This window comes from Leptospira johnsonii, from assembly GCF_003112675.1.
GTDB lineage: Bacteria > Spirochaetota > Leptospiria > Leptospirales > Leptospiraceae > Leptospira_B > Leptospira_B johnsonii.
In genome coordinates this window covers 1268180-1325850 of the sequence record NZ_BFAY01000011.1, presented here as the reverse complement: position 1 = coordinate 1325850, position 57671 = coordinate 1268180, and the positions used below count along the sequence as shown (strand labels likewise).

General features: G+C 40.9%; 58 protein-coding genes and 1 tRNA gene (2 of these 59 running past the window's edge). 31 read left to right on the top strand and 28 right to left on the bottom strand.

From position 1 onward, the window contains the following. The 4 genes from LPTSP_RS15140 to LPTSP_RS15125 all read left to right on the top strand — a co-directional run. Window positions 1-597, top strand: the 3' portion of a protein-coding gene (locus LPTSP_RS15140; protein WP_108929510.1) for a hypothetical protein. Its footprint begins 588 nt before the window's first position; 597 of the gene's 1185 nt are visible here — the last part of the coding sequence; its start codon lies beyond the left edge, outside the window; it ends in the stop codon at window positions 595-597. Window positions 598-692: 95 nt separating this feature from the next. Further along, on the top strand, window positions 693-1277 hold the full coding sequence (locus LPTSP_RS15135) for a cytochrome C oxidase subunit IV family protein (protein ID WP_108929509.1): 585 nt from the start codon (window positions 693-695) through the stop codon (window positions 1275-1277). Between the two features lie 109 nt (window positions 1278-1386). Next, on the top strand, window positions 1387-1785 hold the full coding sequence (locus LPTSP_RS15130) for a DUF3052 family protein (RefSeq protein WP_108929508.1): 399 nt from the start codon (window positions 1387-1389) through the stop codon (window positions 1783-1785). Between the two features lie 31 nt (window positions 1786-1816). After that, window positions 1817-2443, top strand: coding sequence for an LIC_13215 family putative lipoprotein (locus tag LPTSP_RS15125; protein ID WP_108929507.1), 627 nt, complete (start codon window positions 1817-1819; stop codon window positions 2441-2443). 31 nt (window positions 2444-2474) lie between these two features. On the opposite strand, the gene LPTSP_RS15120 is transcribed toward LPTSP_RS15125, so the two are convergent. The 5 genes from LPTSP_RS15120 to LPTSP_RS15100 form a co-directional block, all read right to left on the bottom strand. Further along, on the bottom strand, window positions 2475-3614 hold the full coding sequence (locus tag LPTSP_RS15120) for a bacteriohemerythrin (protein ID WP_108929506.1): 1140 nt from the start codon (window positions 3612-3614) through the stop codon (window positions 2475-2477). Window positions 3615-3746: 132 nt separating this feature from the next. Next, window positions 3747-4304, bottom strand: coding sequence for a gamma carbonic anhydrase family protein (locus LPTSP_RS15115; protein WP_108929505.1), 558 nt, complete (start codon window positions 4302-4304; stop codon window positions 3747-3749). Between the two features lie 2 nt (window positions 4305-4306). Continuing rightward, window positions 4307-6712 (bottom strand): phenylalanine--tRNA ligase subunit beta, encoded by a 2406-nt coding sequence (gene pheT / locus LPTSP_RS15110; protein WP_108929504.1) that lies wholly within the window; start codon window positions 6710-6712, stop codon window positions 4307-4309. Window positions 6713-6834: 122 nt separating this feature from the next. After that, window positions 6835-9672 (bottom strand): DEAD/DEAH box helicase, encoded by a 2838-nt coding sequence (locus LPTSP_RS15105; protein WP_108929939.1) that lies wholly within the window; start codon window positions 9670-9672, stop codon window positions 6835-6837. A 2-nt stretch (window positions 9673-9674) separates the two neighbouring features. Continuing rightward, window positions 9675-10379 (bottom strand): 7-carboxy-7-deazaguanine synthase QueE, encoded by a 705-nt coding sequence (locus tag LPTSP_RS15100; RefSeq protein ID WP_108929503.1) that lies wholly within the window; start codon window positions 10377-10379, stop codon window positions 9675-9677. A gap of 224 nt (window positions 10380-10603) precedes the next feature. Between LPTSP_RS15100 and LPTSP_RS15090 the strand changes: the two genes are divergently transcribed. Together LPTSP_RS15090 and LPTSP_RS15085 are read left to right on the top strand one after the other, a co-directional pair. Then, entirely contained in the window at window positions 10604-13198 is a 2595-nt protein-coding gene (locus LPTSP_RS15090; RefSeq protein WP_108929501.1) for a response regulator, read from the top strand. A gap of 99 nt (window positions 13199-13297) precedes the next feature. Next, a complete protein-coding gene (locus LPTSP_RS15085) occupies window positions 13298-14614 on the top strand; it encodes a formylglycine-generating enzyme family protein (RefSeq protein WP_108929500.1) in 1317 nt (438 codons plus the stop codon). 9 nt (window positions 14615-14623) lie between these two features. Here LPTSP_RS15085 and LPTSP_RS15080 read toward each other — a convergent pair whose 3' ends face one another. Next, window positions 14624-15421: an SDR family NAD(P)-dependent oxidoreductase gene (locus tag LPTSP_RS15080; RefSeq protein WP_108929499.1), complete on the bottom strand. Its 798-nt coding sequence runs from the start codon at window positions 15419-15421 to the stop codon at window positions 14624-14626. A gap of 124 nt (window positions 15422-15545) precedes the next feature. Between LPTSP_RS15080 and LPTSP_RS15075 the strand changes: the two genes are divergently transcribed. The 5 genes from LPTSP_RS15075 (at window position 15546) to LPTSP_RS15055 (ending at window position 19600) form a co-directional block, all read left to right on the top strand. After that, a complete protein-coding gene (locus tag LPTSP_RS15075; protein WP_108929498.1) occupies window positions 15546-16178 on the top strand; it encodes a DUF2889 domain-containing protein in 633 nt (210 codons plus the stop codon). A gap of 5 nt (window positions 16179-16183) precedes the next feature. After that, a tRNA-Thr gene (locus tag LPTSP_RS15070) sits at window positions 16184-16255 on the top strand. 36 nt (window positions 16256-16291) lie between these two features. Further along, complete coding sequence (locus LPTSP_RS15065; RefSeq protein ID WP_108929497.1) at window positions 16292-17476, top strand: M23 family metallopeptidase; 1185 nt, start codon at window positions 16292-16294, stop codon at window positions 17474-17476. A gap of 34 nt (window positions 17477-17510) precedes the next feature. Continuing rightward, window positions 17511-18533 (top strand): AEC family transporter, encoded by a 1023-nt coding sequence (locus LPTSP_RS15060; protein WP_108929496.1) that lies wholly within the window; start codon window positions 17511-17513, stop codon window positions 18531-18533. Beyond that, window positions 18503-19600: an ankyrin repeat domain-containing protein gene (locus LPTSP_RS15055; RefSeq protein ID WP_108929495.1), complete on the top strand. Its 1098-nt coding sequence runs from the start codon at window positions 18503-18505 to the stop codon at window positions 19598-19600. The genes LPTSP_RS15060 and LPTSP_RS15055 overlap by 31 nt, the downstream gene beginning before the upstream one ends. A 1-nt stretch (window position 19601) precedes the next feature. On the opposite strand, the gene LPTSP_RS15050 is transcribed toward LPTSP_RS15055, so the two are convergent. Beyond that, on the bottom strand, window positions 19602-20162 hold the full coding sequence (locus LPTSP_RS15050; RefSeq protein ID WP_174704490.1) for an LOG family protein: 561 nt from the start codon (window positions 20160-20162) through the stop codon (window positions 19602-19604). Between the two features lie 69 nt (window positions 20163-20231). Continuing rightward, window positions 20232-20483: a cation transporter dimerization domain-containing protein gene (locus LPTSP_RS15045; protein WP_108929493.1), complete on the bottom strand. Its 252-nt coding sequence runs from the start codon at window positions 20481-20483 to the stop codon at window positions 20232-20234. Window positions 20484-20618: 135 nt separating this feature from the next. Between LPTSP_RS15045 and LPTSP_RS15040 the strand changes: the two genes are divergently transcribed. Next, on the top strand, window positions 20619-21872 hold the full coding sequence (locus LPTSP_RS15040; RefSeq protein ID WP_108929492.1) for an LA_2444/LA_4059 family outer membrane protein: 1254 nt from the start codon (window positions 20619-20621) through the stop codon (window positions 21870-21872). A 52-nt stretch (window positions 21873-21924) separates the two neighbouring features. On the opposite strand, the gene LPTSP_RS15035 is transcribed toward LPTSP_RS15040, so the two are convergent. Further along, a complete protein-coding gene (locus tag LPTSP_RS15035) occupies window positions 21925-22443 on the bottom strand; it encodes a DUF6580 family putative transport protein (RefSeq protein ID WP_108929938.1) in 519 nt (172 codons plus the stop codon). A gap of 171 nt (window positions 22444-22614) precedes the next feature. On the opposite strand from LPTSP_RS15035, the gene mazG reads away from it, so the two are divergent. Both mazG and LPTSP_RS15025 read left to right on the top strand, forming a co-directional pair. Beyond that, window positions 22615-23850: a nucleoside triphosphate pyrophosphohydrolase gene (gene mazG / locus LPTSP_RS15030; RefSeq protein ID WP_108929491.1), complete on the top strand. Its 1236-nt coding sequence runs from the start codon at window positions 22615-22617 to the stop codon at window positions 23848-23850. Between the two features lie 101 nt (window positions 23851-23951). Then, on the top strand, window positions 23952-24797 hold the full coding sequence (locus tag LPTSP_RS15025) for a response regulator (protein WP_174704469.1): 846 nt from the start codon (window positions 23952-23954) through the stop codon (window positions 24795-24797). Window positions 24798-24873: 76 nt separating this feature from the next. Here LPTSP_RS15025 and LPTSP_RS15020 read toward each other — a convergent pair whose 3' ends face one another. The 6 genes from LPTSP_RS15020 to LPTSP_RS14995 form a co-directional block, all read right to left on the bottom strand. Continuing rightward, window positions 24874-25506, bottom strand: a complete 633-nt coding sequence (locus tag LPTSP_RS15020) for a hypothetical protein (RefSeq protein ID WP_108929936.1) — start codon at window positions 25504-25506, stop codon at window positions 24874-24876. Between the two features lie 20 nt (window positions 25507-25526). Continuing rightward, window positions 25527-26723 carry an NADP-dependent isocitrate dehydrogenase gene (locus LPTSP_RS15015; protein WP_108929490.1) on the bottom strand — a complete coding sequence of 399 codons (1197 nt, stop codon included), beginning with the start codon at window positions 26721-26723 and terminating at the stop codon, window positions 25527-25529. A gap of 69 nt (window positions 26724-26792) precedes the next feature. Further along, entirely contained in the window at window positions 26793-27368 is a 576-nt protein-coding gene (locus LPTSP_RS15010) for a hypothetical protein (protein ID WP_108929489.1), read from the bottom strand. A gap of 135 nt (window positions 27369-27503) precedes the next feature. After that, complete coding sequence (locus tag LPTSP_RS15005; protein WP_245915583.1) at window positions 27504-27857, bottom strand: VOC family protein; 354 nt, start codon at window positions 27855-27857, stop codon at window positions 27504-27506. 10 nt (window positions 27858-27867) lie between these two features. Then, window positions 27868-28200, bottom strand: a complete 333-nt coding sequence (locus LPTSP_RS15000) for a hypothetical protein (RefSeq protein ID WP_108929487.1) — start codon at window positions 28198-28200, stop codon at window positions 27868-27870. A gap of 16 nt (window positions 28201-28216) precedes the next feature. Then, window positions 28217-28750, bottom strand: a complete 534-nt coding sequence (locus tag LPTSP_RS14995; protein WP_108929486.1) for an RNA polymerase sigma factor — start codon at window positions 28748-28750, stop codon at window positions 28217-28219. A 282-nt stretch (window positions 28751-29032) separates the two neighbouring features. Between LPTSP_RS14995 and LPTSP_RS14990 the strand changes: the two genes are divergently transcribed. Both LPTSP_RS14990 and LPTSP_RS14985 read left to right on the top strand, forming a co-directional pair. Beyond that, complete coding sequence (locus LPTSP_RS14990) at window positions 29033-29467, top strand: LIC_13246 family protein (protein ID WP_108929485.1); 435 nt, start codon at window positions 29033-29035, stop codon at window positions 29465-29467. 115 nt (window positions 29468-29582) lie between these two features. Next, window positions 29583-30734, top strand: a complete 1152-nt coding sequence (locus tag LPTSP_RS14985; protein WP_108929484.1) for a hypothetical protein — start codon at window positions 29583-29585, stop codon at window positions 30732-30734. Here the strand turns inward: LPTSP_RS14985 and LPTSP_RS14980 are convergent. Then, window positions 30731-32512: an apolipoprotein N-acyltransferase gene (locus tag LPTSP_RS14980; protein ID WP_108929483.1), complete on the bottom strand. Its 1782-nt coding sequence runs from the start codon at window positions 32510-32512 to the stop codon at window positions 30731-30733. The genes LPTSP_RS14985 and LPTSP_RS14980 overlap by 4 nt on opposite strands. Before the next feature lie 113 nt (window positions 32513-32625). On the opposite strand from LPTSP_RS14980, the gene murA reads away from it, so the two are divergent. The 4 genes from murA to LPTSP_RS14960 are packed head-to-tail and all read left to right on the top strand — an operon-like array spanning window position 32626 to window position 36468. Then, window positions 32626-33924 carry a UDP-N-acetylglucosamine 1-carboxyvinyltransferase gene (gene murA, locus LPTSP_RS14975; RefSeq protein WP_108929482.1) on the top strand — a complete coding sequence of 433 codons (1299 nt, stop codon included), beginning with the start codon at window positions 32626-32628 and terminating at the stop codon, window positions 33922-33924. Next, window positions 33921-34574 (top strand): 4Fe-4S dicluster domain-containing protein, encoded by a 654-nt coding sequence (locus LPTSP_RS14970; protein ID WP_108929481.1) that lies wholly within the window; start codon window positions 33921-33923, stop codon window positions 34572-34574. Before murA ends, LPTSP_RS14970 begins: the two co-directional genes overlap by 4 nt. Then, a complete protein-coding gene (locus LPTSP_RS14965) occupies window positions 34571-35752 on the top strand; it encodes a SpoIID/LytB domain-containing protein (protein WP_108929480.1) in 1182 nt (393 codons plus the stop codon). The genes LPTSP_RS14970 and LPTSP_RS14965 overlap by 4 nt, the downstream gene beginning before the upstream one ends. After that, a complete protein-coding gene (locus LPTSP_RS14960; protein WP_108929479.1) occupies window positions 35749-36468 on the top strand; it encodes a hypothetical protein in 720 nt (239 codons plus the stop codon). The genes LPTSP_RS14965 and LPTSP_RS14960 overlap by 4 nt, the downstream gene beginning before the upstream one ends. Here LPTSP_RS14960 and LPTSP_RS14955 read toward each other — a convergent pair. From LPTSP_RS14955 to LPTSP_RS14905, 11 genes are all read right to left on the bottom strand, one after another. After that, window positions 36465-38264 (bottom strand): hypothetical protein, encoded by a 1800-nt coding sequence (locus tag LPTSP_RS14955; RefSeq protein ID WP_108929478.1) that lies wholly within the window; start codon window positions 38262-38264, stop codon window positions 36465-36467. The two genes, LPTSP_RS14960 and LPTSP_RS14955, sit on opposite strands and share 4 nt — an antisense overlap. Window position 38265: 1 nt before the next feature. Beyond that, complete coding sequence (locus tag LPTSP_RS14950; protein WP_108929477.1) at window positions 38266-39360, bottom strand: penicillin-binding transpeptidase domain-containing protein; 1095 nt, start codon at window positions 39358-39360, stop codon at window positions 38266-38268. Window positions 39361-39365: 5 nt separating this feature from the next. Further along, window positions 39366-39983 (bottom strand): DUF2135 domain-containing protein, encoded by a 618-nt coding sequence (locus LPTSP_RS14945; RefSeq protein WP_439957025.1) that lies wholly within the window; start codon window positions 39981-39983, stop codon window positions 39366-39368. 100 nt (window positions 39984-40083) lie between these two features. Next, window positions 40084-40758, bottom strand: coding sequence for a YfaP family protein (locus LPTSP_RS14940; protein ID WP_108929475.1), 675 nt, complete (start codon window positions 40756-40758; stop codon window positions 40084-40086). Beyond that, window positions 40736-45355 carry an alpha-2-macroglobulin family protein gene (locus LPTSP_RS14935; RefSeq protein ID WP_108929474.1) on the bottom strand — a complete coding sequence of 1540 codons (4620 nt, stop codon included), beginning with the start codon at window positions 45353-45355 and terminating at the stop codon, window positions 40736-40738. The genes LPTSP_RS14940 and LPTSP_RS14935 overlap by 23 nt, the downstream gene beginning before the upstream one ends. Before the next feature lie 10 nt (window positions 45356-45365). Beyond that, window positions 45366-46307, bottom strand: coding sequence for a DUF1175 family protein (locus LPTSP_RS14930; RefSeq protein WP_108929935.1), 942 nt, complete (start codon window positions 46305-46307; stop codon window positions 45366-45368). A 23-nt stretch (window positions 46308-46330) separates the two neighbouring features. Next, a complete protein-coding gene (locus LPTSP_RS14925) occupies window positions 46331-46822 on the bottom strand; it encodes a hypothetical protein (RefSeq protein ID WP_108929473.1) in 492 nt (163 codons plus the stop codon). Next, window positions 46822-47151 (bottom strand): LIC13255 family lipoprotein, encoded by a 330-nt coding sequence (locus tag LPTSP_RS14920; RefSeq protein WP_108929472.1) that lies wholly within the window; start codon window positions 47149-47151, stop codon window positions 46822-46824. Before LPTSP_RS14920 ends, LPTSP_RS14925 begins: the two co-directional genes overlap by 1 nt. After that, window positions 47141-47707: an LEA/WHy family protein gene (locus LPTSP_RS14915; RefSeq protein ID WP_108929934.1), complete on the bottom strand. Its 567-nt coding sequence runs from the start codon at window positions 47705-47707 to the stop codon at window positions 47141-47143. Before LPTSP_RS14915 ends, LPTSP_RS14920 begins: the two co-directional genes overlap by 11 nt. Then, complete coding sequence (locus LPTSP_RS14910) at window positions 47707-48735, bottom strand: zinc-binding dehydrogenase (RefSeq protein WP_108929471.1); 1029 nt, start codon at window positions 48733-48735, stop codon at window positions 47707-47709. The genes LPTSP_RS14915 and LPTSP_RS14910 overlap by 1 nt, the downstream gene beginning before the upstream one ends. A gap of 12 nt (window positions 48736-48747) precedes the next feature. Then, entirely contained in the window at window positions 48748-49068 is a 321-nt protein-coding gene (locus LPTSP_RS14905; RefSeq protein WP_108929470.1) for a (2Fe-2S) ferredoxin domain-containing protein, read from the bottom strand. 163 nt (window positions 49069-49231) lie between these two features. Between LPTSP_RS14905 and LPTSP_RS14900 the strand changes: the two genes are divergently transcribed. Beyond that, window positions 49232-49705 carry an LIC13259/LIC11441 family protein gene (locus tag LPTSP_RS14900; RefSeq protein ID WP_108929469.1) on the top strand — a complete coding sequence of 158 codons (474 nt, stop codon included), beginning with the start codon at window positions 49232-49234 and terminating at the stop codon, window positions 49703-49705. Continuing rightward, the gene (locus LPTSP_RS14895) at window positions 49689-50693 is read left to right on the top strand and encodes a hypothetical protein (protein WP_108929468.1); all 1005 of its coding nucleotides are present in this window, start codon (window positions 49689-49691) and stop codon (window positions 50691-50693) included. Before LPTSP_RS14900 ends, LPTSP_RS14895 begins: the two co-directional genes overlap by 17 nt. Before the next feature lie 36 nt (window positions 50694-50729). Here the strand turns inward: LPTSP_RS14895 and purF are convergent, their stop codons facing one another. Further along, on the bottom strand, window positions 50730-52196 hold the full coding sequence (gene purF / locus LPTSP_RS14890; RefSeq protein WP_108929467.1) for an amidophosphoribosyltransferase: 1467 nt from the start codon (window positions 52194-52196) through the stop codon (window positions 50730-50732). A 40-nt stretch (window positions 52197-52236) separates the two neighbouring features. Between purF and LPTSP_RS14885 the strand changes: the two genes are divergently transcribed. The 9 genes from LPTSP_RS14885 to LPTSP_RS14845 form a co-directional block, all read left to right on the top strand. Then, a complete protein-coding gene (locus tag LPTSP_RS14885) occupies window positions 52237-53406 on the top strand; it encodes a ribonuclease D (protein WP_108929466.1) in 1170 nt (389 codons plus the stop codon). Then, window positions 53399-54043, top strand: a complete 645-nt coding sequence (locus LPTSP_RS14880) for an NUDIX hydrolase (RefSeq protein ID WP_108929465.1) — start codon at window positions 53399-53401, stop codon at window positions 54041-54043. Before LPTSP_RS14885 ends, LPTSP_RS14880 begins: the two co-directional genes overlap by 8 nt. Before the next feature lie 240 nt (window positions 54044-54283). Next, complete coding sequence (locus tag LPTSP_RS19125; protein ID WP_020769516.1) at window positions 54284-54460, top strand: LIMLP_16695 family PerRB-regulated protein; 177 nt, start codon at window positions 54284-54286, stop codon at window positions 54458-54460. Further along, window positions 54457-54849 (top strand): hypothetical protein, encoded by a 393-nt coding sequence (locus LPTSP_RS14875; RefSeq protein ID WP_108929464.1) that lies wholly within the window; start codon window positions 54457-54459, stop codon window positions 54847-54849. The genes LPTSP_RS19125 and LPTSP_RS14875 overlap by 4 nt, the downstream gene beginning before the upstream one ends. A gap of 53 nt (window positions 54850-54902) precedes the next feature. Continuing rightward, window positions 54903-55490: an RNA polymerase sigma factor gene (locus LPTSP_RS14870; RefSeq protein WP_108929463.1), complete on the top strand. Its 588-nt coding sequence runs from the start codon at window positions 54903-54905 to the stop codon at window positions 55488-55490. Beyond that, window positions 55471-55839 (top strand): hypothetical protein, encoded by a 369-nt coding sequence (locus LPTSP_RS14865; RefSeq protein ID WP_108929462.1) that lies wholly within the window; start codon window positions 55471-55473, stop codon window positions 55837-55839. Before LPTSP_RS14870 ends, LPTSP_RS14865 begins: the two co-directional genes overlap by 20 nt. Further along, window positions 55836-56249 (top strand): hypothetical protein, encoded by a 414-nt coding sequence (locus LPTSP_RS14860; protein WP_108929461.1) that lies wholly within the window; start codon window positions 55836-55838, stop codon window positions 56247-56249. Before LPTSP_RS14865 ends, LPTSP_RS14860 begins: the two co-directional genes overlap by 4 nt. A gap of 239 nt (window positions 56250-56488) precedes the next feature. Beyond that, complete coding sequence (locus LPTSP_RS14850) at window positions 56489-57193, top strand: response regulator (RefSeq protein ID WP_008590830.1); 705 nt, start codon at window positions 56489-56491, stop codon at window positions 57191-57193. After that, on the top strand, window positions 57183-57671 hold the beginning of the coding sequence (locus LPTSP_RS14845; protein WP_108929459.1) for a HAMP domain-containing sensor histidine kinase. It continues 903 nt past the right edge of the window; only the first 489 of its 1392 coding nucleotides appear in the window; it begins with the start codon at window positions 57183-57185; its stop codon lies off the right edge, out of view. The genes LPTSP_RS14850 and LPTSP_RS14845 overlap by 11 nt, the downstream gene beginning before the upstream one ends.

Here is a 57671-nt window from a genome sequence, read left to right as displayed (position 1 = left end):
GAACCTTTTCGGATCGAGACCTGGGTGGATAGAACCAAGGATTTTAGCTTATTATTCTCAGCAAAAAACGGAGAATATAAAATAGAAGAAGGTACCATTCTACTCAACGATCATAAAGGAAAATACTCCGGAACCTGGATGGGAGAATTTTCAGAAATCGAAAATTACCTTTCTGGAATGTCCGAAAGTTTTTCAAAAATCTCCAAATTACATCCGAACTATGAAGGATTCGGTTCAGTGGATTCTTTCTTTTATAGATCAAAAGAAACCCAAGTTTTACGTAAAATTTCAGAAATCAATTTTAGATGGACCATGGGATGTTTGTTGTTGGAGCTCCGACGGAGGTTTCCGAAAAAAGGAAACGACCTTCTTCTTTTCTTACCGAAAGTCCAAAACTCAGATCCATATTCTAAACTAAAAATTTGGGAGAAGGAAACAGGCTGGGAAATACTCCCGCTTTCCGCATTCTTCTCCCCTTATAGAAGACCGAACCAAAAAAACCTAATTTGGGTCCGGCTTCCAACTCGAAAAACCCAGGATCCCTGGGAAGAGGTCAAAATCGTTTCAGAAAGCGGTATCCAAGTTCTGGTCCCCTGAAATGTACTTGTGATTCTTTACATGCCTCCGAGACTGGTTCCAATCCCCTTCGGGGAACTCAGCCTGCAGATAATACTCAGGTTTCAGGAAAAGAGATGGAACTGTTTCTCAATTACGCGTTGTATATTATCGTAAGTATCGGATTCATGATTCCCTTCACTGGATTTGTTATCGGAGCGGGAGCAATCGTAAATGCTACCGTTGCTGGATTTGCCGTTAACTTGTTGGCTCAAATCGTAGAAGAGGATAGACTTAAGGCTTATATCGAAAAGAATAAGTCCACTTTGATCGGTGGTGCCTTATTAAAAGCGGTCGAAGCAGGTAAGACTAAACTGCAACCAGGTTCAGTTGTTTCTCACGCAGAAGAGCATGAACATGGCGGACATCATCTGATCTCCGTGCAAACTTACTCTCTTGTGTTTGCTGCACTGATCCTTGGAACTATTATCACAGTATTAGTAGCTCAAGTAGACTTCGGAGCATTGAACACCGTAATCGCTATGCTTGTAGCGACCATCAAAGCTTCCTTAGTACTAGCTTACTTCATGCACCTTAAATACGATAATGTAATGAACAGAGTGATCTTCGGATCAGGTTTCTTGTTCTTACTTCTTCTTTTCGGATTCTCCGTAGCGGACATCTACACAAGAGCGAAAATTTTCGCAGGCTTCCCTTACTAAGAAGAATTTAATACTTCCTTTGTATTTCAAAAGAACCGGCGGCCACGCCGGTTTTTTTGTAGCCTGAGGTTTTCCTTCCAGCTTTCGTATCCGAATCGATAGAGGAACTATGGCAGGATATTCAGGCACACCTTTGGCCAAAAAGTTAGGATTTAAAGAAGGCCAGAACGCGATCATAATCAACGAGCCAAAAGAACTGAAAGGCCTATTAGAAGAACTTCCCCCCAATATTACGTTCAAGAAGAAGTTAGTGGGAAGTTTCGATTATATTCATTTTTTCTGTAAGACTAAAGATGAACTTTCTAAAAACTTTCCCAAGTTCCCGGATTACTTGGCGGACAAAGGAATGGTTTGGATCTCTTGGCCAAAGATGAGTTCCGGTGTGAAAACCGATCTAAAAGAAGATACAATCCGAGAAATAGGCTTGAAGACAGGGTTGGTAGACGTTAAAGTCTGCGCAATCGATTCAGTTTGGTCCGGTTTACTTTTCAGAAGAAGAAAAAGTTAAACGCAGATATCGAACTTTCGGAAACTTGAACATGATCCTATTAGAACGTTATAGTCTGGGTTTTTTATTACCGGGGATCATTTTATGTTTTGCCTGTATTGAAAAAGTTCCGGAAGTCAAAAAGACAATCGAGATCCCTGAGCTTGGCTTGGTGTTGAATTATGAGGGTTGGATTTACGAAGAATATGATCCAAACCGAGATAGTTCCGAACCTAATCGTTCTAAAAACAAAAAAGAATCTCAAAACGATAAACTAGTTAAGATAATGTTCTATCTTTTTGAACCGGAGCAAAACAAAGGCTCCGAGATCAGGACTAATATCAATTTTGTTTCTGAGTCAATTCCTGCAAAATATTCCAAGGCAACTTTAGAGGACTATGTAGCCTCGATAGGAGGATTGTATTCTAATATATACAAAGAATATGAAATACTTTCTGTTCCTCAAAAATGCAGTTTCGGAAAAGAGAAATGTATCTTTTTAGAATCTAAGTTTGTCCTCCCAAACACTGCGGAGAAAAAACAGATCAGGACCTTACAATGGATCTTTTTTAAAGAAGGTTATGTCTATATTTTTACAGGTACAATACCAGAGTCCGAATTTTCGGAGAAGAATAAAAAGATCCTAAACACTATCCAGACACTAACTGAAAAGATATAATCCTAATTAGAACCTAAAGACTTAATCGCACTTAGACGGTAGTTTTTTCCTTTGTGATATCCTCATAGTCCACCAATAGTTTATAGATCATCACTGCTTCCTTCCAAATATGGATCTTCCCTTCTCTATTCAAATTTCTAACATATTCGTTCACTTCGGGAAGTCTGGATCTGAAAAAATAGAACAATTTTTTATCCTCAATGGCGATATGACTTACCAACCAATCCTTTAAGTCCTGGATCAAAATTGCCAAAGATTCGAGTTCTTCTTTTTCACTTCTCTCTATCATATCGTTGATCAGTATATTAAAATTCTCGTGTTGCTTTTGATGGTTTCTCTCTCCGATATAGCGAAAATTATGCATAATCGCTTCTTCCGTACTGAAATGTTCCCCGATATATTCTATCGTTTCTTGGATCGCTTTTTTCAGCTCGGAACTCAAATGCTCCCCGCCGATTTCCTGTTTTAACTTCTGTTTGTATAATTTATCCGTTTTCACTAATAACTGCAAAAGCCATAAATGTTGGATATCTACGATGGCGATCCCCGTTTTGAGTTTATAACGATACCATAGGTCTGAGATCAGTTTTAAATTGTCTTCACCTATAACGTTAAATTCTTTAGATACGGTTTGTTTAGTTGAATATACTACCGCTGCATACAGATCCTCGATTTCCTTAGTGTGAGGAGAAGATCTTAACCGTTCATTCATCAAGGAAGAAACTTCCTGAGTGATATTAATATCCGCAAGATCGACATACTGCCTATCTTCGCTAAGAATATGCCTAAATAACCATTTCTTCAGATTTTTTAGTAGTTCCAAAACCGCATGCTCGAAGTTTCCTTCAAAATTCTTTCGGACCCGATTTTTTAAAGCGGTAAGAAACCGCGTATGCTGCAGCCTATGTTGTCCTAGTTTCGTATAACCTATGCTTTCCAGAAGTTTCTCTTCCAGAGCGAAATGTTCGGACGCATAATCCAAGGTTTTAGAAAGTGCATTCGTAAATGTGGTTTCTAGTTCGGATCTGGTTCCCGACTCCAGTTTATCTTCCAGATCCGCAAGAATTCCAATCAACCAAAGATGTTGTTTATCTATTTCAGGAATTCCTAAAGAAAGATCGAATGTCTTCCAAATACCTCTGATTTTTTCTATAACCCGTTCTTCATACATGAGATAATCCTTACAGCTGTTTTGCGGAAAACAGTTACAAGGATTTTTGAATAAGCTTCTGGACGAATCAGAAATCGAACGAAAGGAATTGATTTATATCAAATCGAAAGAAGAGAGAGGTTTAGATAAGAATTAGATCCCGTATCTTTTAATGATGGATTTTGCTTCTTCTACAAATTGGTTTTCTTCTTCCTTGGTGAAAGGTTTGAATACATTTTCTTGGAATCTTTTTGCTAATTGTATGTATTCCAAACATCCTGCAATGCTCATCTCAGGTTTGGCTTTTTTTTCGTAGATGACGATGTCTCCATTCTTCGGGATCACCATTGCTCTAGGCGGAATTTTTTTACCACCTCGGATCATACAACCGGCGAGTATCATTGCACCGTCTCCGATCACTGCCTCATCCAAAATAACAGCTCCTATTCCAATAAGACAACCCTTACCGATCTTACAACCGTGAAGCATTGCATTATGACCTACTAATGTATAATCATCGATGAATAAGCTCCCGGTTGAATCGGTATGAAGTGTGCTATTATCTTGGATGTTTACACCTTCTCCCAATCTGATCTCATTCAGATCCGCACGAACAACAGCACCAGGCCACAAAGAAGACAGAGGTCCCATCTCCAACATACCGAATGCAGTTGCAGCCGGATGGATAAATGCTGTCTCATGAATTTTCATAGTTAGCGAAGAGGGTAACCGGAAGAATTTGCGATCTCTATCAAACGATCCGTGATCTCTTTGATCCTTTCCTGAGTTAAGTTCTTGTCCTGACTTAAAAGTTTAAATCTATAAGAAACAGACTTTTTGTTTTCCGGAAGATTTCCACCGGTAAACACAACTGTAACTTTTACATCCTGAAGTTCAGGAAATTTTTCCTGGATAGCAGCTTCAATGAACTTGGAAGAGGACTCGTTTAGATCCATCACCAAAGAAAGATCGATCTCTGTTTGAGGGAAATGAGAAGGGGCAGTAAAATAGTTTTTGTTTCTATCTTGCGTCCAAACTTCTAGCAGAGAGGCGAATTCGAATCTTCCCAAAATGACTCTCTTTTTGATATCCGCAGTATCCAAAGCGGCAGGATGAGCGTATCCTAACTCTCCTACTTTTTTCCCGGAAACGAATAAGGAAAGAGAAGCCTTAGGATGGAAATAGCTTTTTTCTTCTATCTTCCATTCGATCTCTCTTAAGTTTAAATGCCTTAATACTTTTTCGATACCGGTCCTTATATCCAAGAAATCGGACTCTAATAAGTTTAGATCCTTCTCGTTGGACTTCCTACCGAAAGAAACTGCCCAAACAAACCATTTGGATTCGTTGAAAGGCTCTTCTGCTTTTTTATATGTACGACCGAGTTCGAAAATTTTCAGTTTTTCGAAACGATCCGAATTGAATCGGATATTTTTCAAAAGAGAAGGATATAGAGATGTCCTTAAATACGCTTGCTCTTCCGGCATTGCATTTAGGATCTTGATCGAATCTTTTACGTCTTCTTCGAAAGAATTATCTTTAGAGGACGCGTAAGAATAATTGAATACTTCGTTGTATCCCAGGCTTTGAGAGAATGCTCTTTTTAGATGTTTTTCGAGTTCTCTGGAAAAATTACGAGTAGGAGGTTTTACATCAGATGCCAATGGCTGGACAGGAATAGATGCATATCCCAATGTACGACCGATCTCTTCGACTATATCTTCTGGAATTGTAATATCGTAATTTTGTCTGTATTTAGGAACAAGTACCTTGACCGTGTCTCCTTTCCATTCGGTGGAGAAGGAAAGCTGTTTAAGGATCTTATCGGAAGTAGATTGATCGATCTCCGTTCCGAGTTTTTTATTCAAGAAACTTAAGCTAACTTCTATTTCTACTTTTTTATCCGCAGTATGAATATATCCGGAAGGAAGGCTTGCTTTCAGATCGGGACATCCATTCTCTTTCAAAAGATTTAATGCTCTTTTGATGATAGGTAGAGTCGTTGTTGCTTCCAGACCTTTTTCATAACGAACAGAAGACTCAGAACGAATTCCTGTTTTTCTGATAGACTTGCGAACAAACTCCCTTGGAAAAACTGCAGATTCTAAAATTACTTTTTTGGAATTGGCATCCACTGCGGTATCTGCACCGCCCATCACACCTGCGATCGCGACTCCCTTTTTAGAATTACGAATGATCAGTATCTCAGGATCAAGCTTGGGAGAAGTTTCGTCTAGAAGCAGGAAGCTCTCGTCCTTCTTTGCATAGTCGACTTCTAATTCGATCCCACCTTGTGCGGATAATTTATCCGAATCGAAGAAGTGAGTCGGCTGTCCTGCTTCCAATAATAGATAATTGGAAACATCCACCACGTTATTGATCACTCTTACTCCACATTTTTTCAAACGGGAACGAACTTTTTTGCTCGAAGGTTTGATCTGAATACCTTCGATAGAAGAAGAATAATAAGAATGTGCGTAATCCGTTTCTTTAACCTTAGGAGAAGCCAAGTCTTTGGAAAATTCCCAGTTGGTTTCCAGAGGATTAAATTTGATCGGCAAATTTAGTTGAGCTGCCAGTTCTCTTGCAAATCCGAAATGACTCCATAGGTCCGGACGATGTGTAATGGATTTATTATCAATATCTAAAATAGTATCTCTGAATCCGAAATACTCTCTCAAATTCAAACCAGGTTTTGCTTCCGGATCATCCAGGACCATGACGCCTGCATCTTCCTCTGAGAGGCCCAGTTCTTTTTCGGAACAAAGCATACCGGAGCTTTTTACTCCTCTCAGTTCAGACTCTAGGATTTTTTTATCTCCCAGTTCGGCTCCTGGAACAGCCAATGGAACGAGGTCCCCTACTTTTAAATTAGGAGCGCCCGAAACGATTTGGATTTTATTTTTTCCGTCGGTAACTTGAGCGACTTGAAGCTTGTCTGCCTGAGGATGTTTTTCTAAGGATTCGATCTTAACTAAAACAACCTTCTCCAAATGAGAAAAATAATCTTCTGCCCCATCTACTTCACATATAGAAGCTGCAATTTTTTTTAGGATGTCCTCGAGGGACACATCCTTGATAGGGGTAAAATCGTTGATCCAATCTAGGGATAATTTCACGTAAACTGTCTCCTAAGGCCGAATATTTTTGGCGGAGTATTTTAACAAAAGCGGACCGCGCGTGCCTATGTCCAGCAGTAAAAACAGAGTTATAGAAGGTTTAAGAAGGCTCTTTGTTTAGATCAGTCTGAACCAGGAAGATAAGCTTGGAAAAGTTCGAAACGATGGTGGATCTCTTTTCCTACCTTTACCTTTCTCAACTCAACTTCGAAATCCTCTTTTACTTTTTGGATCTCGTTTTTCGTTCGATTCATTGCCGATTTTTTTTCAGGCCTTCCTTCCCATTTGAAAGCCGCCTCTTGCCTCATCAGTTTCTCTTCTAGTTGGCGTAGAGTGTTTTGGTTGCTGTTCCGGATCTTGTATTCTTCCTTTTGGAAAAGATCCTTGGTTTGTTCGTACAATTCTTTTTTTCGATCTTCTAAGGCAAGTTCCAAAGTCTCGCAAGCGATCACAAAAAATTTTTCGATATCAGCGGGTAACTCAGTTTCGGAAGATTTGAATCGGTTCTCTCTTACTGTTTCGGGAAGGTTTTCTAATACCTTAGCATTTCCGCTGCGTCGGTTCACTTCCACCACGAACAGTTCCTTTCTATCCAAAGAAAATTTGAATTCTACTATAAATACGAAGTATAAAACATTTCCCGACGTTCTATAAAATCCTATCTTCCAACCCGATCTATCTTTTAGAAAGGATTGAACCGCTTCTTCGACCAGAGGATGACCGAATGCCAAAAATTCCAATCCATCATCTGCAAGTGCAAGTTCAGAATTGAATGTAGCCTTCTTTCCTTTGTAATTTACTCCATCCAACTCGTATATCTGAGGTTTTAGTGTCTTAAGTTTGAAGTTCAGTCGTTCGGAATACTTTTTGGCGTATCTAACAAAAAAGGTCTCTAAGTGTTGGTTGGTAAAAGATCTTTCTTGCAGTGTAGTTTTATAATAATCTTCTAAATTAAAATCCAGTAATTTAGGAGTAACCAAGGACCCAAGTTTTTCGAAACCTTTTTTGGCGATCCTAATCCTTTGGTCTATCTCCTCTTCTACTTCTGTTAGCTTCTTGTTTCCAGTAATAAATCTCATGAAGCTAGAATGAAAATCCAATTCGTCTTCGATCGCTCCTAGTAATTCGTCCGAATTTCCGATAGATTCTTCGAATAGTTTGATCTTATTGGATAGGACTTCTAAAATTCTCTCCGCAACCGTGTCCTTAGAAGCAAAGTTAAAAATAAATACGTTATCCTTTTGTCCGAACCTATGGATCCTTCCGATCCTTTGTTCGATCTTTAAAGGACTCCAAGGTAGATCGTAGTTAAAAAGAACATTTGCAAACTGAAGATTACGACCTTCTCCGCCTGCTTCTGTGCAGATCAAAATCTCGGAAGTTTTTCTGAATTCGGAGATTGCATCTTCTTTTGCGTCCGCACTCAAAGATCCATGGAATAATGTAACCTTGTATTCGGACAAGGTGGAAGCTAAGAAATCCTGTGTGCTTCTAAACTGGGTGAATATGATAAATTTAGGATGCCCTTCTTTTTTAAGCTTTGCGATCGTCTCTTTTAACTTTTGGCTTTTACGATCTTCTTTGATCTTCTTGCCTAAAAGGATCAGCCTGTTTAAGGACAATAATTCTCGTCTGAGATTTGCAAGATCTGAAGGGGCAGATTCATCCAGATCGGAAACGAAGTCTTCTACACCTTCTGTTTCGTCCAGGTCCCATTCTTCTAATTTGTTTCCAACTGCCTGCAAACGATGGAGCCTGTTCTCTAACATAAACTTACGTTTGGACAATGCGGAAAGAAGGGCAAATACAGAAGAATCCAATAATTTCTGGAATACAATCATCACAAATCCGATCGCCCTGTTTTGGGTTCTCATCGCTAGATTGTATTCTCTACGGACATACTCGGTAGTCTCGTCGTAAAACTGTCTCTCCGTATTGGATAATTCTATCTTTACGGTTTTGGCAAATCGTTTGGTGAATCCGCCGACTTCTACCTTTCTTCTTCTTAAAAGAACCTTGGAGATCTTTTCTTTTAAGCCGTTCTTATTTCCTAGAACATAATCGTTTATAAAAGTATGATATGGACCGAGCAAATTCGGATCCACTAAGTGGACCAGATAATACAGCTCTTCTAATTTTCCTCTAAAAGGTGTCGCGGTAAGAAGAAGTAGACATTCGCATTTTTTGGCGATCTTTTCCGCGAATAAATATGCTCTAGTAACCTTATGATAATCTCTTCTTAAACGATGCGCCTCGTCGAAAACTACGATATCCCATTTTGTTTTTAGGATCTCTTCAGCATATTTTGGGTTTTTAATAAAATCTACGGAAGTGATCACATGTTTGAAATTCTTCCAGTTCTTCTCTCCGGTAGCTAAGAAGTTCTTTCTTTTAACGATCTCAAAATCTTCGTTAAATTTGTTTTTTAATTCCTGTTTCCATTGGACCAAAAGAGGAGAAGGCGCCACGACCAAAACCTTCTTGTAACCTCTACGAAAGATCAGCTCTTTCATGACGAGAGCCGCTTCTATCGTTTTACCTAATCCAACCTCGTCGGCTAAAATGAATCTAGGTCTGAGAGAATTCACAACCACGAAAGTGGATTCTATCTGGTGGGGAAGTAGCCTTGTCCTGGAATTAGATAATGCGGAAAGTTTGTCATACGCATGAGTGAGCTTTAATTCGAATGCTTGTAAGCTTAGATCCAATAATTCCGGATCTGCAAAGGATTCCGTAAAAGCAGTCGGATAAGATCCTATTATTTTAAGTCTGCCTGAATTTTCAGAGACAGTTTTTCTAGTGTCAGAAGATGGAAAATAGATCTGGAATTTTCCGGCGTCGGAACTTTCTATCCTACCAATTCCTAATTCGGGTTCATCCTTGAGATAGCAGGAATCCCCTCTGAATCCGCTGGAAGAATCGGATTCGAAATCTAGACTGAGTTGCAAAGTAGAGTCCAAGATCAAACTCCCCTTTTTTCTCCCCAGATATATTTATGGGTCTGCAAAGAAAGACGCAGATCCGTTCTATTATTCTCTTTGATCCAATCCACAAGGATTTCGGGAGCTAGCTCTCCGAATACGGGAGAAGCCAGAAGATTTCCCTTTAATTTAAAACCGTCTATTACTTCCAAAGTTCTATCGAAATCCTTTCTATCTCTAATTACGAATTTGATCTCATCCAAATTATCGTTTCTATCCCGGACAAATTCCAAATTATCCAAGATCATTTTGTTTTCCATTCCTGAGCCCGGGAGTTTGTAATCCAGGGTAAAAACCATGTTCTCCAGATCCCGGATCGGTTCCGCCCCATTTGTCTCCACCCTCACCCTAGTATAAAGCCCCGAAACTTGTCTGGACTGTTTCAATTTTTCCGCCAACGTTTGGCTGAAAATCCTATTCGAATTTTCTAATGGTTCTCCGCCCGTCAGAAGTATTTGTGTGGGAGAAGAAGAAATAGATCCTATCTCTGAGATCACATCTTCCAACTCCATTTGTTTCCCCGCATTCGGAGAAAGTGCGTACGGAGTGTCACACCATAGCTTGCGGTCTCCGTCCATTCCGCACCTGAGAGAACATCCCGCGAACCGGACAAAAATTGTAGGCAAGCCTGTTGAAATTCCTTCTCCGGAAACAGAGAGATAAATTTCATGAACGACGGATTTCATACTAACGGATCGCTCTCCAAGGTACAAGATTTTTACCGGCTTTATTTACTAGAATCCAGAAAAAACCGTTTATTAGAATACCAGAATGATTTTTGCCCCGATCCAGTCAAGATGGGGCGATCAAAATCCCGAAAAAAGCTTGTTGAAAGACCTTTATACGTGTAATAAATTTGGAAGCCTTTTTGAAATCATTTTAACGTTTCGAAAGCATTAGAACTTCCTTCATGAAATTTTCCATTTTAGAAAAAATCAAAGAAAAATCCCAATTTCTGCAATGGAAAGTACTGATCGGCTTTTTCTCCCTTACACTACTATTGATCATCGCAAGCGCACTCAGTTTGTATGGAATCATAGAACTGAAGAGTTCCGGAATCCGGATTGAACATACATTTATAGTCATCGAAGAGATAGACCAATGCAAGAGCATTACTAGAGAGATCGGGATAGCGCAAGTTTATACAGAAGGTGCAGCTTCGGAAAATACCAGATCCTTATTCTCCAATCTAAAAAGTGAAATTAAGATCCTAGAAAATCTCACCAAAGACAATCAGATCCAGCAAGTGAGGATACAAGGGATTTTCAACCTCATCGAGACGGCAGAAAAACAACCTAGATCCTTCGAATCCAAAAAAGGGATCATACTTTTAGAGATAGCGGAACTTCTGAATAATATGCAGGAAGAAGAATTGAGACTCCTGAATAAACGGAATGCTATCAATTCTTTAAGAGGGACAAGAGTCGCTTATTCCTTGCTTACCTTGGTTATAGTTTCCTTCCTAGTGGTTGGTTACGGCTCTTATGCAGTCCAAAAAGATATCAAAGAAAAGAGAAGGATGACTGACAGATTGATCGAAAGTGAATCCAGACTTCTTTCCATTTTGGACAATTTGCCTTCCGCGTTTTGTATGATGGATCTGGACGGAAGAACTCTATTCCACAACCAAGTATTCGCAAATCGATTCTTGGAAAGCAAAGATAAGAGAAAGGATATGGGACTGGAAAATCTTTTCGGAAGCGAGAAGGCCCAATTCATTTCTACAGTTATTGCAAAATCCTTGGAAAAACAAGGTCCCTTGGATTTCGAGTTGGATCTAATCGTTTCCGACGAAGAAAAAACATTCTATTGTGTGATCGTTCCCTTAGTAGACTTGGAGGGGGAAGTTTACTCGGTCTGCGGATTATTCACAGATATTTCTGTTCGTAAAAACTATGAACATGATCTCAAAAAAGCAAAAGAAGAAGCCGAAAAGGCCAATCGTGCTAAGTCTGAATTTTTGGCGATGATGAGCCATGAGATCAGGACTCCTATGAACGGAGTGGTTGGGATGACGGAACTTCTGATCGATTCCAATCTGAATACGGAGCAAAAAGAATACGCGGAGATCATCCAAAAAAGTGGAGAAAGTCTTCTAAATATCATCAATGATATTTTAGATTATTCTAAAATTGAATCCGGGACTTTGTCTCTTGAGATCAGGGAATTTTCGGTCGTCGAAACCATCGAAGAAGTTTTGGATCTATTCAGATCCCGAGCCGCACAGAAGCAAATCGATCTGGTTTATTATTTGGATCCGAATGTCCCTGAAAGGATCTTATGCGATAGCTTACGATTAAAACAGATCTTCATCAACCTGATCGGGAACGCTTTAAAATTCACTGAAAAAGGAGAGATCTTTTTATCCGCAGAAGTTTCAAAATTTGAAGGCAATATATATACGATCCTCTTTTCGATCAGAGATACTGGGATCGGAATTCCTCCCGATAAACAAAAGGAACTATTCCAACCGTTCTACCAAGTGGACACATCTTCTACCAGAAGATACGGAGGAACGGGACTGGGACTTTCTATCTCTTCTCGTTTGATAGAGATGATGGGCGGGGTAATCTGGGTAGAAAGCGAACTGAATGTAGGCACAACCTTCTCCTTTTATATTCAGGTAGAAGGAAACAACCAGGCGAAGATCAAAGACAATGCGACAAACTCGGAATTAGAAAATAAAAAAGTACTCATACTGGATGATAATCCTACCAACCTCAAGATACTCGCATATCAATTGCAGATCCTCGGACTTATAACCTTCTCCGCTAAATCAAAAGAAGAAGCATTGAATCTACTGGACCTAGATATAATGCCCGATCTAGGAATCTTGGATTATAATCTTCCCGGAAACACAGGGATAGAGATCGCCAGAGATATCCGCAAAAAGAATTTTCATTTCCCATTGGTGCTTCTATCTTCTTCTTTCTTAGATCCTAAAGACAAAGAAATTGCGAGCGAATTATTCGCCGGAGAATTAAGTAAGCCGGTTAAGAAAAAAGATATAGAAAGGATCGTAACCGAAATTTTAGCAGAGGGTGGAAGTAAAGCCAAAGCAAATACAAGATCTTCTTATCTTGCCAGCCAAAAGGAAGCTCTAAGCTCTCAATTTCCTTTTAAGATCATGGTGGCAGAAGATAATGAGATCAACCAAACCCTGGCAAAAAGGATTATCCAAAAATTAGGATACGAGCCGTTGATCGTTCCGAACGGAAAAGAAGCCTTGATCACCCTTAGAGAAAGGAAGATCAATCTAATCTTTATGGACGTTCATATGCCTGAGATGGACGGACTTCAAGCAACTCAGGTCATCCGAAATACTTGGCCTGTGGAATCCCAACCGTATATCATTGCGATGACTGCGGCTGCGATGCAAGGAGATCGGGACCTTTGCCTTCGTGCCGGAATGAACGATTATATTTCCAAGCCTATTGTATTCGAAGAATTGGTCCATGTGATGAGAAAGGCGGGGAATACTCTCTTTCCTAAATCTAAGGCTTAAAGCGAGTTGCCGGTCGGGAACTGGCGTAAGAGCCACAAAAAACCATCCAAAAATCCATGATTTCTGCCGATCTTTAAGTTTAGAGGATCCCACTCTTCTATGTCCAGGACCAGAGCTATTATATTTATCTCATTCTGTTTTCTTTTTCTATTTTCGGAGACAGGGACAAGCCAAGAAGAAAAAGAAACCGCATCTTCCGATACCAGAAAGACAGTACTCTGGACGGGAGAAGTTCTTTCCGTTTATAGGAATAAAGGAAAGGCAAAGATCAAAATAGGTAGGAACTCCTACTTTTCGGAACGTTCGGAAGAAGAGATCAGAGGGATCCTAGGCGAAAAATCGAATCTACCTTTATTCAGAAAACCTAAAATGGAAGAGATAGGCGCCTTCCAAATAGAGAATATAGAAGTTGAATTCGGAAAAGTAGGAAAACTCACCAAACCAATCTCGATAGAACTCCGAGGAAGCTTTTCCTTAGCAGAAGGTAAACCTGCCAGATTGATCAGTGTAGGACTTTTAATCGGAGCATATGGAGAAGAAACATTCTACCAAGATCCTTCCAAATTTGATGCCACAGATGTGGTCCGAAACCATTTAGCTAAAAACATTCTTCATCCGAAAGACGGCAAAGAAATGGTGCTAGTTCACACGGGTTACGAATCCAACGGACGGATCTTATACGAGCATATGGGATATTTCCTATATGGACAAGGTTCCGACCCAGGAGATGATAGTTACAATCCTAAGTTCGGAGTTCCGGATAGAAGTAGCCTGGAAGAAATTCCTTCCTTCTATATAGATAAATACGAAGTCACAAATAAAGAATATAATAAATTCTTAAAGGAGACTAGTACCCCACCTCCTCCTCATTGGGAAAACGGGATTTTTCCGAGAGGTAAAGAATATCATCCGGTAACTAACCTGACCTATAGAGAGGCGGAAGCCTATTCCAAATGGGCCGGAAAAAAGATCCCGAGCGAATGGCAATGGGAGAAAGCCGCAAGAGGAACAGGACTAATCTGGAGATTATTGAAGGACGAAAGTTACGAATTTATCTCCCAACCTCAAGAGTATCCTTTCGGAAATGAATTCGATTCAGCACTTTGTAATACAAGAGAAAGTGGAAGTAGAGGGACTATCTCCGTGTATGAACTTCCTTCCAAAGGCCAAAGCCCTTATGGTGCGATTGGAATGTGCGGTAATGTCGCAGAATGGACCAGCTCTCCTTACATCCCTTATCCAGGTCATAGACCAAACTCTGGAAGGTACGGAAAACATCTGAAAGTGATCCGAGGCGGTTCTTATTCAGGTACCAAGGAAGAAGCAAAAGTATATGCCAGAGATTTCGGCGGAATTCCGAATCTATTGAACGATAGAAAAGCTGGTCTCAGGCTGATCACAGAAGTGAAAAACTAAAAACAATCTTCAATTCACTTTAGTCTTCAAAAGTTTCTTATCTAGAATTTTAGGAGAAATTTTACTCAATATAAGGTCGATCTTCTCCCCTAATTTAGATGGAAAGATTTCACGTTTTCCCTTTTCGATACCTTTCAGTATCTTTTTAGCTACCACATGTGGACTTAGTCCGCGTTTCTGTTTTTCGTCCATGATCCCATGAGGAGAACCGTCTCCGGAAAGCGCTTTAACAGAAATATCCGTTTTAACAATACCTGGAAAAACAGTCATAACGTGTATTCCAGTCTTATCATTTTCCAAACGAATACTATCCATGAACGCTTGGATGGCATGCTTGCTTGCCGCATATCCTGATCTATACTGAGTAGAAAACTTTCCTAAAAACGAGGATACAGCCACCACATGGCCTTCGCTCTGCCTAAGATCAGATTCTAATAAACCGTAAAGGATCACTAAGGGAAAATAGTTCGTATCCATGATGGTGCGAAAGACCTTTAGCTCTGTTTCCGCAGCAGTACCTCTCATGGAAATTCCTGCGTTATGAATAAAACCGTCGATTCTCTTGAATTTTTTTCTAAACTCTTCGACTGCTTTTTTTAATTCAGATTCGGACATCACATCTGCTTGCAGTATAAAAATTTTATCTGGATGAGAAGCGGAATTTTTCAATTCCTTAAGGGCTTCTTTCCTTCTGGCAATCACCGCTACGTAAGCGCCTTCCTTTTCCAACTCTAAAGCAAGCGCCCTGCCAATTCCGGAGCTTGCTCCTGTGACTAAAAAAACTTTCTCCCGAAAAAATGACCCCATCCCAAAATCCGTAAACTAGATAAAGTAGTAGAAGAATAAGTAAGAATAGTAAAAAAGCAAATCAAAACACGGTAAAATCCTTTCAGGTCTATCTCCTGGGAAAAAAAAGGAACCAGGAGAATGTATGGCGCTTTCCCAATTAAAACAAAAAATCCGATACAAAGACTGCGGTTTCCAGCGCAGGTACGAGAGTAGATATTATTGGTTTCCGGAAGAAAGTCCTCCGAGTTGCCTGATAGAAGTCAGCCAAAGAGATCCATATCATGACATGACTTTGTACATGTTAGTGAACTTAGCCACGATGAAAATTATGGACTTGGATGTGGAGGAAGATCGAGTTCCTTACGAAACCTGTCCTCATGCGATCAAAACGTATTCATATCTCATCGGAGAAGATATGTCTTATAATAAAATTATGAGAAAATTCCCCGAAGATAAAACGATAGGTTGCCTTCATATAAACGAACTTCTACAAAACGCAGCCCAAAGTTTTTCCTCCGCCTATGCTTTCTTCTTAAAGGAAAGAAATTTCCCGCCTGAATGGGACGAATACAGAATGTACCAAGGCGACTTAGATCCGAAATCCAGAAGAGAGATCGGAAGACATTGGTGGATGAAAGACAAAGGTGTCCGAAATTCTTGTTATAGTTTCTCAGACAGACATGAAACTCCTGAATTGAAAGAGCAAGTGAAACCTCTTGACAGTATCACATCTTTGATGGTAAAAGAATTCCGAAGTGCCAGAGGCGATCGATAAAGTTTGCCCGCTTAGCTCAGGGGTAGAGCATTTCCCTCGTAATGAAAAGGTCGCCGGTTCAATTCCGGCAGCGGGCTGTCTTATTTTCCCTAAAATTCCGATCTTATAATACGATGATCCGAAATTTTGCGGCTTTAATTTTATCCATTTGGTTCTGCCCTGTATTTGCAGATATCACCCAGAACTGTGATAAAAAAAATATCTGTTCTTCGATAGAGACTGAGAATGATGAAACATCAGTTTATCTCCAAGCCAAAAATCTAATCCCTGGAACTCATATCACAGTATATACCGCAATCGAAGGTTCTAATATAGAAACGGAACCTCAAAGCCCAATCTCAATCGTATTAAATGATCCAGAAAAGAAGAAGGTGCTGACGTTCAAAAAGAAAGAGAATGCGGAGACTCCTGTTTCTTTAGCGGTACTAACGGTTGCGTACTATGGAAACTTATCCGCAATTCACGATGACACGTATGTATACACTCTTCCCTACGAAGGCAAGTCTTGGATCTCGGTAGGTTATAATAGCGGAGAAGAGCATAAAGGAGGAGGAGCTTATTCTCTGGACTTTGTTCTTCCGGAAGGTACTCCACTTTTGGCTGCCAGAGACGGGATCGTAGTGGAAACGGAAGATAAATTTACGGAAGGAAGAAGGGACCCTAAACTCATAGATAAGGCAAACCGGATCGTGATAGAACATTCGGACGGAACAGTCGCAATCTATGGACATCTAAAAGCCAAAGGTGTATTTGTAAAACCGGGAGAGAAAGTAGTAGCAGGACAGAAAATCGGACTTTCTGGAGATACTGGATTCAGCACAGGACCCCATCTACATTTTGAAGTTTATAAACCGGAAGAGCACCGAAAGAAAAAAAGTTTTGCGACGATTTTCAAAACTGAATCGGAAGAAAAAGAATATTTAAGCGAAGAGAACGCTTACTGGACCCCGGACGGAAAAATTCCCCCCGGATTTCCGATCACAAACTTAGAACAATTTTGTATCAGCCATTCAATCCCGGACCCAGATAAATCCACTCCTTGTCCCGATAAGATCCAGACAAAACGGAAATTTTATCTTTCTATTCCGATCTATAAATCCGGGCCTTATACTTTTAAGGCGGAATTCATATCCTTAAAAACCAAAAAGACAAGTTTTACTTTTCAGGAAAAAATTCCAGGTGGGATCAACTTCGAAGCCTGGGAAATACAGCCCGTTTTGAGTGTAGGAAAGTATAAGATCAAATTCTATCTAGAAGAAAAAGAGATCGGAGAAAGATCCTTACAAATCCTTCCTTGACCTAAATCAGCTTTCGGGTGAAAAGGATCGATCCATGTCTAATTTTATCGTGATCGGACTTTGTTTTCTGTTCGGGATACTGATCCGGAGCAAAGGAAAATTCCCTGCCGATTCCCATAAGGTTATCAATTCATTTATCATTTCGGTATCTCTTCCTTGTATGGAGTTCGGCCCTTTACGCCATGCTTCTCTGGATGGGAACTTTTTAACATTTGCGGCCATGCCCTGGGTACTATTCGGATTCGGGTTTTTATTTTTCAGCTTTGTAGGAAAATTCCTGAATTGGAAAGAAAGTACGATCATATGTCTTTGCCTTTCCGCAGGATTAGGAAACACTTCGTTTTTAGGAATTCCTCTGATAGAATCCTATTATTCGAAAGATGGACTTCCTACAGTACTCATCATAGACCAACTGGGAACATTCCTGACTCTTGCTATTCCTGGAACTTACTTAGGAACAAAGGCAAGACATGCGCTCCAATCCTCAGAAACCAAATCCTCACTTTGGAAGACATTATTCACATTCCCTCCCTTTATCGCGTTATTGGTTTCTTTGGCTTCTCGTCCGATCTCGGTTGCCCCTGAGCTTGAATTAGCGATCTCAAGGATCGGAGATACCCTGATCCCGCTTGCTCTTTTTTCAGTCGGATACCAACTTCCTGGAACCATTCGCGTCAATTCCGAAGAACCAAATGCCGAAAATCCCAAGAGAGAATCAGACGATTCTTTTAGGATGAGAATTCCGTTGTTATTCGGCTTAGTATTTAAATTGATCATCGGCCCTATCTTGGTCTGGCTTTGTTTCGGAACATTCTTCCATTATTCCGAAAAGAATCTAGGCACAGATTTTCTCAGAAATTTTAAGATACTGATCATGGAATCAGCAATGGCTCCCATGATCACCGGAAGTCTTCTTGCTGCAGAATGGGGACTTGCACCTAGATTGGCCGTTTCCCTAGTCGGAATTGGAATACCGCTTTCTTTTCTAACGACCTTGGGATTGTATTACCTCCTGGAGAATCAGGCGTGGACTGGAACGATCTTTTTCGGGCAGTAAAGACAGGTAACAACGGAACCCTTCGCGCCTTATTATCCGAGGCAGCGACAAGAGATGGTTTCGCAGAAGAATTTCCCGAACTGAGAGATTCTTACGGCTGCGGACTTTTGTACTGGGCCATTAAAGAAGGAAATAAAGAAGCCACCAATCTTTTAGTAGAATACGGCTCCGATCCGAATGAGACAAGCTCTAGGGGAGAGACTGCGCTCCTTCTTGCATTAGAATCTGAGAATGCGGAACTCACCACAATACTCTTGGATTATGGTGCGGACCCTGAACTCAGAGATATGGATGGGAACACTCCATTAACCAGAGCGATCAGTTCCGGAAAATTGGAATTGGTAGAGATCTTATTCGACCTACCTAATCATCCTCCGGATATTGAATCCAGAAATGGGGAGGGTTATTCTCCGCTATTACTCGCTGTGGACATGGGCCATTTGGAGATCGCTGAATATCTGGTTACTAAAGGCGCAGATCCTAAAAAGAAAAATTCCGAAGGCCGGACGATCCTTCATCTTACTGCATTACATAATGATTATGAAATATTGGATCTATTCTCGGAGAACAAAGAAGTGCGTTCTTTATTGGAGAATAAGGACCAAGACGGAAATACTCCTCTTCTTCTTTCAGCCTTATACGATAGCGTAGAATGTCTGGAAAGATTACTGAACCTAGGAGCAGATCCTTTAGCCAGAAACCTAAGCGGTAAAACAGCCAAAGAAGAAGCTTACAGGATGAAATTCCATCATACCCTAAAGGTAGTGGACAAAGCTACGATCACATTATTGTTCAGAGCCTCTTCCGAAGGAAAAACGGATACTGTAGAAAAAATACTGAGTAACGGTTACGAGGCAGAAGTTCGGGACATGCTTGGACGTACACCATTGCTTCTTGCTGTAAAATCCGGAAAAACAGATCTGATCGAATTATTAGTGAAGAATGGAGCTTCTCCTTATTCCACAGACAAGGAAGGAAATTCTCCTTTAGCTCTCGCAGAAGCTTCTGAAAGTCCGGCGCTTCATCAGATATTTAAACAATTCCTGAATCCGGAAGAAGGGAAGTAATTTAGATCCTACTTCTTTTAATGATCTTTTCGAAAAGTTCTTCAGGATCTGCACTGACCTCTATCCATTCTCTGGTTTGAGAATCTAAAAAACCTTCCTCCACCATATGATCTAATTGGCGTAATAGTGGATCGAAAAATCCGTTTACATTCAGTATACCTATCGGTTTGGAAAGAACTCCTAGCTGATTCCAAGAAGTAACTTCTACCAATTCCTCTAAGGTCCCGATCCCGCCCGGTAGAGCGATGAACGCTATGGACTTTTCGTACATGAGAAGTTTTCTTTCATGCATGGTTGGAACTAAGATCAGTTCCGTAATTTCTTTATGAGCAATCTCTTTACTGGAAAGAAACTCAGGAAGAACTCCTATTACAGTCCCGCCTTTTTCTAATACGGAATCGGCAACGGCTCCCATCAATCCTGAGGTGGCCCCTCCGTAAACCAGCCCAATTCCCTCTGTGGCCATTAGGTGACCTAAGAATACTGCGGCTTGGAGATAACGAGGTTCCTTGCCAGGTCTGGAACCGCAGAATACACAAATGGCTGGTTTCATCTGAGTCAGGATCGATTTTGAAGGAGGTTTGGCAACCTGATTTGAGAGAAGGATCAGATCTGAAGAAAGATTTTGGATCTATCCTTGGTTGGGATAAATGATGATCTCTGTATAAGGAAATTCTTGTTTTAGATCGTCTAGTAAAAATCCCAAGATCTTAGGATATTCAGAAGGAAGAATGTCCTTTTTGAATTCCAATCCAAACTCAAGAAATTTCCTTTCTCCCTTAGATCTGGCTTTTAGATCATAGATCTTAGAAACCTGGGAGAACCGATCCGAAAGAATGTTTTGGAGAATCTCTTTGTAGTCGTCCGAAAAGTCGAAACCCATACCTCAAAACTTTCGATTTTATGAAAATACTTCCTCCCTTTTTTCATTCTTCCTATAAAAAAGAATTGGAGTCTTGCGTCCAAGATACTTAGTCTTTCCGTTTATAAAACCACGCGAAATACATAGAGGTAGACCTTGCAGACTTTCTTGAAACTTTCCGCATCCATATTCTTAGGCATTTTCCTATTCGTTTCCGGTCCTGTTTATCCTCAGGGCAAACTACCGGATCCGGAAGCCTTGGAAAAAGAAGCAGACGAACTGGAATATCAAGCAGGCAAATCCCAGGTCCAAGCGGAAAGAAGAAGACTTGCCCTACTCGCCGCGGAAAAAAGAAAACAAGCCGCAGATGTCCGAAACGAACTTCATGATAGGGAATTATCCAAACCTTATGATCGACCTACCTTGGACATCCAATTTGCAGCATTACAATCCACTTGGGAATCCGAGGTGCTAGCCAGACAAAAGAATATCGGTGTTAATAATTACAATACGATCCTTTCTGCATCTGGTGCTTATCAGAACGCTCAAACTACTGCCGCCGGTGCCGGCGTAAATCCGAACCTATTAAACGACAGCATCACAAGTTATTCCAGTCCGCAAGGAAATACAAAGACTGCGTTCCCAATCAAACTTTCTTATTTGAATACAGCCAAAACTTTTGGGATAGAATTCAATTATTTAGATCTAAAGATCAGACCTTCTTACACAACCGTAGACACTGCGTCCGTATTGTCTGCACTCGCTCCGGTCCAATATCATTCCGTTCAATACAGAAGATTGGATTATTCATTGAACTTTGCTTGGTACATGCAAACCGCAACCGGAAGGATAGGCCTCGCACTAGGGGCTAGAAACTTAGATATCATCTCCAGCGAATACGGAGTGATCCCCGGAAATTATGGATTCGGAAAATCCGAAGAAAAAGCAGGAGGTTTAGGTCCTCAGATCGGAATTAGGATCTTTAAGAATTTCAACGCATTCTTATTAGGACATTTTAAAGCGGATTATTTCAGGACTTTAGGACATTATGATCGAAACACACAAGGTGTTCTAAACGGAATTGCAGGACCTTATATTTTAAATACTGCACCTCTGGGTGGTTTGAAAGAAAACCTGCTCAGTAGAACCGGATACGAAATTGATGTGGGTGTTTCCCTACTCAGAAGCCGTTGGTTGAAATACACATTAGGATTTCAATATACGGAACTGATCTCCAAGGTTTCTGGTTATAATTATAATCCGAATGTTCTTCCGGGATCACCAGGCGATGTATTATTCTTAAATCAGGTATCCAAACCTTTAGATCAGATCTCTACAGGCTCAGCTTTACGAAAAGAAGTACATGATAAATTCTATGGAATTTACTTAAGTCTGACTTTGACTATTTAAGGGAAGAAGAAGGAAAAGCGCCGCCGTGAACACGGCGCTCTAAGTTAGAAAATTAAGCTGCTTGGGTAGAAGCCACAAATCCGTTCTTTTCCAATAGATAGTAGGAACCGAACAGAACGGAAACATAAGTGAAATCTCCGAGCAGGCTGTATTTGAAGAAAGGGATCGCAGCGATATAACATTCTACCAATCCTTGTCCGCTCAAAGTATACATTCCGGAAGTCAACCAAACAAAGAAGTTGGTGATCACGAAGAATGAAACAGAACCTGCAAAACCGGCAATCGCCAAAGATCCAACACCCAAACGATCTTTGAGTTTTATTCCTACGATTGCATACACTACGAACAATCCGTAAATCACTGGGATCATATCGTGAAGACCGATCACTAAGTCGCTGATCAGCATAATTCCCAAGGGAAGAGCGATCGCTAACCAACGGTTAGAGAAATAAACCCCACCGAAAATGGAAATCGCCAAAACCGGAGTGAAGTTCGGTAAGTGAGGAAGAAAACGACTGAGAACCGCAAGTACGAGTAATGCGAAAGCTACCAAATTTTTAGATAGTGACATGTTCTTTCTGGTATCCTTTTTACCCGATTTTAGCATAAGCACTTCAAATTGAAAAGCACTTAGGTTTAAACAGGGATTTTCGGATAGGATGAGAGGATAAATCCACCAGTCAATCTTCATTTCCGGGAAAAAGGCTGGGAATTCGGAATCGAAAATCGAGCCTAGTACTTAATGAAAGCTCCCGACCCGAAAGACTATCCGAACTCGATGGCATTTCTCCAAGACATAACTTCTAAACTCAGAAGTCCGGAAGGTTGTCCTTGGGATAGAGAGCAGACACATTCCACCTTGGTACCTTATCTAATCGAAGAATCTCAGGAAGTGGTAGAAGCAATCCTCAAAGGAAACGACGAGCATACTAAGGAAGAACTGGGAGATCTATTATTCCAAGTGGTCCTTCATTCCCAAATCGCATCCGAAAGAGGTGCTTTCGGTTTGGAAGAAGTGGCAAAGGACGTGGCGGAAAAATTAGTACTCCGTCACCCGCATGTATTCGATCCGGAAACAAAAGATATCTCGTCTGCCGACGAGGTAGTCGCTAACTGGGATCTATTTAAAGAAAAAGAAAAACAACTCCGACAAAAAACCTCCAAACCTAAATCCATCTTATCCGAAGTTCCTGAAACATTTCCTTCTCTACTAAAAGCCGAAAAATTCCAGAAGAAGGCGTCCAAAGCCGGTTTCGATTGGGAAGACATAAAAGGTGTAGAAGAAAAACTGAATGAAGAATTACAGGAATTTTTACATGAGATCAGAGGGATCTCTGACCCTTCTTCCAATCAGATCAGGATCGAAGAAGAATTGGGAGATCTCCTTTTTACCATAGTGAATCTGGCAAGAAAGTTAGGAGTCTCCGCAGAATCTTCTCTTACTAGAACTAATACGAAGTTCAAACATAGAATAGAATATATAGAAGCTCGTTTAGGGGAATCGGATCGTAAGTTTTCAGAAACTCCTTTGGACGAATTGGAAAAACTCTGGAACCTAGCGAAGACCGGTCTCCAAAAACAAACCCAAAATCCTTTGGAAAAAAAGCAGGGAAACGTTTCGGAACTGATCCGTGGACTTTCTTCTTTTTTCATTTGGAAACAACCCCCTGAAACAGATTGGCCTAAAACTTATAGTTTTTCTTACCAATCGGCAGAGTATTCTTTAGTATTCTCCGCATTCGGATCTATGACGTTATTACCAAGCGCGGATCCTTGGGGCAGAAAGGCACAGCCAATCTTTTATCTAAATCTATCCGAAAAGAATCCTAACACCTGGGAAGATTTGTCTGGAAATTCCTATAAAATACAAGAAGATATATATGAGGCAATCTTAGGATCGATCCACGATTATAGTCGCTTCGCGCCGGATGCACGTGGCGCGGACTATAAAAAGGGAGTTTCGGGGAAAGAAGAGTGATCCGTTATGGGATACAGTGTCAATAAATTGTTTAATAAATTTCCTTAATAAAGACACGGATTTTCCAATCTAGATTTTCGGTTCTATCCGTCTCCATTAACATGAACGCAAGCAAGGAAAGACCCTACCAAGGCGGCCTAAAGGAAGGTGCCGGTTTGCCTGCAGAAAAACTAAGAATACTAATCGTAGATACAAGCAAGGTAATCCTTGAAATTATCTCCTCCGAATTCTCCTCATCTTTATTCGAAGTCCAAAAAGTATCCCTTGTGGAGGAAGCCGCACTACTTGCCAGAGAGAATAAATTCGATCTAATCACTTTAGGGATCTATTTAGAAGGTGGTACAGGATTCGATCTTTGCGGAGAGATCAGAAGCAAAGGTAAGAAAGAAAAATTCGCCTCCTCGGAAGCAAGGATCATATTTGTGACTTCAGATTTTACGGAAGAAAATCGAATGATCGCTCATAACGCAGGCGCAGACGGCTTTATAGAAAAATCCCAGGAACTAAGTTCATTTCAGTCTACGATAGACGAGATCATAAAAGATCTGATACAAGAAAAGAAGATCCCTTCTCAAAAAAATCCTAATTTAGCAAAACGCAAAGTACTCATCATAGACGATTCCGAGCTAAACTTGATGTTGTTCAGAAGATTACTCGAATCCAAAGGAGCAGAAGTCCAGACCGCGATTTCAGGAAAACATGCGCTCCAAATTTTGGAAGAAAAACCAAAGGATTTTGCAGCGATCTTTACCGACATGTACATGCCTGGAATGAATGGGAACGAATTCTGCAGTATTGTACAAAAGAATCCTGCATTTTCTCAAATACGATTGGGGATTACTTCTGCTGCGGAAGAATCTTCCCTCGCTTTAGACAAGGTTCCAAGCGGTGTGGAATTATTCTCCAAACCTTACGATATACAAGAGATCTGTAACTTTTTGAAATAAGCGACTCATAGTCGCTTCGCTCCTGAAGCCTGCAAGCGGGTTATAGTCACTTTGTTCCTGAAGCCTGCATTGCAGGCTATAGAAACTCGATCCCGACGATCACGTCTGGATGACATTCTCTTCTGATATCCCCTTCTAATTTAGGCAATTTAGAGAACCAGGTTTTGTTTTCGAATAATAGGTCGATCCAGTAGAAAAACAGATTCGCTTCTCCCAATTCGTTTTGGATCTTGAGTTCTCCGAAATCTTTTTTGATCTCTCCTATCCTTTCGTAAGTTTCACCGGATTTGGTTTTATAATGAATCTCCCAGGGTTCTGCCTTATACGGAACACCTTGAGAATTCGGTTTTCCCGGAATCAATTTCCAAGCCTTCAACAAGACTCGAGAGATCTCTTCGAACTTTAAGGTTTTAGAATATTGTACATTCTCTCTAGTATGTTTAAATGAGAATTCTTTAGGAGCGGCCTTCCAAGTCCCGGTGATCGTTCTTCCATCACAAAAGAAAGCTTTCACATTCGGTCCTGAGTTTTGGTTATTCGAAGAATTGGAAGAATTAGGAGCATCTCCTCTTGCGTCCAAACTTGGTTCGTTCGGAAGAGTTGGGTCCTTGGGCAAGCTAAGTTTTTGGCCGAAAACAGGTGCGACCAAAAACAAAAAAAGAAGGAGCCGATAGTGGCCCCTTCTTCTGTTTGTATCTTCAGATTTCACGGGTAGAATTCCCATTCATACTAAAGGCGTTTTTGAATCGCCTCCATAAACTGGAAGGTATCTAATTGTTTCGGGCCTTTGGTTGTGGTAAGTAGGACTAAGTCCTTGGTCATTTCTCCCGCTTGGATGGTGTCGATTACCGCCTTCTCCAATTTTTGAGCGAAAGCTACAACATCAGGAGTTCCATCCAATTCTCCCCTCTTAGCAAGAGCTCCGGTCCATGCAAAGATAGAAGCTACAGAGTTGGTCGAAGTAGTTTCTCCTTTTTGATACTGACGGTAGTGACGAGTCACAGTTCCGTGAGCCGCTTCGTATTCGAATTTTCCGTCTGGAGAAACAAGAACTGAAGTCATGAGTCCTAAGGATCCGAATCCGGATGCAACCATATCGGACATTACGTCTCCGTCGTAGTTCATGAGAGCCCAAAGCATTCCGCCTGGGTTCTTAACGATCTGAGCAACTGCGTCGTCGATCAAGTAATACCAGTATTCGATACCGGCTGCTTTCAATTCCGCCGCTCTTTTAGTAGAAACTTCGTCGAAGATTGCACGGAAACGAGCATGGTATTTTTTAGAGATGGTGTCTTTAGTAGCAAACCATACGTTGATCTTTTCGGAAATCGCGTAATTGAAACAAGCTTCTGCGAAACTATAGATGGACTTGTCCAAATTGAACTGTCCCATCACAACTCCAGGTCCGTCGAAGTCGTTGATAGTAACTCTTTCTTTTTCTTTTCCGTCTTTTGTAGTAAATACGATCTCTACTTTTCCGGCTTCCGGAATATAAAGCTCAGTGTCTTTATAAAGATCTCCGAATGCGTGACGACCTACTACGATCGGTTTTTGCCAGGATCTAACTCCAGAAGGAATATTGTTTACGATGATCGGTTTACGGAAAACTGTTCCGTCAAGAATGGAACGAATAGTCCCGTTTGGCGACTTCCATTCTTTTTTGAGTTTGTATTCAACGACCCGATCTTGATTCGGAGTGATGGTAGCGCACTTAACGCCCACCCCGTATTTTAAAATAGCATTAGCGGAATCAACAGTGACCTTATCTTCCGTTTTATCTCGATATTCTACGCCTAGATCATAATAATCTAATTCTATATCAAGATAAGGATGAATGAAACGATCCTTAATTTCTTTCCAAATTATACGTGTCATCTCGTCCCCGTCGAGTTCGACGAGAGGAGTTTTCACCTTAATTTTAGCCATTGGAATTCTCCTTAGAATGTCAGATGGATTGCAGGTTTTTAACCTTAGGTTTTTCCATTTTCTAAGGACTTAGGACTTCGGGAAAGAAGGATTCTCCTTTATTTTCAAGATTCCGCTTCGGAGGTAGTATAGGTTTTGGGTGGAAAAATAATTAATAGCGACCGGTAGGGAAACGATCCCCAGGACTGAAAAATAACGATATTTTAAAGAATCTTTTCCATTCAGGCCGGCTATGGACTTTTCTAAACGTAAAAGTATCTTTTTCCAGCGTTGTAAGGTGGGAAGAAGAGAAGGATTACATCCTTCGAAATACAAACCGTCTGCGGAACTAACGATTATATCTTTTAAATTGCTAGGAAGAGCCGGGGAACCGAATAGATCTCTTACTTTGACCAAGTCTTTTTCGACATCGGACTCAGTTTGCCTTGGAATAGGCAGGATGGAACTGATCCCTAATGAGACCGGAAGGGAAAGACGGAATAAAAAGTCCGAAGCGACTATGGAATTCAGATACCTTCGAATTGTTTCACCCAACGCATCGGTATGATCCAGCTGTGAATCGCTTAGATCTTTTACGGTTTGGATAGTGTACTGGCTGAGCTTGATCTTTTCCGTCCAGAACAGGCCCAGTAATTCCGTTTCCATGTGGGTAAAGAGTACATTTTTTGCTCGGCCTTTTTTGGCAATCTCTATCTTGGGCTTCGAATTCTGTTCTTATATACCACTTATGGGGGAAAGTATTAGTCCCCAGGGAATAAATCCTAATATGAAGCTTAGGATCTATTCTTCTTCGCAAATCAATTCAACCAAGTAGCCATCGGGATCTTGGAAATTCAGAAAGAGTGTCTTAGAAGATTTACGAACACCGTATTCTAATCTTTGAGAAAATAATCTTTGTTCAATCTCACGAAAACTTTTCGCATCCACTCTAATCGCAAAATCACACCCGGATCCGAATACGGGAGAAGAAGGGTCATTCTTCTCTCCATAGATCGCTATATTAGATTTTCCTATACCGAGAACTTTTGCGGCTCTTTCGGTCTCCTCCTTTTGGGGGAGACCGAAAATTTCACGATAAAAATTCGCACTTACTTCCGGATCACGGGAGGTGATACCGATATGATTTACTTCCATAAACATAATTTTACTCCCTTAATTCGCGATCGATTTGATCTAACTTCTGTTGAAGTTTTTGTCTCATCTTCTCTTTCATCCTACGTTTCCAATGTGCTCTTTCTCGATGACCGTGGTGATGGCCTGGACCAAACCAATGTCCGCCTTTAAACAAAATATGTGAAAGAACGAACAAACCTAAAGCTTGCCAGTAACTGATCTGCTTGATCCCGAAAATATCAGGAAGCAACCAGTTCCAAAGTTGCCAAACCGCGTAAGCCAAACCGAAGAAGAACAAAGGCATCACAAAGATGATCAGAAAAAATTTCCCTAATCTATGTCTAAACTCGCCTGTACCGTGCATGGTTTTCCTCCAAAACTTAAAACTCTTCCAGAAAGAAAACCTTCAGGTCCTTCAAACGTTTTGCTAAAAAATCCTTTGCGTAAGATTTTCGTGCAGAGAGGGTTCCTTCTGGAATTCCGGTGGCTTCCGAAATTTCTCTAAAGGATTTTCCTTCGAACACATTTTCCACAAACGCGGATTTTTGTTCTTCAGGTAGTTCTTCTACAGCGATCGCTAATTCCTGGAGCACAAGACTTCTGTAAAATTCCTTTTCAGGTCCTGCAGCTTTATCAGGTATCGCGTCCTCTAAGAAAAACTCCTGCTCCAAACGAGAGTTAGAATACTTCCCCGCTTTTTTAAATCTGTACCAGTCCCCCACTTTATTGCGAAGTACCGCATACACATAAGCTAAAAGATATTCTATAGACCCCGCAGAATCCAGCTCGGTCACAGCGGTTAAAAAAGATTCCTGAAGAAGATCTTCTGCTTCTTCCGGATCCGCAACCCTGGAACGAACCCATGCAAGGATTCTATCTCTTTCCCGTCTGTATATCGTGTCCAAGGATCCCAATGTGTTTCTCTTTCCTTAGGGAAGTAGTTGTAACAGCGGGATTTTCCTTGGATTTTTTTAATAAGAATTGGTTTGAAACGGAAAAAAAATGATCCAAAAAGGAAGAATTCCGGACCAGAACCCATTCGAATTTAGAATGCTCAGCATAAAAACTCCTGAAGTTCGATACAAAGGTCCCAAATAAGAAAGGTAAGTTTATCCCTTAGGTCCCATTTTTTTATAAAACTCTAATTTTTTTCAGCCATTTCCTTCGGCCAAAACCCGTTTCCCCGGAGGATTTTTATGAAGGTTAGAAGAAGCAGAGAAGTAGAAGAACATTTTGGTTGGATGAAATTGAAAACGGATCAATTGGGTTTTTTAGGAATTATACATTCCGTAAACAGATTCTATGATTCTCTCCAAGGTTCCCAATCCAATGAGCTGCGTTACTTCCGAAGAAAATTAGTAAAAACTGATTTCAGATATTCTAAAATTTTCATGAAGAAGTTCGGAGATTATGAATATCTGATCTATGCAAGGATCGAAACTCCTGGAAAATCGGAATCCGATTCTTGGATCCATGTAGATGGGATCAGAATGGAAAGGGATGAAATGAAAGCAAAAGGAGTAAAGGACCATCCATCCTACGAAATTAGATGTATCAGCGATATTTTCGAATCCTCTTGTGTCCCAGCTTCCAAGTCGGAAGAGGATAAAATAGATTCGGATTGTGGCTAATTTCAATATTAAGGGGATACATTCGTTTCGAATAAAAACAAAATTAGGAAAATTTATTTCTCCCAGACAAGAATTGCTTGCCGGAGAACAAAACCAAGGTTAGGAATTGATCCCCATGTTTTTACCAACCGAAAATTCTTCGGCGAACGATTGTTCTTTTAAACGATCTAAAACCATTCTTTCGAAATCCTTTTTGATCTTTTTACTACTATTTTGTGCTCTAGGGGAATGGAAACTACAGGCGGACGAAACAAAAATCCAGGCCAGAAAAACAAGCAAACTTGAAATGGGGTTCCATCCCTACACTCAGGAAGGTTATTTCCAAGCTTGGAACTATTCCTTTACGGATGACCAGACCTGGATCTTTGCCACATTCATTGTAAGTAATCTAGGACCAGGCACCAAAAACTGCGGAGTAAGCCTTGTAGTTTTCGATAAACAAAACGGAACACAATTTTCTACCAGAGAATATTCCAAAGACGAACTCAAAGCGGAGAGCGGAAATCTAGAATTAGAAATTTATGATAGTTCCGTTTATAAAGGAGAAGGCGGCCCGGAGATCAAGATGGTCACAGACACGGCGGAACTTGTGATCAGTTATAAAACCAGTTGGTCAAAAGCGGTTTCTCTATCGGGAGGAAAGATCCATCTACCTGAAAAAGATGCGTTTGTACAAGCGGACATGGCATTCTCCTCTGTTCCTGCAAAAGGATATTTGGTCTTAAACGGAAATAGAATGGAACTGAACGGAAGAGGCGGAATGGAACATCTTCTTACCAACTATGAAGTTTACAAATACAGCAGACGTTGGGAATTATACCGCTCTATCAATAGTGCAGGAGAAAGATTATTTGCAGGCGGCTTTATAGGGAACGAAAACTTTCCGGAAGAAGAGATCCGAACAGTAAGTGCATTAGACCCTTCCGGGAAAATGATATTCTCTGCAAAGGTTTTGAAGTCTGAAGTTTTGGAATCGGAAACGGAACCTTTTTCAGGATACCTTCTGCCCATCAAAGAAAAGTTTTACTTAGACGAAAGCGGTTCCTGTAGTTTAACTGTATCTCGAAGACATACCGTGGGACAGATCTATGTCCTTTCCAACATATCAGCAGTACTTCGATTCTTTGTTCGTTTATTTTTTACGAAACCATATCAGCTCTACTATATTACAGATTCAAAGTTAGACTGTGCCCAAGTTCCGGAAGGAAGTCTCCCGAAAGATAAAAACTTTCGGGGGATTTTTTCCTATTATCTGATCAATCCTTAAGCGGCAGATTTATTATTACGGAGTAATAGATTTCCGTAATATACTGCGGTTAAGATGATCATGATCCAAGGGATTAGGTTTCCATAGAGAACATAAAATCCAGGAGGAGAATCGATCACCTGGATCTGTTGCCAACTGGTTTCGGCTTTCATAAGAGAAGTAGATTTACCTTCTATAAAATTGCCCAAATGATCCACGTAACCTGAAATACCTGAATTGGTAGAACGGACCAGCCATCTTCTCCATTCAATTGCTCGGAGTCTTCCTAACTCGAAATGTTGGTCACTCTCAGTAGTGGTCCCATACCATTTATCGTTGGTAAGATTTGCTATGAACTGAGGATTTCCTGAGTCTTTGAACTTTCTTACAAATTCCGGAACGATCACTTCGTAACAGATCAAAGGAAGAAAAGTTCCTTCATCTTTCAATTCAGTATGAGTCGGAGAATAATAATTTCTTACAAAATCCGCATCTATTCCTTCTGTTTTTTCCCAGGTAACGGGCAAAATAGTCTGAGGACTCTCTTTAGGGATATCGGAATAATAATGTAGAAGATCGAAAGATTCTCCCGGATCGAACCTTCCAGTTTGAGGACTCAGATCGTACATGAACTCGAAAGGCATGGTCTCTCCGAACATTACCAAATATTGTTTTTGGTAAGCCTGCCTTCTGACACCATTCGGATCGTATATTACGTTATTATTAAAGTACCTGAGATATTCTTTTCCGGAACTTTTAATCTTATAAGCTGCGTCTATTTCATTAAAGAATACTGTCGCCTTATATCGATTCGCAAAAGAAACCATTAAGGAATCGAACCTAGGCCAATAGATCCGATCTCCCATTCTAATCTTAAGCAATTCTCTGTTCGCGGAAAAATAAGGAATTCCTGCCTCCGGTAGAACGATCAGGTCCGGATTTTTGCCCGCTTTTTGGACAGCGTTCTCCACCATTTTGTCCATTCTTCCCATAAGATCTTCTATTACTTCTCTTGGAGATCTTCCCCTCTCGTCTCGAATACTCATAGGAGCATCTGGTTGGACTACTAGGACTTCTAAGGTTTTGCTTGGAGTTACGTTCTTCCATTTCAAATACAAGGTGGAACCTACGACGACGAAAAGAAGAAGTAACGCAAACGGCAAGGTCCAGAACTTTATAAAATGGGATCTTTTCTCTTTGGATCTTAAGATCTCAGGAAGATGTAACAGATTCGTTTCAAAAATCGTATAAGAGATTACGAATACTAAAAAAGAAAGTCCATAAACTCCCGCTATCTCCACAGTTTGAGCGAGTATGATATTTCCTGCTGCGAGATTTCCCCAATACCAAGGAAACAATTGGTATCCGATCATATCCGCTGCCATTCCGCAGACTCCGGCTACCCAAACGCTGTGTTTTCCTACTCTTCTGGAAAGAAAGGAATAAGAGACTAAGAAGATAGGGAACTTAGCCCCGAACAAAACACCCGCTAAAAGAAGAATGATAAATGAGACAAGCCAAGGGAAATTCCCGAAAACCATTGCCATATGATGGATCCAATGGAATGCAATCGCATAGAAGAATACCCCAAATAGGAAACCGTACCCTACCAATCTCCAATATCGTCCGGAATATTTATGAGTGATCCAAAACAGACCAAAGGGTGCGATCCAAACTAAATGGCTGAGATAAAAAGGAGCGAATGCTAAGAAGGCAAATGCCCCAGTCCAAAGAAAACAGAAGAAGTCGAAAAACAGTGTTTTTTGAAACTCTCTAAAGCGATGTAAAAAAGAATCCATGGGTACCAACGTTGATCGGAAAAAAAACCTTTTGAGTCAATCGATTTAGGCCCTGGTGAAGTGCTTGCCGTAGGAGAAGGAGAGATCAGTATACCAATAACACTGGTCGGATCATGAGCTCTCCATACTTCAAAATTATCGGTAAAAATCCTCTTCACGGAACTGTAATGCCCCAAGGGAACAAAAACGAGGCCTTACCTATTTTAGGCGCAGTCTGTTTAGTCCCTGGCGAAGTGATTATCGAGAATATCCCCCAGATCTCAGACGTACTCATGCTCATGGACGTTCTACGCCATCTAGGAATGGAAGTAGAGGATAAGGGAGAGGGTACCTTCTTATTCAGAAATAACGGAGATCTAAAGTCGGATCTTCCTGCAGAACTATGTTCCAAGATCAGAGGTGCCGTAACACTTGCAGGTCCCATTCTCGCCAAAACAGGAAGAGTGTTTTTACCAAGACCAGGCGGAGACAAGATTGGACGGAGAAGAATGGACACTCATCTTCTCGCACTCCAAGCATTGGGCGCTCAGATAGAAGTATTTCCGGATGGTTACGAAATCAAAGGAGATAGACTTAGAGGCACGGACCTTCTCATGGACGAAGCTTCTGTTACGGCTACTGAAAACGCGGTCATGGCGGCAGTGCTCTCCGAAGGCATTACCATCTTACGTCATGCAGCCAGCGAACCTCATGTGCAAAGACTTTGTAAATTTTTAGTTTCTGCAGGCGCAAAAATTTCAGGGATCGGTTCTAATATTCTCACGATAGAAGGAGTCAGCTCCTTAAAAACTCCGGACAAACCTCATAGGATAGGATCCGATTATTTAGAGATCGGAAGTTTTATCAGTTTAGCTGCAGTCACCGGCGGAGAAATTTTCATTGGAGATGTGGAACTCGAAGATATCCGAATGATCCGCATGGTATATTCTCGTTTAGGGATAGAAGTTCGCCCCCAAGACGGAGGCATCTTAGTTCCTTCCGACCAAAAAATGGAGATCATTCCGGATTATCACGGAGCCACTCCAAAAATAGACGATTCTCCATGGCCTGGCTTTCCGGCAGATATGACTTCTGTAGCGTTAGTCACTGCAACACAATGTAAAGGGACAGTACTCATTCACGAAAAAATGTTCGAATCTAGATTGTTCTTCGTGGATAATATTATCTCAATGGGTGCTCAAATTATACTCTGCGATCCACATAGAGCGATCGTGATAGGACCAAATCGTCTTTATGGACAAAAAGTAGCAAGCCCCGATATTAGAGCAGGGATGGCAATGATCATCGCAGCTCTCTGTGCAGAAGGTACAAGCTCTATCCATAATATCGTCCAGATAGATAGAGGATTCCAAGATATAGATACTAGACTTAGATCTCTCGGCGCTCATATTGAGAGGATAGGTGAAGAATGAACCGAAAAGACTTCTTCCGGAAAGGCTTAGCTAAAGCTTTTTCCGTTATGGAAGAAGGCGTAAATGAAATTTCGGAAACCTGGAAATCAGCTGTAGCGGAAGATAAAAAGACAGAACCGGAAAAGGTTCCTCCTAAAAAAACTCAGATCAAAGTTCCTAAACCTAAAACTGCCAAAAGTAAATTTAAAGGTTTTAGGAACTTACAATTCCCTCCCGGAGCGGATGCAAAAGGAAAACGGTTCTTCTCCAAATGTACCGCTTGTAGTGATTGTATTTACGCTTGTCCTTATTCAGTGTTGTTTCCTGTACCTGACGATAAAACAGGCAAACATTTTCCTCATATGGATGTGAATCTAAATGCATGTATGTTATGCAAAGATTATCCGTGTATCTCTGCCTGCGAGACAGGTGCACTTTTACCTTATAAAGAGAATGAATCTCCTAAATTCGGAAAGGCAAAAGGTTTCTTTCAACATTGTATCAATTCCAGAACAGGAGAAAAAACCTGCGAGACCTGTGCGATCACTTGTCCAATTCCGAATGTAGTCCAGTTCAAAGGAAATAAACCGAGCTTTTCTCAAGACTGCGTAGGCTGCGGTTTATGCGTTTCTTCTTGTCCAACTTTTCCTAAGGCAATCCAAGTACAATGAGCCATCCTTCCAAACTAGTAGGTTTGGGTTTTCTATTTTTATTCTCTTTTTCTTTATTTGCAGATACGGTCCCAAATAAGATCAAGATCGGGATCTTATCTAAATATTCTCCTGACTCAGTCAGGATCATCGCGAAAAATTCTAGAGTTCAATACTTAGGAAAGAATAGTTTAGAAAAAGATAAAACGATTTTAGTCCGAGCAGAACAAGATAAGATCCGGATCTTAGACGGAACTAAAAATTCTCTCTCAGAACATATCCTACTTTCCAGCGGAGAATACGAATTAGAAGTGCCGAAAGATCAGACTACTAAAAGATATTCAGGAGATCTGGAAATCACTTCCACCAAAGGAAAACTAAAACTCATAGTTGCAGTTCCATTCGAAGAATATGTGCTGATAGGAATGATCTCAGAATTCGGGGACCTATTTTATCCTAAGGATGAAAGGAATCCGGATCCAAACTGGAAAAAGGAATATACTGTCGTCGCCGCTGCAATGATCCGCTCTTACGCACTCGCAAACATAGGAAGACATTCTAAAGAAGGCCACGATCTTTGCGATCTGACTCATTGCCTCCAGTTTTCAGGGAAATTAAAAAAGGAGAATATACCTTCCTTCTCTTCTAAAAAAGTACTCCTACAAGATAAAAATGGAAAAGTTTTAGAGACATTCTTTCACTCTACTTGTGGAGGAAATTTATCTTCTCCTTCTGTACTTTGGAAGAATTTTAAAAATCCACAATATTATAGATCCGGTCTCGATACCAATGCAGGAGAAGTACAATGCAAAAAGTCTCCGTATTTCTCCTGGGAAACTTTTATCTCTAAAGAAGAAATGGAATCCGCCTTAGGAGCAAAACAGATAATCGAATTAGAGCCCAAGTATTCCGAATCCAGAATAACTTCCTTAGAATATAAGGATTATTCCGGAAAAAAGAATATCCAAGCCTCCGAATTCTTATCTAAAATCGGTAAAATATTAGGCTGGAATAAAACCAAGAGTAACGATTTTAAGATCGAAACAAGCGCTCGAGGATTTTATTTGAAAGGAAAAGGATTCGGGCATGGGATCGGCCTTTGCCAATACGGAGCAAGAGAAATGGCCTTTCGAGGAGCAAAGTCGGAAGAGATACTTCACTTTTACTTTCCAGGAGCGGAACTGAGGCAAATCCCTTGAGATCTTTCTATATAATATCCGTAATATATGTATTTTTTATAATATTCTTCTTTGAATCCGTAAATGCTCAGGCGGCGAGAAGAAAAGTAGAAGGATTCGAATTTTACTTTTTAGACGACTGGAACAAACAGAAGAATCCGGACAAATTACTCGAAACATTTGCAGATAAATTCGTAACGGAGATCCGATCCGAATCGGAAAGACTAGAAAAAAGAATCCCACAAGACGTTCAGATATTTGTTTCTGAAAACTCTGAGGTTTTCCGAAAATACTCGGGCCAACCGGGAAGCTTAGCTGCTTTCTATTCTCCAGAACGTAATAAATTCTTTTTTCAAAATCCGGAAAGTTTAGCTAAAAGAGGAATTTTAGATACTGTGATCAAGCATGAGATCTGTCATTTTTTAGCTCCGGAATCCAAATCGGAAACTTCCTTTTGGATGCAGGAATCTTATTGTGAATCTTTGTATCCCACGAATCCTAAACCTACATCTGTAGATCTTAAGTTTCCTTGGAGTTGGGAAAAATTCGACGAAGAATGCACCAAGGAAATCCACTCAAGAAATGGAGCTAAAAAAAAGATTTTATATCAAAAACTTTTTCTCTGGGGTTCCTGGCTTTTAAAGACAAAAGGTGAAGCAAGGTTTCGGGTCTTTTTGGAAACTCCAAACACGCCAATCCAGGACATATATTCACAATTTATAAAGTCGAGATATTAAAAGACCTTTAGTTTCCCCCAGTCTTCGTTTTCTTTTCCGGAACCGAAAGAGACCACCAATCTTTCAAAAACTTTCAGTTTATCTAAAATAGGCTGCACATCTCTGTCGATTGTTTTGGAAGTATATTCAGGAGAACCTTCCGCTCCGTATAAATAAAAACTTTTGAGATCATCCAAAATTCCGGGCACACGAACCACAAGATGATGTGGATAATAAGCCAATTCTTTTGCAGGACCGGAAGAGAATAGATCAGCTTGGTTAGGTCTATTTCCATTTCCTGAGGAAACAGTTTCTTCCGCACTTTTTCGATCCGAAGCTAAGTATTTCCAATTCCCCACTTTCAAAGATGCTGGTGTATAAAAGCCGCCTTTTCTCAAAGGATAAGATTCTAAATTTGTATTTTGGTAAGAAACTTTGATAGGATTTCCAACTTTGAAAATCGCCTTTAAAAGTTTATCATCCGGGACGGAGGCAGGTAAAGAGATCCCAAATCTTGGATAGATCATACCCGATTTATATTCCAATCCATTAAAACTGAGAGCGATCCCTTTCTCGGAGCCGAAGTATTGTTCGTGGATCCCTGCATTTTTACCAAATGCATTTAATCCTTCTCCAAGTTCTTCCCATTCTCCGCTTACGGATTCTAAAGATTTCCAAACTTCGGAAGGTTTTAATTCTTCCGAATAAAATACTAAATTCGTTTCTCGAGGTAGTACTTTGGAAAGACCAGGACCCGAACTAACTACTTGGTTTTTATCTCCACCTATCTTATAAACTTTTCCTTCCAGGTTTTTTCCGGTTTCCCAACCTAAAAGTAAAGCTGCTCCTGAATTTCCGAATGAAGGTTTAAGAAACGGACCCATCAAAGAATCAGTTCCCGCATAGAACAAGATCTTGTTCTCTTTTTTAGAAGTTTCTTTTTTAAGAATATCGAAACCTCTTTGATTGCCTAATGAATCGTTGTTTGCGGAAGAAGCCAGGTCCAAAGATTTTTCCAAAAGATCTTCCGAATCTGTAAGAATGATAAAATCTCCAAGCACTATCGCCAAAATTTTTCCGGAACCGAACTCATATTTAAACGCTTCCAAGTTCCCGAATTTTTCGGAGCCTGCCGCAAATTGGTCGGCAAAATCATCTGCAGAATGGGTGGTCTCTGAACCGGTAGGGGTATAATAACCTTCTTCTGTTTGTGGAGGAGTTTGTGGTTTTTCTTCTTTAGGGGTTTCTTTAACTACGATCTTTTCTCCCTTAAATGCAGTAATCAAACTCACTCCCAACTTGGAGCTTGCACTTGCCTTTCCCACTAGTAGAAAATTGGATTTAGGAAAAGTTGCAGCAGCCACAGGTCCGTCGAATAAAGCAGCCAACCTAGATGGCTTGGTCATAACTCCCGCTTTTGCTTCTAATAGATATAATATAGAACTGATCTTTCTAAGTTCAGGTAGAGTAAGAATTTTCTGAAAAGTTCCGTCTTCGGAAAGTTCTCTTCCCAAACTCGTTTTTTCCAGATCTTCTACAAACTCTTCTGGACGATATATTTCCACGAGAACGTTTGCTTTTTTAGGAATGAGAAGAGCGGGATCTTTGATCGAAGAGTCTATGGAATATCCTTTCAAAGAAAGATAGAAGCCAATCGCTAAAAACACGACCCCCGCCCCGGCAGGAATTCCTACTTTAGGATCTTTTAATATGTTTTCCCTAAATCCAGTCTTAAAGTTCTCCAGAGATTCTTTAGAAAAAAGATTCTTGATCTTAGGAATTACTTTTGTTTTGAAAATTTGGATGCAAGTTCTCATTTTATTTACCTGATTTTATTGCAGAATCTTTATTTTTAGGATCGATCTTATCCAGAAGAATCGAAGCCAAGGATTTGGCCTGATTCCCTCCGGAGCCATTGTCCACAAAAACGGTCAGCACATAAGATTTTCGATCTTTACGAAAAGATAATACTGTCCATCCATGTGTTTCATATTTATGCATAAATTTAGTTCCGGTCCCTGTTTTTCCGCCTAGGATCTCCAAACTCCCTTTTTCAGGAATATTCAAATCCTTTAAGGTCCCGGATTTCGGAACTTCGGAAAGAACAGAAGCGATCCATCTCAAATCCTTTCCAGCATAGGGATTCTCTTCCGATCGAACAGGCTCTTGGCCTGCTCCCCAATAAGGAGAAAGTCTTGGACCTTCTTTCCAAATAGAAGAATACAACTGTGAAATTTTTAAAGGACTTAAGAGGATCCCACCTTCTCCAATAGAAGCAGCTACTTTTCTCAAAGGACTGATAGAAATAAAATTCGTATCGGAAGGTTCTCGATAAGAATCTAATCTGGAGCGAGTGGATTTTCCCAAACTCCAATCCTCATATAACTTTGAATAAAATAACTCGGGATCAGAAGAAGCATTCGTTAAAAAATATACGTTACAAGACTGAACCAGGGCGGATCTAAGATCCATTTCTCCATGGCCTTTTGCCAAGGAACATCTTAAGTATTCTTTTCCGTTTTCGTCCTGAGGAAGATGAAGCGTGTTCAGATCCGACTTAGTGGGGGTGATACTTTCATTCGGGTAAAATCTACCCTTGCATACGACTTTTTTTTCCGGAGAAAATCCGAGTCTGTCTTTGAATTTTAATAAAGTTAAAGCGGAGAAGGTTTTCACCAATGAACCGGGAGGTAATTTTTTAGAAACTGCGATCTCCGGTCTGTATATATACTCTACTTTTCCGGAATCAATTTCCATTAATACCACTGATGATGTAGAATTTTTAGATTCGAATTCTTTTACTGCCTCATCCAGATACGAATAAGAAAATTTAGGAGCAGCTTCCGCCCCTGCTACATAAAGAAGCAGAGTAGCAGATAAAATTCCGATTTTATAATGTATTTTAGAGTTCATTCTGATCAGTCCGGCTCTATCTCAAAATTTCCCAAATGATAAACTTGCTGGGCCCTGGTCATCGTGAATTGGTATTGTTTTCTTTTTTCTCTGGGAGTTCCCTCATACAAAACTACATATACTTTGGCTCTGGTAACCTGAGCGTTAAACGGAGCGTAATACTGCGCTTGTACCGCATAATTTCCAGGCAATGCCTTGGACATCGTAAAAGTTTGGGGTGCAAAACTAGCATCATCGTAGACAAGATTGCCTCCAGACTTTGTGGAAGTATGCGCCCAGTAACACTTTTCCCCAGAAGGATCGATTACCCAAAGATCCGTATAACTCGCAGTATCCCAAGTAAGCACTACTTTGATATCTCTAGGTGGAACCTTTGCAAAAAAGCTGACCTTATCGTAAGCCTTGCCCGCACGAACTTCGACCAGATTGTCTCCGGGAGAAGCCACAGTGCTAAAGGAAAATTTTCCTTCATACAAGGGCACCATCTGGGGAATTCCATTAATAACTACTGTGACTTTTTCAGGATTGATACCTGTTACAGTTCCGGAAATTTTCTGTATTCTCCCCGTAGTAAAGCCACCATTAGGAGAATCTATAGAAACGGTCTCCGCCCCCAAATACATTATGGAAAGTGAATATATCACAACGAAAGAAGCCAGAAAACGAATTCCTAGGCTTCCATTCGATTTTCCAAAAGAATTATTCTGGCGGGAAAGAAACATCTTAAGATTCCGGATCTATCTCAAAATTCGCGATATGATATACTTGTTGGGAACGTGTCATCACGAACTGAAATTGTTTTCTTCTTTCGTTCGGTTTTCCTTCGTTCAAGACCACGTAAACGTTCACTCTGGTGACTGGCTTATCGTAAGAACCATAATACTGAACCTGAATGGAATAATTCCCAGGCAACGCCTTGGACATGGTAAACGTTTCCGGACCATATCCATCCACCACGTCCACATCCAAATTCCCTCCAGTCTTAGTGGAGCGATTTGCATAAAAACATTTTTCTCCGGTAGGATCTAAAACCCACAGGTCCACATCAGTGGCAGTATCCCAAGTAAGGACTACTTTGATATCCCGAGGAGGAACAGCGGCAAAGAAGGAAACTCTATCGCTTGCATTGCCTGCTTTGACTTCTATCAAGTTCGTTCCAGGGGCGACCACAGTGCTTAAGGAAAATTTCCCGTCCTGTAGACGGATCATCTGAGGAATTCCGTTAATTACGATAGTTGCCTTTTCAAGATTTCCGCTCACGGAACCGGAAACAGTTTGGATCCTTTCGGTTGTAAATCCTCCATGAGGAGAATCTATGGTCACAGTTTCCGCAAAAGCGGCAGATCCAAAAAGTAAAACAGCACTTAAGAGTAAATTATTGACCAACGTTGATTTCATCGTCTGAACTTGCTCCTGTTACTTCTGAATAATACATTAAGGAAGCTCTGGCAGGAATTACCTTATACTTCCCCCCTACCTCTGCTCTGATAAAATACCTAACCTTGAATTCTTTTGTAGGACCTCCTACAAAGAATACGGCTCTATCGTCGTAAATCTGGCGACTTAGATATTCCATCTTCAGATCGCCTGCATAATACTCCGCATCCCTTTGCAAGAAAGAGAATCCAGGCAATAGAGAATCTTCCACCTGATAATATGAATCTGCATCTCCTTCTTTCTGGACCGAAACTTCTACCATTACCAGATCGCCCGGTTGGAAAGTTTTAGACTCCACAGGAGTGATATCATTCGAATCCACTTTTAGTTTATAGTAGGTCCTTTTTACTTTGATACCATTGGAATAAGCTTGGATCTTTTTACTTCGATCCATGTAGTATAAGGAAGCAGTTGCATAAAGTACAGGCCCATCCTTCTTCAAAACTTCTACCTTGTTCGGTCCGGAGCGTATCAATTCGGAAGGGACCGGGATCTTATACAATTCTCCTTGCTCCGACTTAGGAGGAAGAGTTACGGTTTTCAAACTGGTCCCGTTCAATACGATCTCTACATTGGCGGGAGTTTCCGATTCACGGATAGAAGCCAAAAACTCAGACAACGCCAAAACAGCAGCAGACGTATCTCTCGAGTTATTCCAAGCCAGCTCGATACGATTCGATAAAAGAGAAGAGGCAAGATTTGCAAGAATGACCTTATCTTCTCCCAATCGAACTCCTGCACTCAAAAGCGCGGAAATAGTTTCTATTCTATCTTCTTCCCAGCGAGGATTTTTACCGTAAGAAGTGAGCTTGAAGAATGGCTTTTTACCGAATCCACTAGTCTCCACTCCTTTTTTAAACCAGGTAGAAGCTTCCGCCTTCTTACCTTTATTAGCTAAAGTTAATGCAAGCAGAGCCTGTCCATATTGGTTTAGCTTGGCGGAAGATTTAAGCAGTCCATCCACGATAGAATCTTCAAGATTTCCACCTTCACTTAAGGAGAAGATGATATATGCTTTAGCATTCGGAGAAAGGTTGCCTTTAGCCAAAACATCGTAAAGATAAGCTCTGGTTCTATTTAATACCGGAGCAGGGACCTTGGTTCCGTTCTTCTGACTGACCGCTAATCCTCTATAAACATAGGCAGACATTAGAACATCACTTTCTACTCCGCCTTCAAACCAACCGAATCCCCCATCCGTACGTTGGAGCTCCGACACTCGTTTCAATCCCACATCGATCATCTTAGGAAGTTCTTTCCTAAGTCTTTCGTTGATGAAACCGGCTTTCTGAGCGGATAAAAGAGGATAAAACCTACTCATAGTTTGTTCCACACAACCGTAAGGATAATCTGCAAGATAATCCAAAGACTGCCTTAGAGCAGGCAAAGAAGCAGGACTGAGCCTGACCTCCAAACGAGGATCTCCTAATTCTTTAGGTGCCTCTAAATTTAGAACTCCTGAATGTTCTCCTTCTTCCATTCCCAAACTATCCGAAATGGTTTTAGGCAATCCCCAAGTCTTGAGCGGGATTTCAGACTTAAGCAAGTCCTGGTAGCCGGAAGCCGCCGCAAGAATACTGATTTTAGCGGATTTGATCTTAGGATCTGCAAGAGTCTGCACATCGAAATGGAGAGATTGGTTTTGACCTGGCTCTAAATTGATCGTAGTTTCCGAGTTTCCTAAAATTTTTGCGCCTTCCGCTTTTACGGTAACCTTGATGGGAAGTTTGCTCGGAGATTGGTTAGAAATCGTAGCGGAAACTTTTTGGGTTTCTCCCTTGATGATGAATCGTGGCATTCCACCTAAGATCATCAGATCTTTTTTAGTAACAAAACTGGTTTGGCCTCTTCCTACTTTAGTGTCCGGGGTGATAGCGATCGCAGTCACTCTCCAAGAAGTTAAATTGTCCGGAAGGTTAAAACTAACTGTAGCGGTTCCATCCGGACCTGTTTTTACTTTTGCATTCCAATAACTTGTATCCTTAAAACGATCTCGTGCCTGGTCCTCGTTTTTCATTGCAGAATAAACCGAGTCTCCCTTTTTACCCAAGGCCAGTTTTAATCTTTTGTTCTCAGAATATCCGAAAAACTTATAGGCGGATGCCAAAGTGGTTTGCACGTTATTTCTTCTTGGATGATAGAAGAATGTTCCAATATTAGGGGTCTTCTCCTCTTTGATCTGATAAATAGCCTCATCGACTATTGCAAGAGAAACTTCTGCAGAAACTCCGTTCCCGCCAAGACCGGTAGTTTTCAAACGGATCTCCGCTTTATCACCAGGACGATATACCTTACGGCCTGGCTCTAAAGCCACTTTCAGGAACTTCTGCTCCGGAGGAGCGACCACTCTTACTTGGCTTTTATAAACGTCGTTCCCCGAAAATTGGACCGCAGATAATGTAAAGTTCGGACTCATTTCCGCAGTGATGGGAACCGCATATTTCAAAGCGTTCCCTTTCATCTTCACCACTTCTTTTTTGAAGATCCGGTTTCCTTCTAAGGTCAGAACCATATGCCCGTTGGAAACAGGACTTAAGACTAAAATTTCCGCGGTGTCTCCTACGGAATAAATATCCTTACCAGGTTTAAGAGTGATATCCTTGAAAGGAATTTCGATAGAATCGGAAACGGAAGAAGCCCAGAAGAATGTCTCCGACTTTGTCAGATTTCCGTTCGGGTCCTTGGTCTCCGCGACTAAAACAAATTGTCCTCTTTTAGGGATCGTGAAAGAAGCTGTTCCGACACCTGAAGCAGAAGTCATCACAGACAAGGAAGAAATTTTAGAACGATTTGCTTCTCTTACAAATTGGATGTCTCGATTGTAGAGAATTAGATCCACATTTCTATTTCCCACCATCTTTTGGCGTTCTACTTCGCTCAAAGTTTTATCATAAGCGATCAAACTTACTGTCAACTTTGCTTCTCTTCCGGGCTCGTATACAGAGTTGTCCTTAGAGATCCTAACGAAGAAAGCGCTTCGATTTACAGAGAAGGAAGCAGATCCATCCAAGGTCATGTCCTCGGATTGAACGGAAGCTATAATCGTATAAACAGAATCCGCATCCGATTTATCCGGTTTAAAGTTGATAGAATATTGTCCTTTCGAGTCTAACTTTCCTTTTCCATCCAAAACCAATTCTTGTTTATCACTTTGTCCGGACTGTTCCAGATAATCGGAAGAAGCATCGAAGTTGATCGTTCCCACCGGAGAATAATCGAATTTAGGTCTTCGAAATACTCTATAAGCAACCTCTTGCCCTGCTACAGGTTGCCCGTAATAATATCTGGCTTTTACAAGAGCGTTTACTTCTTCCCTTTGTAAATAATTGGATTTAGGGACGGATACCGACACCAAGAAGGTCGGTTTTTTATAAGCCTCTACCGCAAATTCGGTTTGGAAAGTTTTATCACGGAAATTTAATATAAGAGAATAATTCCCGAGAGTGGCATTCGCCGATTCAGGGACCACAAACTCTCCCGAAAAAGTCCCATTGTCTCCGGAGATATTGATCGGAACGCTTGGAATGGAAGTTTCACCCTGCTCGCTTGCAACCGCAATTACACCGGCGCCTGAAATAGTTCTATAGTCGTCTTGAGAGAAGTTTCGAACAATTCCCTTGAAGTAAACAGTGTCTCCCGGTCTATACACAGGGCGATCCGTATAAATATAAGCTCTTGGTCCACCTTCTCCATAAAAGGAACTGGAATAAAATTCGGGATCGGAAACCGAATATTCTCCATTCTTATGAGCGAGGACCAATCCTTTTACAGGACTTCTTCCCTTATAAAAATAAGTTCCGTCTGAGCTTGTTTTTCCCGTTTGGAATGCTTGGCCATTTTCCAAATTAAAAAGAGTGAGGTCCACATCGGAAACAGGTTCACCGCTATCCTTGCGGCCCACATATACGAATGTCTCTGCATCCGATTGTTTTACTAAAAAATTCAGACCGGATTTGATCAGAATCGTATAAGCGAGCTGAGATCCGGAAACACCTTCCACAAGATAAACACCGTTGTCTCGGATCGGAACTGGGATCCGGCGATATGCCCAAAAGGAAGTAACCGTTGGAATGGAGAAGGTAGCGACCAATTCTTGGTCTTTTAAAATAGCGGGGATCGCGAGAGTTTTTTGCTCAGTAGGTTGTTCATAATCGATTCCTAATGTTTTTTTCAGCTCGGATCTTGTCTTGGAATTGAATTCTTTTCTGGCAACTTTACGGAAATCGTTTCTGAATTTATCTACAGTTCTTGTAAAAAGTGCGATCGGGTTTCCAAAGACTCCGTCATTATTCTCTTGGACCAATCTTTCTTTTACTTTTTTGGTCAAGAATGCTTGTGGATCTGCGATCTTATACACTCTGAATTCGTAATTTACCGTTCCGTTCCCTTCCAGATTCACATAAGCGTTTTCGCCCGAGCCGAAACTTCTGTCCGTTCCCAGATAGAACGCAGCGGAACCGAACAAATTCGGTTTCACATAAAATAATCCTAATGCAGAGATCAAAATTGCGAGAAAAGAGAATATTATCTTTTTACGATCCGATACGCGAGTTCTCATTCTGAAATTCCTATTCTAAAATCCGAAATCTATAAACCCCAAGAAAATTTCGGTTATTCTTTTCCGGGGAAAACAACACACTTCTTTCCAATTCTTTTGCTCGGATCAATTTGATGCCTCGGTCCGAGCCTGTATGATATAAAAGTTGGGGATTATTAGTCTCTCCCTCTACAAGGATCATAGAATGGAAATTTGTCCCGACTCCACGATCAGATCTGAAAAAGAGAATATCTCCCGCTAGCCCCGACTCCAACTCTTTGGAAACAAAGGAAGTATGGAACTTTTCCAGACTTTCTGCGTCCGCAAATTCTCCGAATTTGCCCTCTCCGATCCGGAACAGATTTTTACCAATATAGGGTATATCCGGGTAATTAAATTCCCGGACATCCGGTAAATTTTTATCCAATAAGATCCCGGTTCGAGTTTGCCAATCCTGAGTATGAGTCTTTAAAGACTCCTTATATGCGAAACGGATCAATCCGCTGCAATCTCTTTCCTTCAGGTTCCAGGAGGAATTCTCCTTTAAATATTGTGACAAAGAGATCCTGACAAACCAATCCCTAAATGATTGGCGATCCGATTCAGTTCTAAGTTCTGCAGAATCAGGAAATCCATCCTGGTCAAAATCCCCATCTCGGCTAAAAAGTGAAATCTCAATCGTTTTGCCTTTTTGAGTTCGTATCTTAATGTTTGTAGGGACCTTCCCCGCTTGCACACGTAAGATCTCTTCTCTGCCGTTTTTTTCTTTCGAGAGAAATTTGAGTAATTCAGGATCTATCTCTTCCCAAATGAAATTGTCTTTTGTGCCTAGGATCGGATTTGAAATTTTTAAAACGGCAACCGATTTCCCGTCTGCAGGCATTCTTAATTCGGTCGGATCCAAGACGGATTCGAAATAAGAATTACAATGGAGTAAAGCGAATATTAGAAAATAAGAAATCCGAAACTTCAAAGTAGAACCTAAATCAGAGAAGTTCAATAACCCAAAGCTTTTCTGATCTTTTCCGGAATATCCTCGAATTTAGGATACTTATGTTTTTTGCCGTCTGGAAAGATCACATAGTAGGTTCCGTTCAAAACTTCCATATAATAATTTCCCTTCTTCTTTTGTCCTATGGAAGATTTATCCATCTCCTTGACCATTGCTTGGTATCTAGGGGGAAGAGCCTGCCAAGAACCATAAACCTGGATCTCTCCTGCATGATTCACAGTATACATACCGTTTTCGTGCATGATCTTGATCCCGTTATAATCGAAAACTTCTAGAACATTTACTTTAGGTTCTTTCTTCTTGGGTTTTTCGTTCGGATCGAAACTTATAGGTTCTTCAGAAGGAATATCGTAGCGAACTACCGATTTGGAATCGTGTCTTCTGTTTCTGGTGAGAAGTATATAAAGATAGGAAAGGCCGGACAAAGCCAGCGCAGCAAAGATCAGAAAATCAAAATGTCTGGCTATCCATCCCATCACTTCAATCTAAACTCGATGGCCTTACATGCAAACGGAACCGGATCTCCTGCCTGTGTCCAAAAGCTACATTTTTCGAAAGCGACTGAGGCAACACAATTGTCCACATCCTTCTTCCTTTGTTTTCCGGGAACCAAAGAGGTGATCTGTCTACTCGATCCGCATTCTGCGTCTTTTGCGGCGTAAGCTACCATGATCTTAGTGCCCGCTTCTCCAAAAGTATAAAAATCGTCGTCTACATCTGAACAATTCGATAAACCGAATAGTACAATTGTAAGAAGGATCAGACTTTTGCAGACAGTTCCAAAACTTAAAAAGTTAAATTTCATACTCCGGCTTCTTAGGTAATAATCGTATTTTTTCATCCAAAGGAAGATCTACTTCTCCTAAAACGGTTTTGTATCTCACGCTTCCTTTCATTCTTAAATTCGGATCTTTTCCAGCGACTAGGTTCGTGACTACTAAAATTCCAAGTAATAGTTTATCCTGGTTCTCTCTCTTTTCAAAGCTTGTTTCTATCCTGAGTTGGATCACCGTTTTGGAAAAAGCTGGGACTTCTGTTTCTTCATCCGAAATGACCCTGGCTAATTCGGCTTCTTTTCCATCAGTGCCTGAGGTAATTACACCAAGATCGAACTTATAAATTTTAACAGAAGAATCGTTCGGATTCTCTATCTCCAATTTAGAAGTCATTACTATCTTTGGAGAAGGTGGAAAAGGTAGAATTTCTACCCTTTCCGTTTTGGTTTCTAAAATCTTAAACTTACAAGCCTGTAACTTTTTTACATTCTCCCTTAGGTCCAAGCAGGAGCTGAAAAGAATTCCGACTCCTAAAACTAGAACCCAAGGTCGAAACATTCTACTCTTTCTGGATGGAGTCCCCATCAAAGCTCCCATCCGTTAGAAATAAGGACCTTTCCTCTGGTCATATTATTTGCGTATTCTTGGATCGCTTTATCCGCTTCTTTCAGTGGATACTTAGCTGCGATCTGTGTTTGGAATTCTTTTCCTAAAAGGGAACGGATCTCTGAGGTAATCTTCCAGATTTTGAAAGGGTTTTGTTTCGGCATCCAGGAAGAAAGCCAATAACCTTCTATCTTTTTGTCTTGGAAGATCCCAAGTCCTGCATGATAAGAAATAGGCTCTTCCGATAATGCACCGTAAACCACACATTTACTTCCGTAAGGCATAGCTGCTAACGCTTTTCCTGTGATCTCTCCTGCAACTGCATCCAACAAAATAGTAGCATTCAGCTTGTTCGAAAGAACCCTAAGTTCCCGATCAAAATTCGGAGAGCTGGAATCCAATACATGTTCTGCGCCTAAAGATTTGAGAAGATCGACTTGCTCTTTTCTTCTTACCACATGGATGCCTGGAATTCCTTTTTTAACGGAAAGTCTTAATAACATTTTTCCCAAAGCGGAAGCCGCAGCAGTTTGAACATATGCTTTATGTTTTTCTCGGATCACTTGGTCCAACAATGCCCAAGCAGTGATAGGATTTACGAATAGACAAGCTCCTTGTTCCAAGCTCACATCTTTTCCTAAAGTAAAACAAGAATAAGCGTCAGTGATCATGTATTCCGCATAAGGCCCGTCACCTTTATTCGGAGCAACACATGCAACCGGTTTACCTACTAGAGAATTTGCTCTCCAGCCACCACCGCTTGCAATCACCAAACCGCTTCCCTCAAAACCGGGAACGACTGGAAGTTTTTTCTTAATTCCATACAAACCTCTCATGAACATGAGATCGGATGGATTGATGGAACCTGAATGTACCTTGAGCAACACCTCACCTTTCTTTAAAGGTTTGAGTTCTTTTTCTACGATTTTTGCTCTTCCAGGTTCGTTGCTATATTCTTTCAATTCGTATGCGAGATACGATTTTGGTATTTCGAATTTTTTTGCCATTTGATTACCCTCTCACTCTTCGTCCTTTAACATAAGATGCCGGATCGCTTCCGGTTTATTTTCTAGTATATGATTTTGTATAAATACTTCTGCGTCTTCTTGTGTCTTGATCGAGAACCAAAGACCTTCCGGATAAGAAACCTGCACAGGGCCCAACTCACAACGATCCAAACATCCGGACTTTTGGATACGGATCTTACCTTTTAATCCGAGTTCTTGTATTCTCTTTTTCATATAGGCGAGTAATTGAGGAGATCCTTTCGGACCACAAGAAGGCCTTTCTCCTTCCGCTCTGACATTCTCACAGACAAAAACATGCTTATCAAAATACATTAGAGCCTTGCCTTTACTCCTAATTTCCTATATAGGCAAAAGCTTTGAACCCATTTTTTCGAAGAATAGTTTGAAGCTCTAACGGTTGCCAGAACCTAAAAAAGATTTTTTTATGGTCTTAAAGGCTCGATTCCCGAGTATTTATTCATATTTGGAGAATAGGATGAAACGATCCGTACTGCTAATTTTATTATCTTCATTATTACTTTCCCTTTCCTTCTGCAAAAAAGAAGAGAAGCCGGTATTAGAGACAGAAAAACCTCTCTTCGAAAAAGTTTTGTCGGAAAACGATAAGATAATTCGACTTCTCTTAACAACTGAAGATGTTTCTCCTGATGTAAGCGGACTAATTTCTTCCTTAAATTCTTTGGCAGAAGCAAAAGGTGGCTTGGAATCTTCCGCACTAGAAATGAAGAATGTATTGGAAGGGGCAAAATCTTCGGATGTGAAAATATCCTTTGAGGCCTATTCTAAGTTTAGCGAAGTTTTAGCGAATACTATGAAAATCCATAGACTACAGTCTGAAAGAAACCGTTTTTATTGTCCAATGGTCAAAAAGACATGGGTGTTTTCCGGTATAAAAATCCTAAATCCTTACGCCCCGGATATGCGTGACTGCGGTGATCTTATTCCCTGAAAACAAAAGACAAAAAGAAAGAACCTGTCTAGCGGGAGTCTCCGAGTCCAAACCCTGTCCCGGCAATTGTAGGGATTTTTACAGGGAATCTAATTGGAATGACTCCGGTGAACAGGCTTGCTTTGCCTTCGAGAAATTAGAAAAGTTTTTAGAAGGAGTCAGTTCATTTTCAGTTGGTGCCACTGCGTTCCAGCAAGCTCCCGCAGATATCTTAGAAAACTTTTCCACCAGATCCGAAATCGGTTTTGATCTGGTCCGATACTTTCTTTCTATCTCTTCTCCTGACCAAGTCATGTCTACAATCTTGGAAATGGACGATTCTTTACTCTATAGGATCGTAAAGGAAGACTTTAAAATATTCCAAAAACTTAAAAAAGAGAAGAAGATCTTCGGAACTGAAACTAACTTCTTAGATTCCAAGGCGGCTCAATTCTGGAACGGACTTCCTCCTGAAAGGATTTCTAAATTTATATTATTCTGTCTTCGAACTAAAAAAGATAATATATTCGCATCCCGATTTTTAGGACTCATGCCTATCGAAACACTTCTTATGCTTGGGGAATCATTAGGATTAAGCAAAGAAGAAGAAGTAGAACTCTATAAAGGACTAGAAGATTCCTTATACGAATTCCCGATCCGATTTCCTACGATCTATCCTCATTTGCTGGAATTATTTTCAGAAGATCCGGAGATCAATATAATACTCTCCACAATGGAAGGACTTGTAGAAAGAAAAGAATCCCTATTAAGAGCAAGGGAAGAAGTCCTCAAAATCATAGAAGAATCCCACAAAAAGAACTCTCACCAAGAAGTATTAAATTATCTGAATACTTTAGATAAGGACGCGGCCTTGGAAATTTTAGGTATGTTAGAAGAACAGAGCCATATAGGATTTTCGGAAAAAAGCCTATTATCCGCTTACATCAAGGGAGAAGAGTCCGACTTTATCACCTTCGGAAGAAGGCCGCAAGTTTTTAGAGTGAAATAAAGATCTAAAGAGATACCCGCAATTGAGCGGAAACTTTTAGACCCTTTCTTCTACCTCGTATTCCTTGAATAAACTCTTTTGATTTCCCATATCGCTTTGGAATTCCACTGGATAATCCGAAGTGAAACAAGCGTTGCAAAAACCTCCGCCCCTATGTTCACTAACCGCTTTGTGCATAGAATCCACTGAAAGATAAGCAATGGAATCAACTCTCAGATACTTTCGGATCTCTTCGATTGTATGAGTAGCAGCGATCAGTTCTTTATGGGTCGGAATATCTATACCGTAATAACAAGGGGAAACTGTAGGAGGAGCCGAAACTCTTAAGTGGATCTCGGTAGCGCCGGCATTTCGGATCATCTTAATGATCTTACGGCTAGTGGTCCCTCTCATGATGGAATCGTCCACGATCACAACACGTTTTCCATCTACTACATTCTTCACTACATTGTATTTGATCTTAGCACCGAAATCTCGGATCTTTTGGTCCGGTTCGATGAAAGTCCTACCCACGTAGTGAGAACGGATAAGTCCAGATTGGAAAGGAATTCCGGAAGCTTCCGAATATCCTAAAGCTGCGATATTTGCTGAATCCGGAACAGGGATCACAACGTCCGCTTCTACTGGAAGTTCTTGAGCAAGTTGGTTCCCAAGTGCTTTGCGGACCTTATACACCGATTCGCCAAAAATATTCGAATCAGGTCTTGCAAAGTAAATGTATTCAAAAATACAAAGTGCCGGTTTTGCAGGAGGGAAAGGATAGAAGGAACGGGTTCCTGTCCTATCCACAACGATCATCTCACCAGGTTCCACATCTCTTTCGTAAGTGGTATCGGTAATATCGAATGCGCAAGTCTCGGACGCGAATACGATGGATCCGTCGTCCCTTCTTCCCATGACCAAAGGACGGAAACCGTTCGGGTCCCTCACGGCAATCAATTGGTTTTTTGTAAGAACAACTAGCGAATACGCTCCTCTTACTTTTTTCAGAGCAGAAGAAAGTGCAGAAAGTAAATCCGTCTCTCCGGAGCGGGCCATCAGGTGGACGATCACTTCCGAATCGATTGTAGTTTGGAAGATGGAACCTTCTTTTTCCAATTGGGAGCGAACTTCCCAGGAATTGACAAGGTTTCCGTTGTGAGCCAGAGCGATCGGCCCTAAATGGGACTCGACTCTGAGAGGTTGCGCGTTCCTTAAGAAGCTCGCACCAGTGGTAGAATAACGATTATGCCCGATGGCTGCGGTCCCGGTTAGCTCCCGGATCTTGCCTTCGGTAAAAATATTGGCTACTAATCCCATCCCGGCGTAACGGTAGAGATGTTCTCCATCGGAGGAAACGATCCCGCTCGATTCTTGGCCTCTGTGCTGCATAGAATACAGGCCGAGGTAAGTGAAATTGGCTGCCTCTTGAGAATTAAAAATCCCAAAGATAGCACATTCTTCTTTTGGTTTGTCATCTCGGACTAGGGTCCGTAGACTGGACGTATTGGGAATCGAACTCATGGTCCCCCTTCCGACGCTAGTCTCCCAGGTCGCCTTTTAGATGCAAATACAATCCGATTATATTGTCGTAGACAACGTCCGAAGCCTACAGTTGGCATTGATTACTCTCTCTCAATCCGATTGCCTCTCTATTGATACGGAATCCAGCGGTTATTACACCTACTATTCCAAAGTTTGTCTCATCCAAATATCCTCTAAGGGTAAAAATTATATCTTTGACCCTATTCGTTTGGACGATCTCTCGGGCTTGCGACCTCTATTCGAGAATCCCAGCATTTTAAAAATATTTCATTCCGCTTCGGACGATATCAAAGCTCTGAAAAGAGACTTCAGTTTCAAATTTATAAACATCGCAGATACGATGTTCAGCTCTCGTTTATTAGACTTAGAACAGAACTCTTTGTTGTATCTTGTGGAACATTACCACAAGGTCAAACTCTCCAAGAAGGAGCAAAAATCCAACTGGGAAAAGCGCCCTCTGGAAAAAAGTCAGCTCCAATACGCCGCTTTGGATACTGTTTATCTGGAATCCATTTGGGACAAAATGAGAGAAGAACTCGGAAAACGGAAATTGTTAGACGAAGCGCTTTCAGAGTTCGCAAAAATTGCGGAAGAAGAGCCTGAACCATTCGAAGGATTTTCCATCAATTTGGAAAAATTTCCCAATGTTCTAGAATTGGGTTCCGACGAAAGACGGGCACTTCATGATACTCTAGGCTTCCGAGACGAAAAAGCAAAAAAACTGAACAAGGCTCCTTTCCGAGTTTGGAACAACGATAAGGTTTTGGAATTAGTCAAGTCCCGGGGAGAATTGAATAAACTTATAGATATCGTAGGCAAAAAAGACGCTGAAAATCTGTACCAGGTTTATAAAAATCCAAGCGGTCCCCCTATCCAAAAGAATGACTTATTCAAAAGATCCATCGAGGATTTGTCGGGAGACGAAGCTGACAGATTCAAACGATTAAGGCAATGGAGAGAAACAGTTATGTCCATTCGCCGGATGGGTCACAATTTGATGCCGTCTAATAAGAATATCGCGGAGATTGCAAAAAGAAATCCTAAGTCCATCGAAGAGTTAAAAGAGATGGGTATCTTTTCTAACTGGAAAGTAGAAAATTACGGACCTTCTCTTCTGGCGGCAATCCAATCTAAACCGTACGAGACCACCTTGTCCGGTTTGATCCCGATCAAAAAGAAATTTGATTAGATTAGAATTAGATAAACTAAAAAAGGAGCTTCCCTTTCTACCAGAAGGAGAACCGAATTTGCCGGAGGATGTAGCACATTCTTCCGTGGTCATGCCGGTGTTCCAAAAGAACGGACAAGACGGATTCCTTCTCCAAAAAAGAAATCCGAACCTTGCTTCTCATCCGGGACAGATCTCCTTTCCAGGCGGAGTCAAAGATCTAGAAGATAAGGATCTATTACATACTGCTCTTAGAGAATGGGAAGAGGAGATGGGAGCTCCCAACAAAGAATTATCCGTGATCGGAAATTATAGAGGTCAGCTCACTCATACCGGATTTCATATAACTCCCTTCTTGGCCGAATATTCAGGAGATTTTAAATTCGAATTCAATCCGGAAGAAGTAGAAAGGGTTATCATACTCGAACTGGACAGACTCTGGGAAGCTCCGTTTTACAGTATCAAGGGAAGAAGGAAACCCGACTCACCTTTATTGGAAGTATTTTACTTCGATATAGACGAAGGACTTTTATGGGGAGCCACTGCAAGGATCATAGTGGACTTCTTAAGAGAACACGCTGGCTTTGATCGTTCTCCCATTTTAAGAACTCCTAACCTAAGTTCTGCGCCGTTCTTGGACGTGAAAAAGCCCGAATAGTTTCCGCATAATACGAAAGATCCAAGGTTTTAGTTTTTTCTTTCTTTGTATTTTTTTGTCTCATCTCCCAATTTTTCTTCTAACCCTTACGTCTCTAAAAAATGTAGTCCTACGAGGTTTTCCACTTTAGGGATTCCAAAAGTGGACCGAAATTATATACGACATAATTTAAAACCCTTTTTCGGGAGTTTTAAAGTTCGTATTCGAACTTCAAAAGGCATTTTACATAGGAGCATTCCAATGAGCAAATTTAAGGATCTTTTTAATTCCGACATCCGCACTAGTTATCTAAAAGAAAGCTGGAAAGAAGAGGACTGGTATGAGTCACTCGCCGGCAGACCTGGCATTGAACAAAAAATCCCTTACTTTAAGAAGGGAGAAACTTCTTCTTTAAAGGTGGCGGTTCTTAGCAGATGACCCCGGAAGAAAAGGAAGCACTCTTTCGCAGTCTGGAAGAGATCAGGATCGCCATCCAAGCAAGTCAACCTGGTGGAGAATACAAGGCTATCCTGTACAGTATTCCAATCGTAGGGATCATCTTCGGATGGTTATTACTATTCTTCCTATTCTTTTGGTGGTATCGTCAAAGAATGGCGATCATCAAAGCAGGCCTTTACCAAAAAGAAAAATTCGATCTACGTCTTTATTCCTTTTTCTTAGGACTGATCCTTACCTTCGTCGGTGTAGCTCTTTCCGTTACTTTCATTTTAGTATTAGGAAAATCTTTAGCGATGCTCGGAGGATTGGTGCCTCTCGGTACCGGTTTGGGTCTTCTCTGTTATTATAAGTGGTCCCCTAGAAAGTGAATCGGTCTTTCCTAAGTCCGATCCTTACCTAAAATAGGTTTATCATTACTCCCATGAAACCGGAAGAACCCATCCTATGCGATCCGGAAGACTGGGCCAATATCCAAAAAGTTCTAGCCGGAGATTTTGAATCGTTCGAACAACTCGTATTGAAATACGAAGCGATGGTTTATTCTCAGGCAAAAAAAGCATTCCGTAACGAAGCAGAAGCAGAGGATTTTACTCAGGATGTTTTTCTAAAAGCATTCGAAGGATTGTCCACATTTAGAGGAAAGTCCAAATTCTCCACTTGGGTCTTCTCCATTGCAAGAAATGAGATCATACGCAGATACCGAAAAGAACACCCTGAGATAGACGCTCCCATAGATACGTTATCTAGTGATAGACTGGGAGACAATTTCTCCTCCCAAGAATCCGAAGTCTTAGAAAAAGAAACCACGGAAAAGATCAGATCTCTGGTGGATAAGTTACCGGAACTATATCGAAAACCTATATCGTTACACTACTTTGAGAATATGTCCTATAAAGATATTTCCGAAAATTTAAACTTGAAAATGAACACTTTAAAGAGTTATATTTTTCGAGGGAAAGAAATCTTACGCGATTGGCTGAAAAAAGACGATGAGCACGGAAAAAGATAAACTACCCGACGAGTTGCGGGATCAATTGGATTTTTTTGTAAAACCTCCGGAAGGCAGGGTGAACGACGACGTACCTCCTATGCTTAAGAAAAAAGTAATGCTTCACTTGGTCCATCTGAGGCATATCCGGCTCATTCTGATCACTATCTTGATCTTGGCGTTCTCTCCTCTTACTGCACTTTTGTTTACGGATTGGAATTTTCTCTACCAGACTGGGCTTTTACATGCGATTCTAGCGACTAGCGGCTTTTTGTTCCTGCTTTTTACGGTTCTAATAGGGATTTATCTTGTGCAAAATAAGAGTCCTTATACCAAGGAATGGAAAAACAAGTTAGGATTCGACGAATGAAATATTTCAGTTTTGGGATCGCCTTATCTTTATTGCTTACATTCGGGAACCAAATCTCCGCACAAGATAAGCAGTCCGAGACCAAATTAACTGCAAAAGAATTCTTAGAAATGAAGTTAGACTCCGTCTTTCCTCTCATCCAAAACATGAGCAAAAAAGAAGCGGATGTTCTGATCACCCAGATCAGAGAAGAAGCCAGAAAATCCTGGGCCCAATCGGATAATTATTTTTTCTTAGTCGAACACCTGACCACAATCAAAGCTATCGAAGAAGAGCAAAGCAGACTAAAAGGTCTGCTTTGGGTCTATGTTCTGGGTTTGGCCTTATTTTCGGGATTCGTTCTTTATGTCCTCTTCCGCCAGAGAAAACTGATCAACGAGTTAAACGAAATTATTAAGGACCGGGACTGATCATAAATCCCGTCTAAAATATAACTCATAATGGAACATATTCCTTTTTGTTTACTGGTTGTCACAAGAATTCGCTCGGAATATTCTTTTTCCGGCGATTGTAATGTTTGTGTAAACCTTTTGTAACGGTTTTCTGACAATCTGAAGGGATGGAACCTATCCAAATCCAAGGATCCTCCACCCCGACGACTAACGATAAAAATCCTCCGAGGCGTAGGAGAAAGAGCTTCAGCGAATTTATGAAAAATGCTTCCGGCAGCCCAGGCCAAAAAATCCTCGTAGTAGATGATGAAGAGGATATCGCAGAACTGATCAAATTTCATTTAGAAGAGAACGGTTACCAAGTAGACACCTGCCAAAACGGTTTAGAGGTGCTTCCTAGGATCGAGAAAAATCTGCCCGACTTAGTGGTATTGGATCTAATGCTCCCTGGTATTGGGGGAATGGATCTATGTAAAAGGATCAAAGAAAAATATTCTCTACCAATCATTATGGTCACAGCAAAATCAGGAGAGACCGACGCAGTTTTAGGACTGGAGTTAGGTGCCGACGATTATGTTAGAAAGCCATTCTCCACCAGAGAACTGATCGCAAGAGTACGTTCCGTATTGAGAAGATCGGGAGAAGGAGAAGATGAGCAAGACCAAGAAGGAAACATCACAGTCGGCAAAATTTTTCTGAACCCAAAAGCTCATAAAGTATTTATCAATAACGAAGAGATCGACCTTACATTGATCGAATACAAAATACTCTATCTGTTTATGACCAATACAGGCGTTGCCTTTACCAGAGATAAACTTTTAGATAAGGTCTGGGGAAAGGATATTTACGTGACGGATCGAGCGGTAGATGTTAATATTAAAAGACTCCGTGACAAACTAGGAGAAGAGAAGGAGAGGTTGGAAACCATCCGCGGGATCGGTTACAGATTCAATGAGGCGTAGCTTATTTTCTAAACTACTCTTAAGTAACTGGCTTCTACTCGTTTTCCTTATGGCTGTCGCGGGGATCGTCCTCTTTTTAGAGGACTTGATCAACCCCGATCTAAAAATTCTTTTATTCTCCGCTTATATCTTACTGGCAATGTTCGGGACTTTTTATATGTCCTTCTCCATTGCCAGGAGTGTAACCCAAACGCTCAATCAGATCGAAATGAAAACGGGAGAGATCAACGCTGGAGATTTCGGCTCCGAGTTGAGTCTACCCGACATCCAAGAATTAGCCGATCTTGCAGTTTCCATCAATTTGATGTCCGGACGTTTAAAACACCAATTCGTGGATCTTACCATCGAAAAGGAAAAGTTCGACTCAGTATTACAAAATTTGAAAGAAGGTGTATTCTCCGTAGATCTGGAAGGCTCCATAGTTTTTCAAAACAGAAGTATCCCAGGCTCCTTAATAGAACCTAATTCAGGCTCCAGA

What these genes read in the sequence shown, in the direction of transcription:
- LPTSP_RS15025 (WP_174704469.1), top strand. Translation starts at nt 23,952, where the DNA reads ATGAACGCAAGCAAGGAAAGACCCTACCAAGGCGGCCTAAAGGAAGGT.
- LPTSP_RS15090 (WP_108929501.1), top strand. Translation starts at nt 10,604, where the DNA reads ATGAAATTTTCCATTTTAGAAAAAATCAAAGAAAAATCCCAATTTCTG.
- LPTSP_RS14955 (WP_108929478.1), bottom strand. Translation starts at nt 38,264, where the DNA reads ATGAGAACTTGCATCCAAATTTTCAAAACAAAAGTAATTCCTAAGATC.
- LPTSP_RS14850 (WP_008590830.1), top strand. Translation starts at nt 56,489, where the DNA reads ATGAAAAATGCTTCCGGCAGCCCAGGCCAAAAAATCCTCGTAGTAGAT.
- LPTSP_RS15085 (WP_108929500.1), top strand. Translation starts at nt 13,298, where the DNA reads ATGTCCAGGACCAGAGCTATTATATTTATCTCATTCTGTTTTCTTTTT.
- LPTSP_RS14970 (WP_108929481.1), top strand. Translation starts at nt 33,921, where the DNA reads ATGAACCGAAAAGACTTCTTCCGGAAAGGCTTAGCTAAAGCTTTTTCC.
- LPTSP_RS14910 (WP_108929471.1), bottom strand. Translation starts at nt 48,735, where the DNA reads ATGGCAAAAAAATTCGAAATACCAAAATCGTATCTCGCATACGAATTG.
- LPTSP_RS15065 (WP_108929497.1), top strand. Translation starts at nt 16,292, where the DNA reads ATGATCCGAAATTTTGCGGCTTTAATTTTATCCATTTGGTTCTGCCCT.
- LPTSP_RS14990 (WP_108929485.1), top strand. Translation starts at nt 29,033, where the DNA reads ATGAAGGTTAGAAGAAGCAGAGAAGTAGAAGAACATTTTGGTTGGATG.
- LPTSP_RS14905 (WP_108929470.1), bottom strand. Translation starts at nt 49,068, where the DNA reads ATGTATTTTGATAAGCATGTTTTTGTCTGTGAGAATGTCAGAGCGGAA.
- LPTSP_RS14940 (WP_108929475.1), bottom strand. Translation starts at nt 40,758, where the DNA reads ATGAAATCAACGTTGGTCAATAATTTACTCTTAAGTGCTGTTTTACTT.
- LPTSP_RS14885 (WP_108929466.1), top strand. Translation starts at nt 52,237, where the DNA reads ATGCAAATACAATCCGATTATATTGTCGTAGACAACGTCCGAAGCCTA.
- LPTSP_RS15100 (WP_108929503.1), bottom strand. Translation starts at nt 10,379, where the DNA reads ATGAAATCCGTCGTTCATGAAATTTATCTCTCTGTTTCCGGAGAAGGA.
- LPTSP_RS14915 (WP_108929934.1), bottom strand. Translation starts at nt 47,707, where the DNA reads ATGGGGACTCCATCCAGAAAGAGTAGAATGTTTCGACCTTGGGTTCTA.
- mazG (WP_108929491.1), top strand. Translation starts at nt 22,615, where the DNA reads ATGAAAGCTCCCGACCCGAAAGACTATCCGAACTCGATGGCATTTCTC.
- LPTSP_RS15125 (WP_108929507.1), top strand. Translation starts at nt 1,817, where the DNA reads ATGATCCTATTAGAACGTTATAGTCTGGGTTTTTTATTACCGGGGATC.
- LPTSP_RS15075 (WP_108929498.1), top strand. Translation starts at nt 15,546, where the DNA reads ATGGCGCTTTCCCAATTAAAACAAAAAATCCGATACAAAGACTGCGGT.
- LPTSP_RS15010 (WP_108929489.1), bottom strand. Translation starts at nt 27,368, where the DNA reads ATGGAAACGGAATTACTGGGCCTGTTCTGGACGGAAAAGATCAAGCTC.
- LPTSP_RS15120 (WP_108929506.1), bottom strand. Translation starts at nt 3,614, where the DNA reads ATGTATGAAGAACGGGTTATAGAAAAAATCAGAGGTATTTGGAAGACA.
- purF (WP_108929467.1), bottom strand. Translation starts at nt 52,196, where the DNA reads ATGAGTTCGATTCCCAATACGTCCAGTCTACGGACCCTAGTCCGAGAT.
- LPTSP_RS14875 (WP_108929464.1), top strand. Translation starts at nt 54,457, where the DNA reads ATGACCCCGGAAGAAAAGGAAGCACTCTTTCGCAGTCTGGAAGAGATC.
- LPTSP_RS14925 (WP_108929473.1), bottom strand. Translation starts at nt 46,822, where the DNA reads ATGGGATGGATAGCCAGACATTTTGATTTTCTGATCTTTGCTGCGCTG.
- LPTSP_RS14860 (WP_108929461.1), top strand. Translation starts at nt 55,836, where the DNA reads ATGAAATATTTCAGTTTTGGGATCGCCTTATCTTTATTGCTTACATTC.
- LPTSP_RS14985 (WP_108929484.1), top strand. Translation starts at nt 29,583, where the DNA reads ATGTTTTTACCAACCGAAAATTCTTCGGCGAACGATTGTTCTTTTAAA.
- LPTSP_RS14870 (WP_108929463.1), top strand. Translation starts at nt 54,903, where the DNA reads ATGAAACCGGAAGAACCCATCCTATGCGATCCGGAAGACTGGGCCAAT.
- LPTSP_RS14965 (WP_108929480.1), top strand. Translation starts at nt 34,571, where the DNA reads ATGAGCCATCCTTCCAAACTAGTAGGTTTGGGTTTTCTATTTTTATTC.
- LPTSP_RS14980 (WP_108929483.1), bottom strand. Translation starts at nt 32,512, where the DNA reads ATGGATTCTTTTTTACATCGCTTTAGAGAGTTTCAAAAAACACTGTTT.
- LPTSP_RS15060 (WP_108929496.1), top strand. Translation starts at nt 17,511, where the DNA reads ATGTCTAATTTTATCGTGATCGGACTTTGTTTTCTGTTCGGGATACTG.
- LPTSP_RS15045 (WP_108929493.1), bottom strand. Translation starts at nt 20,483, where the DNA reads ATGGGTTTCGACTTTTCGGACGACTACAAAGAGATTCTCCAAAACATT.
- LPTSP_RS19125 (WP_020769516.1), top strand. Translation starts at nt 54,284, where the DNA reads ATGAGCAAATTTAAGGATCTTTTTAATTCCGACATCCGCACTAGTTAT.
- LPTSP_RS15115 (WP_108929505.1), bottom strand. Translation starts at nt 4,304, where the DNA reads ATGAAAATTCATGAGACAGCATTTATCCATCCGGCTGCAACTGCATTC.
- LPTSP_RS15000 (WP_108929487.1), bottom strand. Translation starts at nt 28,200, where the DNA reads ATGCACGGTACAGGCGAGTTTAGACATAGATTAGGGAAATTTTTTCTG.
- LPTSP_RS14900 (WP_108929469.1), top strand. Translation starts at nt 49,232, where the DNA reads ATGAAACGATCCGTACTGCTAATTTTATTATCTTCATTATTACTTTCC.
- murA (WP_108929482.1), top strand. Translation starts at nt 32,626, where the DNA reads ATGAGCTCTCCATACTTCAAAATTATCGGTAAAAATCCTCTTCACGGA.
- LPTSP_RS14945 (WP_439957025.1), bottom strand. Translation starts at nt 39,983, where the DNA reads ATGTATTTGGGGGCGGAGACCGTTTCTATAGATTCTCCTAATGGTGGC.
- LPTSP_RS14920 (WP_108929472.1), bottom strand. Translation starts at nt 47,151, where the DNA reads ATGAAATTTAACTTTTTAAGTTTTGGAACTGTCTGCAAAAGTCTGATC.
- LPTSP_RS15005 (WP_245915583.1), bottom strand. Translation starts at nt 27,857, where the DNA reads ATGGAAGTAAATCATATCGGTATCACCTCCCGTGATCCGGAAGTAAGT.
- LPTSP_RS15130 (WP_108929508.1), top strand. Translation starts at nt 1,387, where the DNA reads ATGGCAGGATATTCAGGCACACCTTTGGCCAAAAAGTTAGGATTTAAA.
- LPTSP_RS15035 (WP_108929938.1), bottom strand. Translation starts at nt 22,443, where the DNA reads ATGTCACTATCTAAAAATTTGGTAGCTTTCGCATTACTCGTACTTGCG.
- LPTSP_RS15015 (WP_108929490.1), bottom strand. Translation starts at nt 26,723, where the DNA reads ATGGCTAAAATTAAGGTGAAAACTCCTCTCGTCGAACTCGACGGGGAC.
- LPTSP_RS15080 (WP_108929499.1), bottom strand. Translation starts at nt 15,421, where the DNA reads ATGGGGTCATTTTTTCGGGAGAAAGTTTTTTTAGTCACAGGAGCAAGC.
- LPTSP_RS14865 (WP_108929462.1), top strand. Translation starts at nt 55,471, where the DNA reads ATGAGCACGGAAAAAGATAAACTACCCGACGAGTTGCGGGATCAATTG.
- LPTSP_RS14950 (WP_108929477.1), bottom strand. Translation starts at nt 39,360, where the DNA reads ATGAACTCTAAAATACATTATAAAATCGGAATTTTATCTGCTACTCTG.
- LPTSP_RS15135 (WP_108929509.1), top strand. Translation starts at nt 693, where the DNA reads ATGGAACTGTTTCTCAATTACGCGTTGTATATTATCGTAAGTATCGGA.
- LPTSP_RS14935 (WP_108929474.1), bottom strand. Translation starts at nt 45,355, where the DNA reads ATGAGAACTCGCGTATCGGATCGTAAAAAGATAATATTCTCTTTTCTC.